General features: G+C 62.0%; 44 protein-coding genes (2 of these 44 running past the window's edge). 24 read left to right on the top strand and 20 right to left on the bottom strand.

Annotation, left to right across the window (positions count from 1 at the left end; translation table 11 throughout):
* From rnhA to ASC85_RS28035, 3 genes are all read left to right on the top strand, one after another.
* Positions 1-18: the 3' end of a ribonuclease HI gene (rnhA, locus tag ASC85_RS28045; protein WP_047225766.1), read on the top strand. It extends 435 nt beyond the left edge of the window; only the last 18 of its 453 coding nucleotides appear in the window; its start codon lies off the left edge, out of view; its stop codon occupies positions 16-18.
* A gap of 244 nt (positions 19-262) precedes the next feature.
* Positions 263-1,024, top strand: a complete 762-nt coding sequence (dnaQ, locus tag ASC85_RS28040) for a DNA polymerase III subunit epsilon (protein WP_057452231.1) — start codon at positions 263-265, stop codon at positions 1,022-1,024.
* A gap of 315 nt (positions 1,025-1,339) precedes the next feature.
* On the top strand, positions 1,340-1,954 hold the full coding sequence (locus ASC85_RS28035; RefSeq protein ID WP_057452230.1) for a GNAT family N-acetyltransferase: 615 nt from the start codon (positions 1,340-1,342) through the stop codon (positions 1,952-1,954).
* On the opposite strand, the gene ASC85_RS28030 is transcribed toward ASC85_RS28035, so the two are convergent.
* Together ASC85_RS28030 and ASC85_RS28025 are read right to left on the bottom strand one after the other, a co-directional pair.
* A complete protein-coding gene (locus tag ASC85_RS28030) occupies positions 1,920-2,813 on the bottom strand; it encodes a LysR family transcriptional regulator (RefSeq protein WP_057452229.1) in 894 nt (297 codons plus the stop codon). The two genes, ASC85_RS28035 and ASC85_RS28030, sit on opposite strands and share 35 nt — an antisense overlap.
* An 86-nt stretch (positions 2,814-2,899) precedes the next feature.
* The gene (locus ASC85_RS28025; RefSeq protein ID WP_057452228.1) at positions 2,900-3,163 is read right to left on the bottom strand and encodes a hypothetical protein; all 264 of its coding nucleotides are present in this window, start codon (positions 3,161-3,163) and stop codon (positions 2,900-2,902) included.
* A gap of 185 nt (positions 3,164-3,348) precedes the next feature.
* On the opposite strand from ASC85_RS28025, the gene ASC85_RS28020 reads away from it, so the two are divergent.
* Together ASC85_RS28020 and ASC85_RS28015 are read left to right on the top strand one after the other, a co-directional pair.
* Complete coding sequence (locus ASC85_RS28020) at positions 3,349-3,906, top strand: NADPH-dependent FMN reductase (RefSeq protein WP_057452227.1); 558 nt, start codon at positions 3,349-3,351, stop codon at positions 3,904-3,906.
* A gap of 302 nt (positions 3,907-4,208) precedes the next feature.
* On the top strand, positions 4,209-5,492 hold the full coding sequence (locus ASC85_RS28015; protein ID WP_057452226.1) for an arsenic transporter: 1,284 nt from the start codon (positions 4,209-4,211) through the stop codon (positions 5,490-5,492).
* A 118-nt stretch (positions 5,493-5,610) separates the two neighbouring features.
* Here ASC85_RS28015 and ASC85_RS28010 read toward each other — a convergent pair whose 3' ends face one another.
* Entirely contained in the window at positions 5,611-6,576 is a 966-nt protein-coding gene (locus tag ASC85_RS28010) for a DUF1853 family protein (RefSeq protein ID WP_057452225.1), read from the bottom strand.
* Positions 6,577-6,681: 105 nt separating this feature from the next.
* On the opposite strand from ASC85_RS28010, the gene ASC85_RS28005 reads away from it, so the two are divergent.
* The 10 genes from ASC85_RS28005 to ASC85_RS27960 all read left to right on the top strand — a co-directional run bounded on the left by ASC85_RS28005 (position 6,682) and on the right by ASC85_RS27960 (position 19,062).
* Entirely contained in the window at positions 6,682-7,572 is an 891-nt protein-coding gene (locus ASC85_RS28005; protein WP_003202709.1) for an NAD(+) kinase, read from the top strand.
* Entirely contained in the window at positions 7,569-8,543 is a 975-nt protein-coding gene (locus ASC85_RS28000; protein WP_177343186.1) for a metallophosphoesterase, read from the top strand. Before ASC85_RS28005 ends, ASC85_RS28000 begins: the two co-directional genes overlap by 4 nt.
* Before the next feature lie 39 nt (positions 8,544-8,582).
* Positions 8,583-9,932 (top strand): ATP-binding protein, encoded by a 1,350-nt coding sequence (locus tag ASC85_RS27995; RefSeq protein WP_043042393.1) that lies wholly within the window; start codon positions 8,583-8,585, stop codon positions 9,930-9,932.
* Positions 9,932-10,417: a hypothetical protein gene (locus ASC85_RS27990; RefSeq protein WP_043042394.1), complete on the top strand. Its 486-nt coding sequence runs from the start codon at positions 9,932-9,934 to the stop codon at positions 10,415-10,417. Before ASC85_RS27995 ends, ASC85_RS27990 begins: the two co-directional genes overlap by 1 nt.
* A complete protein-coding gene (locus ASC85_RS27985; RefSeq protein ID WP_057452223.1) occupies positions 10,417-11,340 on the top strand; it encodes a tetratricopeptide repeat protein in 924 nt (307 codons plus the stop codon). The genes ASC85_RS27990 and ASC85_RS27985 overlap by 1 nt, the downstream gene beginning before the upstream one ends.
* A 74-nt stretch (positions 11,341-11,414) precedes the next feature.
* Positions 11,415-11,675, top strand: coding sequence for a YeaC family protein (locus ASC85_RS27980; RefSeq protein WP_057452222.1), 261 nt, complete (start codon positions 11,415-11,417; stop codon positions 11,673-11,675).
* Positions 11,672-12,502, top strand: coding sequence for a DUF2797 domain-containing protein (locus ASC85_RS27975; protein WP_057452221.1), 831 nt, complete (start codon positions 11,672-11,674; stop codon positions 12,500-12,502). Before ASC85_RS27980 ends, ASC85_RS27975 begins: the two co-directional genes overlap by 4 nt.
* Positions 12,503-12,515: 13 nt before the next feature.
* Positions 12,516-15,173, top strand: coding sequence for an aminopeptidase N (pepN, locus tag ASC85_RS27970; RefSeq protein WP_057452220.1), 2,658 nt, complete (start codon positions 12,516-12,518; stop codon positions 15,171-15,173).
* Positions 15,174-15,590: 417 nt separating this feature from the next.
* On the top strand, positions 15,591-16,643 hold the full coding sequence (locus tag ASC85_RS27965) for a WD40/YVTN/BNR-like repeat-containing protein (protein WP_057452219.1): 1,053 nt from the start codon (positions 15,591-15,593) through the stop codon (positions 16,641-16,643).
* A 43-nt stretch (positions 16,644-16,686) separates the two neighbouring features.
* The gene (locus ASC85_RS27960; RefSeq protein WP_057452218.1) at positions 16,687-19,062 is read left to right on the top strand and encodes an efflux RND transporter permease subunit; all 2,376 of its coding nucleotides are present in this window, start codon (positions 16,687-16,689) and stop codon (positions 19,060-19,062) included.
* 408 nt (positions 19,063-19,470) lie between these two features.
* Here ASC85_RS27960 and ASC85_RS27955 read toward each other — a convergent pair whose 3' ends face one another.
* From ASC85_RS27955 to ASC85_RS27945, 3 genes are all read right to left on the bottom strand, one after another.
* Complete coding sequence (locus ASC85_RS27955) at positions 19,471-24,150, bottom strand: dermonecrotic toxin domain-containing protein (RefSeq protein WP_057452217.1); 4,680 nt, start codon at positions 24,148-24,150, stop codon at positions 19,471-19,473.
* A 217-nt stretch (positions 24,151-24,367) separates the two neighbouring features.
* Positions 24,368-25,087 (bottom strand): FadR/GntR family transcriptional regulator, encoded by a 720-nt coding sequence (locus ASC85_RS27950; protein ID WP_003202686.1) that lies wholly within the window; start codon positions 25,085-25,087, stop codon positions 24,368-24,370.
* A gap of 276 nt (positions 25,088-25,363) precedes the next feature.
* Entirely contained in the window at positions 25,364-27,100 is a 1,737-nt protein-coding gene (locus ASC85_RS27945) for an IlvD/Edd family dehydratase (protein ID WP_003202685.1), read from the bottom strand.
* A gap of 193 nt (positions 27,101-27,293) precedes the next feature.
* On the opposite strand from ASC85_RS27945, the gene ASC85_RS27940 reads away from it, so the two are divergent.
* The 7 genes from ASC85_RS27940 (at position 27,294) to ASC85_RS33470 (ending at position 33,766) form a co-directional block, all read left to right on the top strand.
* Positions 27,294-28,616 (top strand): MFS transporter, encoded by a 1,323-nt coding sequence (locus ASC85_RS27940; protein ID WP_046062765.1) that lies wholly within the window; start codon positions 27,294-27,296, stop codon positions 28,614-28,616.
* A 231-nt stretch (positions 28,617-28,847) separates the two neighbouring features.
* Positions 28,848-29,840: an AraD1 family protein gene (araD1, locus tag ASC85_RS27935; RefSeq protein WP_057452216.1), complete on the top strand. Its 993-nt coding sequence runs from the start codon at positions 28,848-28,850 to the stop codon at positions 29,838-29,840.
* Positions 29,841-29,852: 12 nt separating this feature from the next.
* Complete coding sequence (locus ASC85_RS27930) at positions 29,853-31,433, top strand: aldehyde dehydrogenase (NADP(+)) (RefSeq protein WP_057452215.1); 1,581 nt, start codon at positions 29,853-29,855, stop codon at positions 31,431-31,433.
* A gap of 238 nt (positions 31,434-31,671) precedes the next feature.
* Positions 31,672-31,968 (top strand): DUF5629 family protein, encoded by a 297-nt coding sequence (locus ASC85_RS27925; protein ID WP_057452338.1) that lies wholly within the window; start codon positions 31,672-31,674, stop codon positions 31,966-31,968.
* The gene (locus tag ASC85_RS27920; protein ID WP_057452214.1) at positions 31,955-33,130 is read left to right on the top strand and encodes a lactonase family protein; all 1,176 of its coding nucleotides are present in this window, start codon (positions 31,955-31,957) and stop codon (positions 33,128-33,130) included. The genes ASC85_RS27925 and ASC85_RS27920 overlap by 14 nt, the downstream gene beginning before the upstream one ends.
* A 156-nt stretch (positions 33,131-33,286) precedes the next feature.
* On the top strand, positions 33,287-33,466 hold the full coding sequence (locus tag ASC85_RS27915) for a hypothetical protein (RefSeq protein WP_018611529.1): 180 nt from the start codon (positions 33,287-33,289) through the stop codon (positions 33,464-33,466).
* Between the two features lie 174 nt (positions 33,467-33,640).
* Positions 33,641-33,766, top strand: a complete 126-nt coding sequence (locus ASC85_RS33470) for a hypothetical protein (RefSeq protein ID WP_003202672.1) — start codon at positions 33,641-33,643, stop codon at positions 33,764-33,766.
* A 143-nt stretch (positions 33,767-33,909) separates the two neighbouring features.
* On the opposite strand, the gene ASC85_RS27910 is transcribed toward ASC85_RS33470, so the two are convergent.
* The 9 genes from ASC85_RS27910 to ASC85_RS27870 form a co-directional block, all read right to left on the bottom strand.
* Positions 33,910-34,512, bottom strand: coding sequence for a glutathione S-transferase (locus ASC85_RS27910; protein ID WP_057452213.1), 603 nt, complete (start codon positions 34,510-34,512; stop codon positions 33,910-33,912).
* Complete coding sequence (locus tag ASC85_RS27905) at positions 34,509-38,150, bottom strand: AAA family ATPase (RefSeq protein WP_057452212.1); 3,642 nt, start codon at positions 38,148-38,150, stop codon at positions 34,509-34,511. The genes ASC85_RS27910 and ASC85_RS27905 overlap by 4 nt, the downstream gene beginning before the upstream one ends.
* Positions 38,147-39,391, bottom strand: coding sequence for an exonuclease SbcCD subunit D C-terminal domain-containing protein (locus tag ASC85_RS27900; protein ID WP_057452211.1), 1,245 nt, complete (start codon positions 39,389-39,391; stop codon positions 38,147-38,149). The genes ASC85_RS27905 and ASC85_RS27900 overlap by 4 nt, the downstream gene beginning before the upstream one ends.
* A 314-nt stretch (positions 39,392-39,705) precedes the next feature.
* Positions 39,706-41,343, bottom strand: coding sequence for a BatD family protein (locus ASC85_RS27895; protein ID WP_057452210.1), 1,638 nt, complete (start codon positions 41,341-41,343; stop codon positions 39,706-39,708).
* Positions 41,340-43,076 carry a VWA domain-containing protein gene (locus ASC85_RS27890; protein ID WP_057452209.1) on the bottom strand — a complete coding sequence of 579 codons (1,737 nt, stop codon included), beginning with the start codon at positions 43,074-43,076 and terminating at the stop codon, positions 41,340-41,342. Before ASC85_RS27890 ends, ASC85_RS27895 begins: the two co-directional genes overlap by 4 nt.
* Positions 43,073-44,152, bottom strand: coding sequence for a vWA domain-containing protein (locus ASC85_RS27885; RefSeq protein ID WP_057452208.1), 1,080 nt, complete (start codon positions 44,150-44,152; stop codon positions 43,073-43,075). The genes ASC85_RS27890 and ASC85_RS27885 overlap by 4 nt, the downstream gene beginning before the upstream one ends.
* Positions 44,145-44,639, bottom strand: coding sequence for a DUF4381 domain-containing protein (locus ASC85_RS27880; RefSeq protein WP_057452207.1), 495 nt, complete (start codon positions 44,637-44,639; stop codon positions 44,145-44,147). The genes ASC85_RS27885 and ASC85_RS27880 overlap by 8 nt, the downstream gene beginning before the upstream one ends.
* Positions 44,636-45,580 (bottom strand): DUF58 domain-containing protein, encoded by a 945-nt coding sequence (locus ASC85_RS27875; protein ID WP_057452206.1) that lies wholly within the window; start codon positions 45,578-45,580, stop codon positions 44,636-44,638. Before ASC85_RS27875 ends, ASC85_RS27880 begins: the two co-directional genes overlap by 4 nt.
* Positions 45,581-45,589: 9 nt before the next feature.
* Positions 45,590-46,549, bottom strand: a complete 960-nt coding sequence (locus ASC85_RS27870; RefSeq protein ID WP_003202654.1) for an AAA family ATPase — start codon at positions 46,547-46,549, stop codon at positions 45,590-45,592.
* 531 nt (positions 46,550-47,080) lie between these two features.
* Here ASC85_RS27870 and ASC85_RS27865 point away from each other — a divergent pair.
* Positions 47,081-47,449: a DUF6124 family protein gene (locus ASC85_RS27865; RefSeq protein WP_057452205.1), complete on the top strand. Its 369-nt coding sequence runs from the start codon at positions 47,081-47,083 to the stop codon at positions 47,447-47,449.
* Between the two features lie 450 nt (positions 47,450-47,899).
* On the opposite strand, the gene ASC85_RS27860 is transcribed toward ASC85_RS27865, so the two are convergent.
* From ASC85_RS27860 to ASC85_RS27840, 5 genes are all read right to left on the bottom strand, one after another.
* Positions 47,900-49,615, bottom strand: a complete 1,716-nt coding sequence (locus tag ASC85_RS27860; protein ID WP_057452204.1) for an ATP-binding cassette domain-containing protein — start codon at positions 49,613-49,615, stop codon at positions 47,900-47,902.
* Between the two features lie 340 nt (positions 49,616-49,955).
* Positions 49,956-50,933, bottom strand: a complete 978-nt coding sequence (locus ASC85_RS27855) for a 2-hydroxyacid dehydrogenase (RefSeq protein ID WP_057452203.1) — start codon at positions 50,931-50,933, stop codon at positions 49,956-49,958.
* A 15-nt stretch (positions 50,934-50,948) separates the two neighbouring features.
* Positions 50,949-52,247: an MFS transporter gene (locus ASC85_RS27850; protein ID WP_057452202.1), complete on the bottom strand. Its 1,299-nt coding sequence runs from the start codon at positions 52,245-52,247 to the stop codon at positions 50,949-50,951.
* Positions 52,248-52,303: 56 nt separating this feature from the next.
* Complete coding sequence (locus ASC85_RS27845) at positions 52,304-53,314, bottom strand: sugar kinase (RefSeq protein WP_057452337.1); 1,011 nt, start codon at positions 53,312-53,314, stop codon at positions 52,304-52,306.
* 927 nt (positions 53,315-54,241) lie between these two features.
* Positions 54,242-55,267: a LacI family DNA-binding transcriptional regulator gene (locus ASC85_RS27840; RefSeq protein WP_057452201.1), complete on the bottom strand. Its 1,026-nt coding sequence runs from the start codon at positions 55,265-55,267 to the stop codon at positions 54,242-54,244.
* A gap of 255 nt (positions 55,268-55,522) precedes the next feature.
* On the opposite strand from ASC85_RS27840, the gene ASC85_RS27835 reads away from it, so the two are divergent.
* On the top strand, positions 55,523-57,671 hold the 5' portion of the coding sequence (locus ASC85_RS27835) for a WG repeat-containing protein (RefSeq protein WP_057452200.1). Its footprint extends 5 nt past the window's final position; the window shows 2,149 of its 2,154 coding nt (coding positions 1-2,149); its start codon is at positions 55,523-55,525; the stop codon falls past the right edge of the window.

Here is a 57,671-nt window from a genome sequence, read left to right as displayed (position 1 = left end):
GGCTTCAAGCAGGCCTGATTCAGCCGGATGTACCCTCCTGTGACGAGGCGCTTGTGTGGGAGCAAAGCTTGCTCGCGACGCAGGCGCCCCGGTTTTCCTGAAAGACCGCATGATCTTCATCGCGAGCAAGCTTTGCTCCCACAGTGTTTGCTCTGGCTCATCACTTGCTTCCACCAGCCTGGCTCCCAGGTAAATCCCCTTGCCACAAGAGCGTGTTAACATCCGCGCTTTTGCAAGACTGCCCGCTGAGAGCTGAACACTGATGGCCAACAGATCTGTAGTACTGGATACCGAAACCACCGGCATGCCGGTGACCGATGGTCACCGGATTATTGAAATCGGTTGTGTCGAACTGATCGGCCGGCGCCTGACCGGTCGCCATTTCCACGTTTACCTGCAACCGGACCGCGAAAGCGACGAGGGCGCCATCGGCGTCCACGGCATCACCAACGAATTCCTGGTGGGCAAGCCGCGCTTCGCCGAAGTGGCCGATGAGTTCTTCGAATTCATCCAGGGCGCGCAGTTGATCATCCACAACGCGGCGTTCGACGTCGGGTTCATCAACAACGAATTCGCCCTGATGGGCCAGCACGATCGGGCTGACATTACCCAGCATTGCACCATCCTCGATACCCTGATGATGGCCCGGGAACGTCACCCTGGGCAGCGCAACAGCCTCGACGCCTTGTGCAAGCGCTACGGCGTCGACAACTCCGGTCGTGAGCTGCACGGCGCCTTGCTCGACTCCGAGATCCTGGCCGACGTCTACCTGACCATGACCGGCGGCCAGACCAGCCTGTCCCTGGCCGGCAACGCCTCGGACGGCAACGGTACCGGTGAAGGCTCTGGCAACCAGGCCTCGGAAATCCGCCGTTTGCCCGCTGACCGCCAACCCTCGCGGATCATCCGCGCCAGCGAAAGCGACCTGGCCGAACATGCCGCGCGTCTGGAAGCCATCGCCAAGTCCGCGGGTGCTCCTGCATTGTGGACGCAGTTGGCCGAGTCGCAGGCCGTCACGCACTGATGAAACCCTGTTAGGCCATGTCGTTCCGTAGGAGCTGCCGAGCGGAGCGAGGCTGCGATCTTTCCCCTGACAGTTGAGTCTCAAGTGAAAGATCAAAAGATCGCAGGCTTCGCCAGCTCCTACAGGGCCCATCGCGAGCAAGCTCGCTCCCACAGGATCATTCATCGTTCATTTCTCGCCACAATCGCCACGACCTTCTACCCTGAGGTAACGGGCAGGCTACGGATCCCGCTTGATGTGTGAAGATTTGAAAGACAAGGGCAATGGATGGCACCACGCCGTTGGTTGTCTCAAGGAATGAGGACCTTCCCCAGTATGCAACCGGTCATGAATCCCAAACACCCCGGGTTGTCGGTGCGCATCGTCGATGATGGCTTTGCCGCCTATATCTGGGGCAGTGACTTCAGCTTCGAAGTCAGCGACTACGGGACGGCGCAGATCGGCCGGCCCGTCAACCAGTGGCCGGTGACGCCCATTGTTCCCTATCGCAAGTGCTATGGCATCGATCCCGAGGAGTTCAGCAGCTTCCGCGATGCCCCGGACAGCGAGATCTTCATGGCTTATCTCGATGACCAGCCCGTGGGGCATCTGGTGGTCAGTACCAACTGGAACGGCTATGCCCACATCGACGAGTTGGCGGTGCACGCCCCGGCCCGTCGCCATGGGGTGGCCAAGGCGTTGCTCGATGTCGCCCAGTTCTGGAGTCGCAAGAAAAAACTGCCGGGCATCATGCTCGAGACCCAGAACAACAATCTGGGTGCGTGCCGGCTCTATGAGCGTTGCGGCTACGTGCTTGGCGGTATCGATCACCTGCGCTATCGCGGCATTGACCGGCATACCGACGAAGTGGCGTTGTTCTGGTACCGGCTGTTCGACGATCCGCTGGGCATGTCGATCAGTGGTTCAGCAACGCCTCGGCTTGTTCCGTAACCCGTTCCAGCAGCGATTGGACGGCGGGTGAGGGCTGTGTGCCGTTCAGGCTCAGGGCATAGAGGCCAATCGCAATGGCGGGCGATACCGGGCAGACGTCCAGGCCACTGCCCTTGGCGCCCGAGGCAGTGAACGGGTCGACGATGGCAAGGCCTTCGCCGGCCTCGACCATGGCGCGCATCATCTGATGGGTCTGGACGCGGATCTGGATCATTGGCGCCGGACGCAGTGCCGCCAGTTTATGCTCGAACGCTGGGCTCAGTGGGTCATGGCCGTCCAGGCCTACCAACGGCTGGCCCGCCAGGTCCTGGAGCGAAATGTATTTCTGTCGTGGTTGCAGCCAGCCGTGAGGTGCCAGCAATTGCAGTTTGCCCTGGGCGATCATCTGGCAATGGATGTCGGGGTGTTCAGGGTCGTGCAAGCTCAGGCCCAGGTCGCTTTCACGCAACAGCAGGCTGTGGACGATGTCGCGGGTCGGTTGGCTGAGCAGGGTGCAGGGCGCATCGGGATGGCGGCGACGCAGGGCGGCGATGCTCTGGGGCAACAACTGCTGGGCCAGCGGCGGGGTGCAGATAATGCGCAAGGGTGGCGCCTGATAGTGTTTCAGGCTGCTGGCCAGGCGCTGCACCGGTTCGAGGGTGTCGTATACCCGCGTGATGCCGTCGCGCAGTTCGAGGGTTTCCCGAGTCGCCTGCAAGCGCCCGCGCACACTGGCAAACAGCATGAAGCCTAGCTGCGCCTCGGCATCGCGCAGGATCGCCTCGACCTCTGCCACTGGCAATTGCAGCCATTCGGCCGCCGTGCCGAGGTGGCCGGTCTGCAGCAGCGCCTGGATCACTTCGATGTGGCGTAAACGCATGCAAGAAGTCCGTGTTCGGCGGGTGAGTCATTGAGTGGCCGAATCCTAACCCAAGTTCGGGCGTGACTTCTGCTCATAACTGTCAGTTATGAAGCTATTTGCGTTTCAGTGGGGGTTTGCACCTGCAGTGGCGCTTCCGGTTCGCGCGTCAATTCGATTTGAGATTGCACCAGCATAAATTTGCCGTCTTCGAGTTTATTGACTCGATCACCGATGGCCAGCTTATACGTGGTCACAGGCTCCTTGCCGTTTCCGTCGAGCGAGGGGGTCGATTCCTGAAACTCATGCACTGAATAGACGCGACCTTCGGCGTCCCGCGCATGAAATTGTCCGACAAGTACTGCTGCCATTGCTTAGAACCTCTGGAAATAAATCACTCGATTTGCGGTTCTGTAGACCCTGGTCAAGCGCGGTAAGTTTTCCTACATGAAAAAAATAGTCCAACCGGCCGGTTTTTGTCGCTCCACTGGTCCAATTGTCACCCCGATCATCTATAACTACAGGCTCCTTTGAGCCGACAGTCGAGAAGCCTCTCATGAGTAATGTCTACACAGTGGCCGTTTTAGTGGGCAGCCTGCGCAAGGCATCGATCAACCGCAAGGTCGCGCTGGCGCTGGCTGAGCTGGCGCCAGCCAACCTCAAACTGAACATCGTCGAGATCGGCGAGTTGCCGCTCTACAACGAAGACATCGATGTTTCCCCTCCGGCAGCCTACAGCACTTTCCGTCAGCAGGTGGGCGCGGCCGACGCTTTGTTGTTCGTCACGCCTGAGTACAACCGCTCGGTACCGGCGCCGCTGAAAAACGCCATTGACGTTGGCTCGCGTCCCTACGGCCAGAGTTGCCTGAGTGGCAAGCCGGGCGCGGTGATCAGTGCTTCGCCGGGCGCCATCGGTGGTTTTGGTGCCAACCATCATTTGCGCCAGTCGCTGGTATTCCTTGACGTTCCCTGCATGCAACAGCCGGAAGCCTACCTGAGCGGAGCCGGGACGGCGTTTGACGAGGCGGGCAACCTGTCGGAGTCGGTACGGCCCTTCCTGCAGACGTTCATCAATGCCTACGGCAAGTGGGTCGAGCAGCACAAGAAGGTTTGATGCTCCTCTGGATTTCAGGCAAGTCACCTTTGTGGTGAAGTGATTTTCTGTGGGAGCAAGGTCTGTGGGAGCAAGGCTTGCCCGCGATGGCAGCGCCGCGGTTTACCAGCTGAACCGCGATATCGTTCATCGCGGGCAAGCCTTGCTCCCACAGTGGGAAAGCCTCCCTCGCGACATCGGCCATTCATCTGCGCGCTTTACTGGATATTCGAATTTCCATATATTCGCCCCTTCGCACCACCACGCCGTTCTTCGTCACGTCTGATTCCCACTTTTCTATCCTTCTTCCAAGGCTGTTGCGCATGCTGATCGCGTCATTGATTTTCCTGCTGACCATTACGTTGGTGATCTGGCAGCCCAAGGGGCTTGGCGTCGGCTGGAGTGCGACGCTCGGCGCGCTGCTGGCGTTGTTGAGCGGGGTGGTGCAGGTCGGCGACATTGCGCTGGTCTGGCAGATTATCTGGAACGCCACCGGTACGTTTGTCGCGCTGATCATCATCAGCCTGCTGCTGGACGAGGCCGGCTTCTTCGCCTGGGCGGCCTTGCACGTGGCCCGTTGGGGAAAGGGCCGCGGGCGCAAGCTGTTTGCGTTCATGGTGCTGCTGGGGGCGCTGGTGTCGGCCCTGTTTGCCAATGACGGGGCGGCGTTGATCCTGACGCCCATCGTGATTTCGATGCTGCTGGCGTTGCGGTTTTCCCCGGCGGCGACCCTGGCCTTCGTGATGGGTGCCGGTTTCATTGCCGACAGCGCGAGCCTGCCGCTGGTGGTGTCGAACCTGGTGAACATCGTCTCGGCGGACTTCTTCGGCATTGGCTTCAACCGTTACGCGGCGGTCATGGTGCCGGTGAACCTGGTCAGTGTGGCGGCCAGCCTGGCGATCTTGCTGTGGTTCTTTCGTCGCGACATCCCGCGCGACTACGACCCGCATCAACTGGACGATCCGGCGACGGCGATCCACGACAAGGCAACGTTTTATGCCGGCTGGGTGGTGCTGGTGATCCTGCTGCTGGGCTGCTTTGCGCTGGAGCCGCTGGGGATTCCCATCAGCGCGATCTCGGCGGTCTGCGCAGCGCTGCTGTTGGCCGTCGCGGCCCGCGGCCACAAGATTTCCACCCGCAAGGCGATGAAGGAAGCGCCCTGGCAGATCGTGATTTTTTCCCTCGGGATGTATCTGGTGGTCTATGGCCTGCGCAATGCCGGGCTGACCGACTACCTGGCCCATTGGCTCGACGGCTTCGCCGAATATGGCGTGTGGGGGGCGGCCATGGGCACCGGCATACTGACGGCGTTGCTCTCGTCGGCCATGAACAATTTGCCGACGGTGCTGGTCGGCGCCTTGTCCATCGATGCCAGCCAGGCCACCGGGGCGGTGAAGGAGGCAATGATCTACGCCAATGTCATCGGCAGCGACCTGGGCCCGAAAATCACCCCGATCGGCAGCCTGGCGACTTTGCTGTGGCTGCATGTGCTGGAGCGCAAGAACATCCAGATCGGCTGGGGGTATTACTTCAAGGTCGGGATCGTGCTGACGGTGCCGGTGTTGCTGGTGACGTTGGCGGCGCTGGCGGTGCGGTTGTCCCTGTAGGAGCTGCCGAGCGAAGCGAGGCTGCGATCTTTCCCCCACGGCACTTGAGTCTCAAGCGAAAGATCAAGATCAAGAGATCGCAGGCTTCGCCAGCTCCTACAGGGCATACGCCAATCTATTAAGCATTACCCGGCACATCCGGCCAAAGATCGGCCACCAGGAATAGCCGCTCAGCTTCTTCCCACTCCCCCTCGGCATTTTCAGTCAGGCGCACCATCAGTTGCGCCGGCGCCATCGGGTCGAGGTCCAGTCGCCAGGCGTCCAGTTGCGCGGTGCTCCAGGTCTGCTCCGCCGGATAATGCGCCGGGGCCAGCCAGGCGGCGCGGGGCAGGGGTTGCCAGCGCCCAGGTGGGCGCTGGGCGACGAATGCAGGCCAATCCCGCTGGTGCAGCCAACTGCCCCGCAAATGCCGGGGATGCGCGCCGGCGGGCGGGTCGGCGTGGCCCGGCCAGGGGTAGAGCAGGTAGCCGCCGAGCCAGAGCTCGGAGCGGAACACCTCGAGGCCGGTCGGCTCAATGCCCAGTGCCGCCAGGGCCGCACGGCTTTCCGGACGGGCCGAGATCGGCAATTGGTGTTCGCGCAGATGCGCCAGCTTGCGGTCGAGCCGGTCATGGCAACCCGGGCCCAGCCATTGCGCGGCGTCCAGCCCGTTGCCTTGTTGGGGGCCGAGGTACAACTTGATCGCCAACTCCAGATGATGGATGCCGTCACGATCGCGCAGCAGCAGGTCCAGTTCGCCCAGGGTATGGCCTTCGTGGCGGATCGGCAGGTTCGCGGCAATCAGCTCGATGCCAGGAGCGTGCTGCACGGCAAACTGCCACAGCCTTTCGTAATACAGGCCCAGGCGTCGCGTCCGTCCCAGGGACAGGCAGTGCAGCAGCGGGTAGCTGTCGCGGTCCAGTTGTCGCAGCCAGTGCTCCAACTGATCCGGCGCCTGCACCCAGTCGCTGCCGGCCAGGGGATGGCGCTGGGGCCAGGGCGTGTCGATGAGCATCGGCGGGGCGATGATCGCCCACGCGAGGTCGCGCACTTCGGGATGGCGAAGGCGGCGGGGCAAGTCCAGCAATTCAGGGAACAGGATCATTTTGCGAGCATAGCTGCTGCGACGAAGGCTTAAAGGATTTTGTCTATGGAGCGCTTTCGCCCATAATCGTGGTTTTCGCCCGATGCAGACCCTCGCAGGAGCCCCATGGAGCAATTTCGCAATATCGGCATCATCGGTCGCCTGGGCAGTTCGCAGGTGTTGGACACCGTTCGCCGTCTCAAACGTTTCCTCCTGGAGCGACACCTGCATGTGATCCTCGAAGATACCATCGCCGAAGTCTTGCCGGGCCATGGCCTGCAGACGTCGTCGCGCAAGATGCTGGGCGAGGTCTGCGACATGGTGATCGTGGTCGGCGGCGACGGCAGCCTGCTGGGGGCCGCCCGGGCCTTGGCGCGGCACAATATCCCGGTGCTGGGGATCAACCGGGGCAGCCTGGGGTTCCTAACCGATATCCGCCCTGACGAGCTGGAAACCAAGGTCGCCGAGGTGCTGGACGGCCACTACCTGGTGGAAAACCGCTTCCTGCTGCAAGCCGAGGTCCGTCGTCACGCCGAGGCCATCGGCCAGGGCGATGCCCTCAATGACGTGGTGCTGCACCCCGGCAAATCCACGCGCATGATCGAATTCGAGCTGTACATCGACGGCCAGTTCGTCTGCAGCCAGAAGGCCGACGGCCTGATCGTCGCGACCCCGACCGGTTCCACGGCCTACGCGCTCTCGGCCGGCGGGCCGATCATGCACCCCAAGCTCGACGCTATTGTGATTGTGCCCATGTACCCCCATACCTTGTCTGGGCGACCGATTGTGGTCGATGGCAACAGTGAGCTGAAAATCGTCGTGTCCAAGGATATGCAGATCTACCCGCAGGTGTCCTGTGACGGCCAGAACCATTTCACCTGCGCGCCGGGTGACACCATCACCGTCAGCAAAAAAGCGCAGAAGCTGCGCCTGATCCATCCGCTGGATCACAATTACTACGAAGTCTGCCGGACCAAGCTCGGCTGGGGCAGTCGGTTGGGGGGTGGAGGCGACTGATGCTCGATCCTGCGCGCAGTTACGATTTGATCGGTGACGTGCATGGATGCGCCCTGACCCTGGAACACCTGCTGGACCGACTCGGTTACCACAAGCAGGGTGGGGTCTGGCGGCATCCGTCGCGCATGGCTGTGTTCCTGGGGGACATTATCGACCGTGGCCCGCGGATTCGCGAGGCGCTGCACATCGTCCACGACATGGTCGTGGCCGGCCAGGCGCTGTGCATCATGGGCAACCACGAGTTCAACGCCCTGGGCTGGAGCACACCGGCTTTGCCGGGCAGCGGCCAGCGCTACGTGCGCGAACACACACCGCGCCATGCCCGCCTGCTCAACGAGACCCTGACCCAGTTCGAGCAGCATCCCGGCGACTGGCATGACTTTCTCAAGTGGTTCTACGAGCTGCCGCTGTTTGTCGACGCCGGCCGGTTCCGGGTGGTGCATGCCTGTTGGGATGCGGGCCTGATCGAACCGCTGCGTGGCCTGTTCCCGGACGGTTGTGTCGACGAGCATTTCCTCCAGGCTTCGGCGCAACCGGGCAGTTTTGCCAGCACGGTGTTCGATCGTTTGCTGCGTGGCACCGACATGCGCCTGCCCCATGGCCTGACGCTGACCGGTGGCGATGGCCTGACCCGTTCGTTTTTCCGCACCAAGTTCTGGGAAGACGACCCGCAGACCTACGGGGACATCGTGTTCCAGCCCGACGCCTTGCCAGAACCGGTGGCCCGCACACCGCTGTCGCCGGATGAAAAAAACAACCTGCTGCGCTATGGCGTCCATGAACCGTTGCTGTTCGTCGGCCACTATTGGCGCAGCGGCAAGCCCGCGCCCATCCGCCCGAACCTGGCCTGCCTGGATTACAGCGCGGTGCTCTACGGCAAGCTGGTCGCCTATCGCCTCGACCAGGAAACCCGCCTGGATCCGCACAAGTTCGTCTGGGTCGACGTCGAGCGGCCGGAGGTGATGCAGTGAGGCTGTCTGTCACACGAACGCATTTTTTGAGGAAGTGCCATGGATGATTCGACGTTCGACCAACTGGAGGCCGCGCTCCTTGCCGCGCCCGGTAACGTCGCGCTGCTGACACTGCTGCTCAACGCCAGTGTCGAGCGCAGCGAGTACGCGCGCGGGCTTGAGTTGCTGCCTGCCGATCTTGAGCAATGGAGCGATGCCCAGGCCTTGAAAATGGCTGCGGCCGGGTTATGTATCGCCGCGGGCCAGGCGCAACGGGCCCTTCGCCTGATTGAAGGCGACGAGCCTGCTGCGCGGATGCTCAGGGCGCGCGCCTTTGCGGCCCTGGAGCAGATGAAGGAGGCCCAGGTGGAATACCGCGCCGCGGTGGATGCCAACCCGGCCCTTGAAGACATGGCGCTATGGCGTCGGTTGAACGTATCCGTGACCGACTTTTCAGCTGCGCAAGGGCGTCCGCGCTTGCGCGTGATCTCCAATGACAACACGGACCAGACCGAGGTCCGTCGACTGTTGATGCCGGAAAAGGAAGTCCTGTCCTTCGATGACATCGGTGGCCTGGACGAGCTGAAGAAAACCATCCACAAAAAAATCATCCTGCCATATCAGAAGCCCGGCCTGTTCCAGCGCTTTCGCAAGCGGGTCGGCGGTGGCGTGTTGCTCTATGGGCCTCCAGGGTGTGGCAAGACCATGCTGGCCCGGGCCACGGCCGGGGAGTGCAAGGCGACGTTCTTCAACGTGGCCATTTCCGATGTCCTGGACATGTACATCGGCGAGTCCGAGCGCAAGTTACACGCGCTGTTCGAACAGGCCCGTGCCCAGGCGCCGGCGGTAATGTTTTTCGACGAGGTCGAGGCCTTGGGGGGCAAGCGCTCCAATACCCGGGATTCGACGTCTTCGAAACTTGTCAGTCAGTTCTTGTCTGAGATGGACGGTTTTACCAAGGACAATCACGGCGTACTGATTCTCGCCGCGACCAACGTGCCTTGGTCGGTGGACTCGGCTTTCAGGCGTCCGGGGCGTTTTGACCGGGTACTGTTCGTGCCGCCGCCGGACCGGCCGGCCCGGGAAGCCATGCTCAAATTGATGATGCAAGGCCGTCCGATGGCCGAGGACATCGACTTTGCCTTCCTGGCGAAAAACACCTCGGGCTTTTCCGGTGCGGACCTGGGTGAGTTGGTGGAAACCGCCGCTGACGAAGCGATCGAAGAGTCCATCAGCGGCGCGAGCGAGCAACCGATCTGCGACCGACATTTCAAGCAGGCGCTCAAGGAAGTACGGGCAACCACCCTGGAATGGCTGACCACGGCGCGCAATTACGCGCGTTACGCCAATGAAGGCAACCAGTACGACGAAGTGCTGGCCTTCCTCGACAAACATGGGAAGGGCCGTTGATGGCGCAGTACGGTGGTTATCGCATTGAAGACGAACCGCGTCCGGGCGCTCTGGCCAAGTGGGCCGTCTCGCCTTTTTGGCCGTTGTTGGGGCTGATGCTGGGGGGCGCCTGGCTCGGCTTGCCGTGGTTTGTCTTCAACGCCATCGCGGTGGGCAGCCCGACCCGCGTACGTGAGTGGTTGCTGGCCGGCCTTTGCCTGGTGGGCAGCCTGGTCATCGGCGTGGTGCTGCTGCAATTGGTGGACGCCGGTTACATTCAGAACCAGGCGCAGATCCAATACGCCTTGTTGACCCTGGTGGTGTGGAAACTTGCCATCGGGTATCTGCTGTTCATGCAGCAAAATGCGACCATCGAGATCTACCAGTACTACGGTGGCGTGCTGAACCGCTTTGGCTTGCCCGTCGTGCTGGTTGGCGCTTTCGTGCTCAAGGGCATGGTCATCAAGTGGGTGCCTGCCACTCTCTGGTATCTGGTGGTGAGCTGATGAATACCGATTATCTGCTGCAACTGGCGTATCAACGCTTGCAGGCCGACCATTACGACGGTGCTATCGACGCGCTGCGCCAATTGCTGGCGAGCGATCCGGATTCGGCCGAAGCCCATGCGTTGCTGGCGGTATGCCTGATCAATCTACGCCGCGTGCATGCTGCCAGGCGCGAGGTGCAGTTGGCGCTGGCAGCCGATGCACAACTGCCGCTCGCCCATTACGCCGCCGCCCAGGTTGCCATTGCCCTGCGCAAGTTCAAGCTGGCCCAGGAACACTTGACCCAGTTGCTGGACATGGAACCGCTCAATCCGGTCAATTACCGCACCCTGGCCGATCTTTACCAGTTGACCGGCCGTCTGGGGCAAAGTCGCGAGCCGTTGGAAAAAGCCCTGGAACTGGGGCCCGACGATGCGTCAAATCTGGTTGCCATGGCCCAGTTTTATCGTACCAGCGGCGACTGGGGGAAGGCGCACCAGTTCGCCCGCCAGGCCTTGCAGGCCGAACCGGGGCATACCGGGGCCGTGGTGGTGCTTGGGCATCTGTTGTTGCGCGAAGGTGACGTCGAGGGCGCGCGTGAGCACGCCATCTGGGCCTTGCAGGAAAACGCCAATGACCGGGCCGCGCTGCACTTGCTGACCGCCGTCAAGGCCCGCAGCAGTCTGTTTTTAGGAACATGGTGGCGCTTCAACAGTTGGATGAGCGAGCGTAGCGCCAGTCGCGCCATTGTGGTGCTGTTGCTCATGTTCGTGGTCTATCGGGTGGTGGTCATCACCCTGACGGCCCAGGGCTACCCGCAGGTGGCCCAGGCGATTGACTGGTTGTGGCTGGGGTTTGCCGCATACACCTTTACCGCGCCACAGATATTCAGGCGCTCCCTGGAAAAAGAGCTGGCCCAGGTCAAGCTGTCCAGGGAATTCTAAATTCGCGGGTATCCACACGGCTGTCAGTCGTGCTTTGCCTTGGAAAACCACGACATTATTGGAGATTGCTTAACATGTCGTCTTTTGCAGAAATGATCCAGAACATCACACCCGACATCTACCGGAGCCTGAAACTGGCGGTGGAAATCGGTAAATGGGCCGATGGCAACAAGCTCACCGCCGAGCAGCGCGAACTGTCGCTGCAGGCGATGATCGCCTGGGAAATCCAGAACCTGCCCGAAGAGGAGCGTACTGGTTACATGGGCGCGCAGGAATGCCATTCGAAGTCCACTGAAGTGCCGAATATCCTGTTCAAGTCGGACGCCATCCATTGATCGAGATTGGCCGCGGTGCAATCAGCAAGATGTCGGCGCGCCTTGACGGGCCGACCGTTCAATACGCCTTTCGCCTGGGCGATGTCGAGGTGCCGGTCAACCCGTTGATCGGCAGCACGGTGCGCCTGGAGTACCTCGGTGCGATCCACTGCACCCATTGTGGACGCCGGACCAAGACCAGCTTCAGCCAGGGTTATTGCTACCCCTGCATGACCAAGCTGGCCCAGTGCGACCTGTGCATCATGAGCCCCGAGCGTTGCCATTACGAGGCGGGCACCTGTCGCGACCCAGCCTGGGGCGAGCAGTTCTGCATGACCGATCATGTGGTCTACCTGGCCAATTCCTCGGGCGTGAAAGTCGGCATCACCCGCGCCACGCAATTGCCGACCCGCTGGCTGGACCAGGGCGCCAGCCAGGCGCTGCCGATCCTGCGGGTCGCCACTCGCCAGCAGTCGGGGTTTGTCGAAGACCTGTTCCGCAGCCAGGTGGCGGACAAGACCAACTGGCGCGCCTTGCTCAAGGGCGACGCCGCGGCGGTGGACCTGCCGGCGATCCGCGACTCGCTGTTCGAAAGCTGCGCCCAGGGATTGCAGGGCTTGCAGGAACGATTTGGCCTGCAAGCGATCCAGACCATAGCGGACGTCGAGCCCATCGAGATCCGTTATCCGGTGGAGCAGTACCCGGCCAAGATCGTCAGCTTCAACCTGGACAAGAACCCGATCGCCGAAGGCACGCTGCTGGGGATCAAGGGCCAGTACCTGATTTTTGACACCGGCGTGATCAATATTCGTAAATACACGGCCTACCAGCTCGCCGTGCATCAGTAGAAGGATTCGACCTATGCGCACCGAACAACCGAAGATGATTTACCTGAAGGACTATCAGGCCCCCGAGTACCTGATCGATGAGACGCACCTGACCTTCGAGTTGTTCGAGGACCACAGCCTGGTCCATGCGCAACTGGTGATGCGCCGTAACCCCGAGCGTGGTGCCGGGCTGCCGCCGCTGGTGCTCGATGGCCAGCACCTGGAACTGCTCTCGCTCAAGCTCGACGACGCCGACCTGGGGCAGGGCGACTATCAGCTGGACGACAGCCACCTGACCGTTCACCCCAAGGCCCAGGCCTTCACGGTCGACACCACCGTCCGGATCCACCCGGAAACCAACACCGCCCTGGAAGGTTTGTACAAATCCGGCAGCATGTTCTGCACCCAGTGCGAGGCCGAGGGTTTCCGCAAGATCACCTATTACCTCGACCGTCCGGATGTAATGAGCAAGTTCACCACTACCGTGGTGGCCGAGCAGCACAGCTATCCGGTGCTGTTGTCCAACGGCAACCCGATTGCCAGCGGCCCCGGCGAAGACGGCCGGCACTGGGCGACCTGGGAAGACCCGTTCAAAAAGCCGGCCTACCTGTTTGCTCTGGTGGCCGGCGACCTGTGGTGCGTCGAAGACACCTTCACTACCCTGAGCGAGCGCACCGTGGCGCTGCGCATCTATGTCGAGCCGGAAAACATCGACAAATGCCAGCACGCCATGACCAGCCTGAAGAAGTCGATGCGCTGGGATGAAGAGGTGTACGGGCGCGAGTACGACCTGGACATCTTCATGATTGTTGCGGTCAACGATTTCAACATGGGTGCCATGGAGAACAAGGGCCTCAATATCTTCAACTCCAGCGCCGTGCTGGCCCGCGCCGAAACCGCCACCGATGCCGCGCACCAGCGGGTCGAGGCGATCGTTGCCCACGAATACTTCCATAACTGGTCGGGCAACCGCGTGACCTGTCGCGACTGGTTCCAACTGTCGCTCAAGGAAGGTTTCACGGTGTTCCGCGACGCCGGGTTCTCGGCCGACATGAACTCCGCCACCGTCAAACGCATCCAGGACGTGGCGTACCTGCGTACCCACCAGTTCGCCGAAGACGCCGGCCCCATGGCGCACCCGGTGCGTCCGGACAGCTTTATCGAGATATCCAACTTCTACACCCTTACCGTGTACGAAAAGGGCTCGGAAGTGGTTGGCATGATCCACACCCTGCTGGGGCCTGAGGGTTTCCGCAAGGGCAGTGACCTGTACTTCGAACGCCACGACGGCCAGGCCGTGACCTGCGACGACTTCATCAAGGCCATGGAAGATGCCAACGGCGTCGACCTGACCCAGTTCAAGCGTTGGTACAGCCAGGCCGGTACACCACGGCTGGCGGTGAGCGAGTCTTACGACGCCGCCGCCAAGACCTACAGCCTGACCTTCAGCCAGAGTTGCCCGCCGACCCCGGACAAGCAGGAAAAGCTGCCGTTCGTGATTCCCGTGGAGCTCGGCCTGCTGGACAGCCAGGGTGCTGAAATCCCTCTGCGCCTGGCCGGCGAAGCGGCGGCAGACGGCACGTCCCGGGTGATCTCGGTGACCGAAGCCGAGCAGACCTTCACCTTTGTCGACATCGCCGAACAGCCGCTGCCTTCGTTGCTGCGGGGTTTCTCGGCGCCGGTGAAGCTGAGCTTCCCGTACAACCGCGACCAGTTGATGTTCCTGATGCAGCACGACAGCGACGGCTTCAACCGCTGGGATGCCGGCCAGCAATTGTCGGTACAGGTGCTGCAGGAACTGATCGCCCAGCATCAGCAGGGCGCCAGCCTGGTGCTGGATCCGCGTCTGGTCAGTGCATTGCGCAGCGTGCTGTCGGACGAGTCCCTGGACCAGGCCATGGTCGCCGAAATGCTCTCGCTGCCAAGCGAAGCCTACCTGACGGAAATCAGCGAAGTGGCTGACGTCGAGGCGATCCATGCCGCCCGTGAGTTCGCCCGCCAGCAGTTGGCCGAGAACCTGTTCGAAGCCCTGTGGCTGCGTTATGCAGCCAACCGCGACTTGTCGAAGAAAACCCCTTACGTGGCCGAGGCCGAGCATTTCGCCCGTCGCGCGTTGCAGAACATCGCGCTGTCGTACCTGATGCTCGCCGGCAAGCCTGAGGTGCTGAGTGCGACCCTGGAGCAGTTCGACACCGCCGATAACATGACCGAGCGGCTGACTGCGCTGGCGGTGCTGGTCAACTCGCCGTTCGAAGCCGAGAAGGCCAAGGCTCTGGAAGTGTTTGCGGAAAACTTCAAGGGCAACCCGCTGGTCATGGACCAATGGTTCAGCGTCCAGGCCGGCAGCCCGTTGCCGGGTGGCCTGGCGCGGGTCAAGGCATTGATGGAGCACCCGGCGTTCAATATCAAGAACCCGAACAAGGTGCGGGCGCTGGTGGGGGCGTTTGCCGGGCAGAACCTGATCAACTTCCACGCGGCCGACGGTTCGGGTTATCGCTTCCTGGCGGACCTGGTCATCCAGCTCAATGGCTTCAACCCCCAGATCGCCTCCCGGCAACTGGCCCCGCTGACTCGCTGGCGCAAATACGACAGCGCCCGCCAGGCGCTGATGAAAGCCGAACTGGAGCGCATCCTGGCATCCGGCGCGCTTTCGGCCGATGTGTTCGAGGTGGTGAGCAAGAGCCTGGCATAAACAGGCACTGCCTTACCTTTGTGGCGAGGGAGCTTGCTCCCGCTGGCTGTAGGAGCTGTGTAGGCGCTGTGTAGGAGCTGTGTAGGAGCTGTCGAGTGCAACGAGGCTGCGATCTTTCCCAATACACTTGAATCTCAAGCGAAAGATCAAAAGATCGCAGGCTTCGCCAGCTCCTACAGAGGCCAGCGGGAGCAAGCTCCCTCGCCACATTCATCACCCTCGCGAATGTCTTCTGATTCACCCTTGGCCGATATCCCCCCTGGTTAACAAAAGATAACGTGGCGTCGATTGTCAGACCTTTCGAAAGCCCGATAGGATAGGTCTGCTTCCGAAGTGGCTCTAGATTGCAGGTTTCAGGACTATGCTCCAGGACTGGCAAGGTACCAAGCCATAACAATAATAATGGGGGAAAGGTCTATGAATGAGCCTGTCATGGCTGTGGGCCGCAGCCGGCCGCCGATGCTGCGCAGAGTCGCGTTGCTGGCTTCGGCGCTCTCGCTGCTGGGCTCTGCGGTGTTGTCGGCACCGGTGATGGCTGTTGCAGCGTCGACGTCCGATGTCATCTATTCCGTCGAATCGGCCAAGGCCAGCAAAACCTTGATGCTCGATGTGGTCCACGCCGGCCAGCGCCTGGTGGCGGTCGGTGATCGCGGGCACATTGTCTATTCGGACGACCAGGGCACGTCCTGGACCCAGGCCAAGGTGCCGACTCGCCAACTGCTCACGGCGGTATTTTTCGTCGATGACAAACACGGCTGGGCCGTGGGGCACGACGCGCAGATCCTCGCCAGCGATGACGGTGGCAGCAGCTGGACCAAGCAATTCGAAGACCTCACCCGCGAAGCACCCCTGCTGGACGTCTGGTTCAAGGATGCCAGCAACGGTTTCGCCGTGGGCGCCTACGGCGCACTGCTGGAAACCACCGACGGCGGCAAGCACTGGGAAGACGCCAGCGACCGCCTCGAAAACGAAGACCAGTTCCACCTCAATGCGATAGCCGCCGTGAAAGATGCCGGGCTGTTCATTGTCGGCGAGGCTGGCAGCATGTTCCGCTCCGCCGACTGGGGCCAGACCTGGGAAAAGGTCGAAGGCCCGTACGAAGGCTCGCTGTTCGGGGTCATCGGTACGACCCAGCCTTCGACGTTGCTGGCCTATGGCTTGCGCGGCAACCTTTATCGTTCCACTGACTTCGGCGGCACTTGGGATCAGGTCGAGCTCAAGGCCGCGCGCGGTGCCCTGGAGTTCGGCCTGTCAGGCGCCACGCTACTGGCGGACGGTTCCATCGTGATTGTCGGCAACGGCGGCAGCGTCGTGCGCAGTACCGACGACGGCGAGACCTTCAGCGTGTTCAACCGCCCGGACCGAATTTCCGTGGCGGCCGTCACGGCGGCAGGCAATGGCAACCTGATCCTGGCGGGGCAAGGCGGCGTTCGTGCCACCACGTCCACCGGCGCCGAACTGAGCAAATGAGTCACGCCTGCAAGACGGGCACAAAAACAAGAAGGCGGACCCCATGAGCAGTCATCACCAAGACAAGGCGACGTTCCTCGAGCGCCTGATTTTCAACAACCGCCCGGCAGTGATCATCATTTGCCTGCTGGTCAGCATTTTCCTGTTCTGGCAGGCCACGCTGATCCGGCCGTCCACCAGTTTCGAAAAAATGATCCCCCTCGAGCACCCCTTCATCCAGAAGATGCTCGAGCACCGCAACGACCTGGCGAACCTGGGCAACACGGTGCGTATTTCCGTGGAGGCCACCAACGGCGACATCTTCTCCAAGGAATACATGGAGACCCTGCGTCAGATCCACGACGAGGTCTTCTACATCTCCGGCGTCGACCGTTCCGGGCTCAAGTCGTTGTGGAGCCCAAGCGTGCGCTGGACCGAAGTGACGGAGGAGGGCTTTGCCGGCGGCGAGGTGATTCCCCAGAGCTACAACGGTTCGGCCGACAGCCTCGATCTGCTGCGTAATAACGTGCTCAAGTCCGGCCAGGTCGGGCGCCTGGTAGCCAACGACTTCAAGTCGAGCATCATCGATATCCCGCTGCTGGAGTCCTATCCCGACCCGCAGGACCAGGGCAAATTGCTCGCCCTCGACTACCGGAAGTTCTCCCACGAGCTTGAAGACAAGATCCGCAACAAGTTCGAAGCCCAGAACCCCAACGTGCAGATCCATATCGTCGGTTTCGCCAAGAAGGTCGGCGACCTGATCGACGGCCTGGTCATGGTGGTGCTGTTCTTCGGCGTGGCTTTCGTCATCACCCTGATCCTGCTGTACTGGTTCACCAACTGCATGCGCAGTACCGTCGCGGTATTGACCACCACCCTGGTGGCGGTGGTCTGGCAACTGGGGCTGATGCATGCGGCCGGTTTCGGCCTGGACCCGTACTCGATGCTGGTGCCGTTCCTGATCTTCGCCATCGGCATTTCCCATGGGGTGCAGAAAATCAACGGCATCGCCTTGCAGTCCAGCGATGCGGACAATGCCCTGACAGCGGCACGGCGCACCTTCCGGCAGTTGTTCCTGCCGGGGATGATCGCGATCCTGGCGGACGCCGTGGGCTTCATCACCTTGCTGATCATCGACATCGGCGTGATCCGCGAACTGGCCATTGGCGCCTCCATCGGTGTGGCGGTGATCGTGTTCACCAACCTGATCCTGCTGCCGGTGGCGATCTCCTACGCCGGCATCAGCAAGCGTGCGGTCGAGCGCAGCAAGAAAGACGCGACCCGCGAACATCCGTTCTGGCGCCTGCTGTCGAACTTCGCCAGCGCCAAGGTCGCGCCGGTGTCCATTGCCCTGGCGGTGATCGCCTTTGGCGGTGGCCTCTGGTACAGCCAGAACCTGAAGATCGGCGACCTGGACCAGGGCGCGCCGGAACTGCGTCCGGACTCGCGCTACAACCAGGACAACAACTTCATCATCAGCAACTATTCCACCAGCTCCGATGTACTGGTGGTGATGGTCAAGACCAAGGCCGAAGGCTGCTCGCGCTATGAAGCCATGGCCCCCATCGATGAGCTGATGTGGAAGATGCAGAACACCGAGGGGGTGCAGTCGGCGATTTCCCTGGTGACCGTGTCCAAGCAAATGATCAAGGGCATGAACGAGGGCAACCTGAAATGGGAGACCCTGTCGCGCAACCCTGACGTGCTGAACAACTCCATTGCCCGGGCCGATGGCCTGTACAACAACAGTTGCTCCCTGGCACCAGTGCTGGTGTTCCTCAACGACCACAAGGCCGAGACGTTGGACCGCGCGGTGAAGGCGGTGCAGGACTTCGCCAAGGAAAACAACCGCGATGGCCTGGAGTTCATCCTTGCCGCCGGTAACGCTGGCATCGAAGCGGCCACCAATGAAGTGATCAAGGAGTCGGAGCTGACCATCCTGATCCTGGTGTACATCTGCGTGGCGACCATGTGCATGATCACCTTCCGTTCCTGGGCGGCGACGCTGTGCATCGTGCTGCCGCTGGTGCTGACCTCGGTGCTGGGCAACGCCCTGATGGCGTTCATGGGCATTGGCGTGAAGGTCGCGACCTTGCCAGTGGTGGCTCTGGGCGTGGGGATTGGCGTGGACTACGGCATCTACATCTACAGCCGCCTGGAGAGTTTCCTGCGCGCCGGGTTGCCGTTGCAGGAGGCTTACTACCAGACGCTGAAATCCACCGGCAAGGCGGTGCTGTTCACCGGTTTGTGCCTGGCCATCGGTGTATGCACCTGGATCTTCTCGGCCATCAAGTTCCAGGCGGACATGGGGTTGATGCTGACGTTCATGTTGCTGTGGAACATGTTCGGCGCGCTGTGGCTGCTGCCGGCGCTGGCGCGGTTCCTGATCAAGCCTGAGAAACTGGCGGGGCAGAAGGGCAATTCGTTGTTTGCGCATTGATGGGGTGCTGAACCGTGTTGCTTTCCACCCAGTGTAGGAGCTGGCGAAGCCTGCGATCTTTTGATCTTTCGCTTGAGATTCAAGTGTCTGGGGAAAGATCGCAGCCTCGTTGCACTCGACAGCTCCTACATAGCTCCTACAGCCAGCGGGAGAAAGCTCCCTCGCCACAATGAATGACACCCGCCTTTTTGATCGTTCCCACGCTCTGCGTGGGAATGCATCCTGTGACGCTCTGCGTCACCTTCCAGAAGCGGAACGCGGAGCGTCCCTGGCGACATTCCCACGCAGGAGCGTGGGAACGATCGAAAGGCGGTCGCTTCGCAACCGAGCGGGAGAAAGCTCCCTCGCCACAATGAATGACACCCGCCTTGGGTGAGCGGCATCACAACCCTTACGCTTGCGTTGTCATCAGGTCGCCAACGGCAAGAACTTGCTCTGCGCCATGAGCTTGCCGATTTTCCCTCGATGCACATTCACCACCGCGTAGGGGCTATCCGCCCTGGCGAGCAGCGAGTGATAGTCTTCCCTGCGTTGTGCCTTGGTTTTCAGGTGCGCGACGCTGTAGTCGGCTTTCGGCGTATCGATTTTTTCGTAGTGAAAATGCGCATACCAAAGGGGGAAGCCGTCCCGGTCGTTGATGGCATATTCCTGGAGGAAATCCTGGCGGGCTCCTTTCAAGGCCTTGCGTTCACCCAGTCGTGCAACTTGAATCAGGTCTTTTTCGAACAGGTACTGGAGGTTGCCGTCGGTGGGCGGCAGGTGCAGGCTCAGTTCGACACGCAGGGCGCTGCCCCTGGACGTCAGTCTGGAGATGGCCTCGGCCAACTGCCTGCCCAGCGCTTGATCAGCCGCTGTGCGTGGCGTTTGTGAGGCGGCGAAGGCCCTGTCGAGTTCTTCAGAAAGCGTGCGGAAGCGACTTGCCTCATTGTTCATGATCTCCTCGATTTCCTGAGGATGACGGCAACGCTTTTTATAGCTTTCAGCGCGGCGGAGACGTTTTTCCAGCTCCTCCAGCAGTGTTCGCGCATCGCCGTTGATCGCGTTGATCGATCGGGTCCTGGGGGCTGGAACCGGTCGGTGTACGTCGACAACGTCCCAGACGTCGTCGTGACGTGAATAGGTGGCAAGCACTTGATTGTCGACTTCGGAGCGCAACTCGACGACTTCAATCGGCAAGGAGGTGCCGGCAGGTTTCAGATCACCAATCAGAACGCCGCTCCTGCGGGTCTTGATCACCTTTTTCTGGGGGCGCCCGGAGTGCATCTTCGGGCGTTTGGGCGCACGTTTGCGCGGTGTCGGTTCGGGTTTGACTTCTGCCGCCAGTTTTCCGGAAGCGTCCTGGTACAGGCTGTCAAGCAGCGTGGTCAGCCTGTCGAAATAGGACTCGTTGATATCGTCGACATAAAGCGCCTTCATGCCCTGCAAGGCGTCGAGGGCCTCGCCATAATGCTCGGTCAGGCTGGTCAGTACCTCAAGCTGCTCAGAGGCGGTCAGGTCGTACAGTTGCAGGTCAGCGTGGGAGCGCACCTGCTCGGCCAATGGCCTGACGATGCGATACAGGCTATCGGGCAAGCTGGTTTCGGGGTGTTTGATGGCCAGCATCGGCAGGGCGGCCAACTGCAGGGCCTTGGTGCCGATGACATTCCTTTCATTCTGCGGACGGCCGCGGGTCAGGCGGTCGAATGCCTGGGCCCCCACCGAATCCAGGTTCAATAGCTTCTCCAGGTACTCATCCTTGAGTTGCAGCCAATGGATGGCGCGCTCATTGATGTCGCTCATGGCGTCAAGGAACATCACGTAGCCCTGCATGTCGCGAACCACGGCTTCTTCCACAAACGTTCCGGAAAACTGCGGGTGAGCGGCATTCAGGGCCCGTTGATCCATCTCGACGACCAGGAAGGCCTTGCGGGCATTGTTGACCACATTCTCCATCAGCCCGCGGACGCTTCCAGAGGGCAAGCCAATGCCCAGCCTTGCGCGCTCGGGCGCACTGTCGAGCAGTTTCAAATAGATGTCGGTCTGCTCGTTGAGCAGGTCATAAAACACTTTCCGTTTTGGCGCGCGCTGCTCCTCGGTATAGGCGTTTCCTTCCTCGAGCCGGGTCATCACTTGTTGGGCAATGTCCAGGGATCGTTGTCGTTCGTTCTCCTGGGTGAGGTAATTGTTCATTTCAGCGCTCAGCTCGATGGCTTTTTGGGCATTGAGGCGACGCTGGTCAGCCAGGCGCTTGGGTGGCGCACCGCCGCGCAGGCGCAACCGCAGGTCCAGGGACCAGTTGCCGTCGAGGTCCGATTGCAGCGCAGGTCCGGTCTGTGTCGGGTCGAGCGGGTCGACAATCGTGGTGCTGCCGTCCGGGTCCGGGTTGACTGGGTACAGGCCGTCTTGCAGCAACGCGTGCCATTTGTTGGCGATCACGTACAAGCCCTTGAACGGGCCATTTTCAATCGGCTCGGGCAGTGAAGCCGGGCGTGGCACCTGCATGCGCCGTATGCGGGTGCGTTGTTCCTGCGTCAGGTGGTGGCGAGGGCTGCTGAAACTGAAGTCCAGCGACCTGCTGGGTTGTTCGCCAGACAAGGCGACGGATCCTTCCAGAACGCTCGGCGAGGCCGGTTCGGGCCACTGCTGTGCAACGACACGTGGCGCGGGGGCGCGCATCGCTTGGTCCTTGATCGATGCGGGCGTGACTGCGCGAACCGGCGCACGGACGGCGGGAAACTGGCTCACCAGCATGGCCAGGTTGACCAGCAAGTCGACGGTGGCCAGTTCCCGGGTTGCCGGATCGTCACTGCTCAGGGCCGGGATATCTTGACTGGCGCTGGCCATCAGGCTCCATAGCCAGACGGTGGCCATGGCCGGGCCGCGCAGCAACGGAAACAGCAGTGTATTGAACAGCAGGCTGCTGCCCTTGAGTAACACCGCCCAGCGGCTTTCACTGTTGGAGACCGAGTTGCGGTCGGCCTGGGTGAGCAGGGCTCGGGCGTTGCAGCCGTAGAGGTACTGCATCAATTTGCCGTTGCGCAGGTATTGCAGCAGTTCATCGTTGCCGGCATCGACGGCGAGCGTTGCCGGAGCGGGTTTTTCGGGAACGCTGAACTCGTCGCCCTCGAAGAAACGCACGATGTGCGGCTCGAGGAAGCCGCCATTGGCATATACGGGGCGTGCGTCGTCGGACATCCAGGTCAGGATGCTGCTCTGCAAGTCTGTGGCGGTCACGACGGACTGCAACAGAGCCTGGCGCGTCGCAAACTCCAACAGCACGGGCGCGTACAGCGGGCGATACAACAGGTGCGGGCCTGTTCTGGCGTCCTGCGCCTCGACGATGAACATGTTGCTCACGAGGTCTGGCCGGGCCTGGGGCTTGCGCAGGAAGGCCAGGTGTCGAATGACCACGGGGCGACCGTCAACTTGCCGGTCCTCAGCATCGGGTTGCAGCAGGGCCTCGATCAGATGCAACCCTTGGCGGGTCATGCCGTTTTCGTTGTCGAGCATTTGTTGCAGCGCCTCGAGCGGCAACTGCGCCGGGAGTTGTTCGGCGAACGTCCGTTGAAATGCCTGCGCTTGAGGCGAGTCGCTCAACAGCGCTTGTTGCAGGTAGCGCGGATAAGCCGTGCCGATGTCGACCTGTTCGATCAGCCCGCCCGTGCGGGTAATGAAGTCCGGCGTCAACCAGGCAGGCAAGGCCAGGCCCCGGCGATGACTGAGTTGCAGGTTGCCACTGGGTCGGCCGACGAGGTTGTCGATGGCCAGTTGCGTCAGGCTCATCGTTCGTTTCGCGCGGATGCCAACGGTCCCGGGATATCCCGCCGAGACAGTGAACGTCAGTTCCACATCGTCGGGTTGGAAGTGACTGGGTTGCACCTTGGCCGGGCTGCTGTCGTTGGTCTTTCCCATCTGCGTGAGCAATGCGTCCGAGGTAAAAGCCTTGATGTCGCTGAGTGTGGGACGTCCTTGAGTGCGTTGCTTGATGCTGGCCAGCGCCAGGCTGCATCGCTGGAACGTTGTTCGATCGACGACGGAGGCCGTTTTCAGCCATTCGGGCAGCAGCGGCTCGAGGCGTGCCGATGTTTCAGAGGGGAGGTGCGGTGTGTCGTGCAGATAGCGAGCAGGATCGCTCAACTCGCTGTAGAGCGTCTTGAGGTCTGGCAGGCCGATTCGGGAGGGCAACTGTACCGCCTGCACATCGGCCAGTTGTTGCTCCAAGATCATGGCGGCCTGGGTGTCGAAGGCATGCCCGTCGATTTCGTAGCGTTGACAGGTCATGGTGTCGACGACATAGCGACTGGCGATCCGTTCGCCCCAATACCGGTTGAAGGCTTCCATCGACTCGAAGGACTGCACGGCGCTGCCGGGGCTGCAAAGCACAATGACGAGGCCGTAGCGTGTGTAATGAAGCAGCAGGATCTCGTTGCTGGGCAGCACGCTGCAGGAGGTGCCTTGGGTGACGGTAGTTTCCAGGCTGTAGGCGTAGACGGGCGGGACATTGTGGCTAAAGCGTTGTTCACGGTCCGGCCAGCGGACGATCTGGGCCAGGGTCTGGCGTGCCGGTTCGGTCAGCCCTGGCTGTTGCAGCCCCCGGATATGCAGCATGTTCTTGAGTGTGTCGCTGAGCCATTGCCAGCGGCTGGTGCGGACCGGGGCATCGGTTTGCGGGCGGGGGGCGATATCAGCGTTCCAATAACGGGTCAGTGCGTCTTCCAGCCCGATCGCAATGGTCGAGGGCAGTTCAAGCAGCAGTTTTTCGATGACCTGCATGTCGAGCTTTTCATCCCGTGGCCAAAGGCGCTGCGGCGGTGTGTCGGAGAGGTAGCAGTCAAGATTTCCCCAGGGGCTGAAATCCACGGATGTACCGAGGGCCAGGTATTCGAGCACCCGCGGCATGAACGGTTGAAAGTGCCAGCCACGGGTGATCGCAGTTGGTATGGCCAATTGGGTCTTGGCGAGGTCGATGGTCAGCGAGGGGTATCTGGCCTTGATGGCCTGTTGGAGCATTTGTTGCGCGACTTGCTCGAAGGTCGGGCGGTCGGCGAATGTCTGGCTGACGGTTTGCGCAAGGGCAGAGGGGCTGTCAGCCGGGGAGGGCGAGGTCATAAGAAGTCCTTTTCCTGAGCTCATGGCCGTCGGGATGACGACGAGTCAAGTATCGACCTCCTGTTTCCTGGTGTGCGGTATATAGCTACCGCCCTGGTGAGTGCGAGTTGTGGCAGGCCTGGTAGTCGCTACCGTAGGCTGCGATACATTCGCTTGGGATCCGATTGACAGGGAAAAGATCGCAGCCTCGTTGCACTCGGCAGCTCCTACACGGGGCTCAGGCTGGATCGTTGCCCAGTACCACGTTCAGCGCGCTGCGGGCATCGTCCAGTTGCACCAGCGTGGCATGGCGGGCACCGAGGGCGTCGCGGTTCTCGATGGCGGTGAGGATCGCCTTGTGGCGTGGCATCGCCAGCTCATGCAGGTTGGGCCGCTGGTTGGAATGCTTGAGCGCTTCGGCGATGGCGACCGAGAGCATGTTGCAGAGGTTGGCGAGCAGGTCGTTGTGGGTGGCGTCGGCGATGCGGCTGTGGAAGTCCAGGTCCGGTTGCAGCACGGCCTCGGGGGTCGGGGCCGCTTCCATGCGCTGGTAGGCCTCGCGGATGGAAGCGATGTCGTCCTCGTTGGCGAACTGTGCGGCGAGGGCGGCGGCGGCTGGTTCGATGATGCTGCGCACGCTGGTCAGCAGGTTGAAGAATTCATTCTGCGGGCTGCTCTGCATCAGCCAATGCAGCACATCCGGGTCGAGCATGTGCCATTCCCGCCGGGCCTTGACCACCGTGCCCACGCGCGGTCGCGAATACACCAGGCCCTTGGCAACCAGCACCCGCGTGGCTTCACGCAGCACCGGGCGGCTGACCGCGTACTCTTCGCACAACAAGGCTTCGGCGGGCAGTTTGTCGTCCGGTTTGAAGCGCCCGGAAACGATCTGCATGCCCAGTTCCTGGACGATGCGCGCGTGCATGCTTTTGCGGTCGGAGGGTTTACGGTAATCCATGGGATGCGGCGCGATCCTGTGCGAGGGGAGTGCTGCGCATGATAGCAGGCGCGGCGGATATTCATCAGGCCAAACCCTTGGGGCTGGTGACCTTGTGGCCAGAGATTGCTCCCGCTGGATTTGTGTAGGAGCTGCCGAAGGCTGCGATCTTTTGATCTTTTGATCTTTTGATCTTTCGCTTGAGATTCAAGTGTCAGGGGAAAGATCGCAGCCTCGTTGCACTCGACAGCTCCTGCACAGCTCCTGCACAGCTCTTGCACAGTACCTCATAGCGGGTCAGTGGGAGTGGCGTGGCACCTCGGCGCCGCGGCAGCCGACCAGGAAGTCGAAGTCGCAACCCTGGTCCGCTTGCAGCACGTGGTCGATGTACAACTGCCGGTAACCGCCCACCAACAGGTTCTGCGGTGGTGGCAGGTCGGCCAGGCGCGCCGCGAGTTCGGCGTCCGGGATGTCCAGGTGCAGGCGGCCGCTGGCGCAATCGAGTTCGATCCAGTCGCCTTCCTTCACCGCCGCCAGAGGTCCGCCGGCGGCGGCTTCCGGTGCCACGTGCAGGACCACCGTGCCGTAAGCGGTGCCGCTCATGCGTGCGTCGGAAATCCGCACCATGTCCGTCACACCCTGGGCCAGCAGCTTGGCGGGCAAGCCCATGTTGCCCACTTCGGCCATGCCCGGATAACCTTTCGGCCCGCAGTTTTTCATCACCAGGATCGAGTTGGCGTCCACGTCCAGTTCCGGGTCGTTGATCCGTGCCTTGTACTCGTCGAAGTTCTCGAACACCACCGCGCGACCGCGATGCTGCATCAGTTCGGCGGTGGCGGCGGACGGCTTGAGCACCGCGCCCAGTGGCGCCAGGTTGCCGCGCAGCACGCAGATACCGCCGTCGGCGCGGATCGGGTTGTCCAGAGTGCGGATGACTTCGTCCTGGCCGTAGATCGGTGCGTCCTTGGTGTTCTCGCCGAGGCTCTTGCCGTTGACGGTCAAGGCGTTCGGATGGGGAATCAGGTTGGCTTCGCCGAGGCGACGCAGCACGGCGGGCAGGCCACCGGCGTAGTAGAACTCTTCCATCAGGAAGCGCCCGGACGGCTGCAGGTCGACGATGGTCGGCATGCCGCGACCGATGCGGGTCCAGTCGTCCAGGTCCAGCTGCACGCCGATGCGACCGGCAATGGCCTTGAGATGGATCACCGCGTTGGTCGAACCGCCGATGGCCGCATTGACGCGGATGGCGTTTTCGAAAGCTTCCTTGGTCAGGATCTTCGACAGTTTCAGGTCTTCACGGACCATTTCCACGGCGCGCATGCCGGACATATGGGCCAGCACATAGCGCCGTGCGTCCACGGCCGGAATCGCCGCGTTGTGCGGCAGGGAAGTACCGAGGGCTTCGGCCATGCAGGCCATGGTCGAGGCGGTGCCCATGGTGTTGCAGGTGCCGGCCGAACGGGACATGCCGCCCTCGGCCGCAAGGAAATCGTCGATGGTGATGGTGCCGGCCTTGACCTGTTCGCTCAGTTGCCAGACCACGGTGCCCGAGCCGATGTCCTGGCCTTTGTGCTTGCCGTTGAGCATCGGCCCGCCGGTAACGACGATGGCCGGTACGTCACAACTGGCGGCGCCCATCAGCAGGGCGGGGGTGGTCTTGTCGCAGCCGGTGAGCAGCACCACGCCGTCAATCGGGTTGCCGCGAATCGCCTCTTCCACGTCCATGCTCGCCAGGTTGCGGGTCAGCATGGCGGTGGGACGCAGGTTCGATTCGCCGTTGGAGAACACCGGGAATTCCACCGGGAAGCCCCCGGCCTCGATCACACCGCGCTTGACGTGTTCGGCGATTTGCCGGAAGTGCGCGTTGCACGGCGTCAGCTCCGACCAGGTGTTGCAGATGCCGATGATCGGCTTGCCGTGGAACTGATGGTCGGCGATGCCCTGATTTTTCATCCAGCTGCGGTACATGAAGCCGTTCTTGTCGGCGGTGCCAAACCATTGGGCCGAGCGCAGGGAGGGTTTCTTATCAGACATGATCGATTCTCTTATTGTATGACTATATTGTTCTAGCTGAAGCGTAACATAAGCGCAATTTGTGCGGTTTGGAAGTGTTGTTGGCTAAATAGTATTACTATATAGTCCGATTTAATGGAGGGATTGTCCTGGCGGTCATTCGCGAGAGAAATCCCCCGAGGTTCCATAACAACAACAATCGGAGACCGGTCCCATGAGCCAGGAATTGCGGCTTATACGTCGCATCACGCTGAAACTGATTCCCTTCCTGATCCTGCTGTACCTGATCGCCTATGTGGACCGCTCTGCGGTGGGCTTTGCCAAGCTGCACATGGGTGCCGACCTCGGTATTGGCGACGCCGCCTACGGCCTGGGTGCTGGGCTGTTCTTCATCGGTTATTTCCTGCTGGAGATCCCCAGCAACCTGATGCTGGAGCGCTTCGGTGCCCGGCGCTGGTTCGCCCGGATCATGATCACCTGGGGCGCCATCACCATCGGCATGGCGTTCGTACAAGGCCCGCATAGCTTCTATGTGATGCGCTTTTTGCTCGGCGCGGCCGAAGCCGGGTTCTTCCCGGGCGTGCTGTACTACATCACCCAGTGGTTCCCGGTGCGCCATCGCGGCAAGATCCTCGGCCTGTTCATTCTCTCCCAACCCATCGCGATGATGATCACCGGCCCCGTGTCCGGTGGCTTGCTGGGCATGGACGGCATCCTTGGCCTGCACGGCTGGCAGTGGCTGTTCATCGTCATCGGCCTGCCGGCGGTGCTGTTGACCTGGCCGGTGCTGCGTTACTTGCCGGACGGCCCGCAACAAGTGAAATGGATGGACCAGGCCGAGAAGGACTGGCTGACCGGTGAACTGAAAAAAGACTTGCAGGAATACGGCCAGACCCGCCACGGCAATCCGCTGCATGCCCTCAAGGACAAGCGTGTCTTGCTGCTGGCGCTGTTCTACCTGCCGGTCACCTTGAGCATCTATGGCCTGGGCCTGTGGTTGCCGACGCTGATCAAGCAGTTCGGCGGCAGTGACCTGGTGACCGGCTTCGTGTCGTCGGTGCCATACATCTTCGGCATCATCGGTTTGCTGATCATTCCCCGCAGCTCCGACCGCTTGAACGACCGCTACGGTCACCTGGCCGTGTTGTACGTGCTGGGCGCCATCGGCCTGTTCCTCAGCGCCTGGTTGTCGGTGCCGGTGTTGCAATTGGCGGCGCTGTGCCTGGTGGCGTTCGCGCTGTTTTCCTGCACGGCGGTGTTCTGGACCTTGCCGGGGCGTTTCTTTGCCGGCGCCAGTGCGGCGGCGGGCATTGCGCTGATCAACTCGGTGGGCAACCTGGGCGGCTACATCGGCCCGTTCGTGATCGGTGCGCTGAAGGAGTACACCGGCAATCTGGCCTCGGGGCTGTATTTCCTGTCGTGTGTGATGGTGTTCGGCCTGGTGTTGACCGGCGTGGTCTATCGCCTGCTGGAGCGCAAGCATGTGCTGCCGGCGGATCAGTTCGCGGCCAGCGCCCGCGGGGCGACGCGTACCTGAGGTCACTGTGGGAGCGAGCTTTTGTGGCGAGGGAGCTTGCTCCAGCTCGACTGCGTGTAGGAGCTGTGTAGGAGCTGTGTAGGAGCTGTCGAGTGAAACGAGGCTGCGATCTTTCCCCAGACACTTGAATCTCAAGCGAAAGATCAAGATCAAAAGATCGCAGCCTTCGGCAGCTCCTACACAACAAAAGCCTGCTACGCCTATTCAAGTTTTGCTTACAAGGAGAAAGATATGCGTTTAGTTCAGTTCGAATTGAGTAACGGCGAACGCCGCGTCGGTGTGGTCGAGGGCGATCAGGTGCGCGAAGTGCAGGGCGCTCGCACCGTGCGCGACCTGGCGCTGGCGGCCATCGAAGCGGGCGTGAAGCTTGAGCAGCAGGTCAATAGCCTGGGCCTGGGGGCGAGCCATGACTACGCCCGGTTGCTCAGTGACCTGCGTATCCTGCCGCCACTGGACCACCCGGACCCGGCGCACCTGTTGGTCAGCGGCACCGGCCTGACCCACCTGGGCAGCGCCTCGGCCCGGGACAAGATGCACCAGCAGGCTGGCGACGAAGCGGCCATGACCGACACCATGCGCATCTTCAAGTGGGGCGTGGAGGGCGGCAAGCCCCAGGCCGGGCAGGCTGGCGTACAACCGGAATGGTTCTACAAGGGCGACGGCAGCATTGTGGTCCGCCCGGGCCATCCGTTCCCGCTGCCGCCCTTTGCCGAAGACGCCGGCGAAGAGCCGGAAATCAGCGGCCTGTACGTCATCGGCCACGACGGCAAGCCTTATCGCCTGGGCTTTGCCGTGGGCAACGAGTTTTCCGACCACGTGATGGAGCGCAAGAATTACCTGTACCTGGCCCATTCGAAATTGCGCAGTTGCAGTTTTGGCCCGGAACTTCGCGTAGGTGATCTGCCTCAACATCTGTCCGGAACCAGTCGTATCCTGCGCAACGGCGAAGTGCTGTGGCAGAACGAATTCCTCAGCGGCGAGGCGAACATGTGCCACAGCCTCGAAAACCTGGAATTCCACCATTTCAAGTACAGTCAGTTCCTGCGCCCGGGGGATGTCCACGTTCACTTCTTCGGCACCGCGACCCTGTCGTTCGCCGATGGCATCCGCACGCAGCCGGGGGATGTGTTCGAAATCAGCCAGGCTGAATTCGGCGCGCCGCTGGTCAACGGCATTGCCCCGGTGGACGCGGTGTTCAACCCGGGTACTATCGGCACACTTTAAAGGAGACTTGCGATGAACCAGATCCTTGGCCACAACTACATCGGCGGGGCGCGCAGCGCAGCGGGCCAGACTCGCCTGCAAAGCGTCGACGCCAGCACCGGCGAAGCCTTGCCCCATGACTTCGTCCAGGCCACGGCAGAAGAAGTCGACGCCGCCGCCAAGGCCGCCGCCGCGGCTTATCCCGCCTACCGCAGCCTGAGTGCGGTGCGCCGGGCCGAGTTCCTTGAGGCCATTGCCGATGAGCTGGACGCCTTGGGCGATGCGTTCGTGGCCGTGGTCTGTCGTGAAACCGCGTTGCCGGCGGCACGGATCCAGGGCGAGCGCGGGCGCACCAGCGGCCAGATGCGTCTGTTCGCCAAGGTCCTGCGTCGTGGCGATTTCTACGGTGCACGCATCGACCGGGCGTTGCCTGAGCGCACGCCGTTGCCCCGTCCGGACCTGCGCCAATATCGCATTGGTCTCGGGCCAGTGGCGGTGTTCGGCGCCAGTAACTTTCCACTGGCGTTTTCCACCGCCGGTGGCGACACGGCGTCGGCCCTTGCGGCCGGTTGCCCGGTGGTGTTCAAGGCCCACAGTGGCCACATGGCGACCGCCGAGCACGTGGCCGATGCGATCATTCGCGCGGCTGAAAAGACCGCGATGCCGGCGGGTGTGTTCAACATGATCTACGGCGGTGGCGTTGGCGAATGGCTGGTCAAGCATCCGGCGATCCAGGCCGTGGGCTTCACCGGCTCCCTCAAGGGCGGGCGTGCCCTGTGCGACATGGCGGCCGCACGGCCGCAGCCGATCCCGGTGTTTGCCGAGATGTCGAGCATCAACCCGGTGATCGTGTTACCCCAAGCCCTGGAAACCCGCGCCGAGAGCGTCGCCCGCGACCTGACCGCCTCGGTGGTGCAGGGCTGCGGTCAGTTCTGTACCAACCCTGGCTTGGTGATCGGTATTCGTTCGCCGCAGTTCACCGCCTTCACCCAGCAAGTGGCCGCCCTGATCGGCGACCAGGCGCCTCAGACCATGCTCAACGCCGGCACGCTGCAAAGCTACGGCAAGGGCCTGCAGAAATTGCTCGCTCACCCGGGCATCGAGCATCTGGCCGGGCGCGCGCAGCAGGGCAACCAGGCCCAGCCGCAGTTGTTCAAGGCTGACGCCAGCCTGCTGATCAACGGTGACGAGGCGCTGCAGGAAGAAGTGTTCGGCCCGACCACGGTATTTGTCGAAGTCGAGGACCAGGCGCAACTGACCGCCGCGTTGAACGGCCTGCACGGCCAACTGACCGCTACGATGATCGGCGAGCCGGCGGATTTCGAACGGTTCAGCGAACTGACGCCGCTGCTGGAACAGAAGGTCGGCCGCATCCTGCTCAACGGTTATCCGACCGGGGTGGAGGTGTGTGATTCGATGGTGCACGGCGGGCCTTACCCGGCGACGTCCGATGCCCGTGGTACGTCGGTGGGCACCCTGGCGATCGATCGCTTCCTGCGTCCGGTGTGCTTCCAGAACTATCCTGACAGCCTGTTGCCCGAGCCGTTGAAGAACGCCAATCCGCTGGGGCTCCTGCGGTTGGTGGATGGCGTGCCGGGGCGCGAGGCGCTCTGAGGGTTGCGGTGAGGCCGTTACATTCAAGTTGAATGTGCCGGCCTCATCGCGAGCAAGCTCGCTCCCACAGGGGGGCTTTGGTGGATACAAAATTTGTGTTCGCTGAAAATCCAACTGTGGGAGCGAGCCTGCTCGCGATGGCGGTTTTGCAGGTGACACCGTTTTCGAACCTTATGGCCCAAGGCCCACGCTCACATTGGGTTATCATGACGACTTTCCCAATGACCGACTGATCACCATGACTGCCGTAACCGACACCCTGCTGCACGCCCTCGAATCCTGCGACATGCTGATTATCGATGGGCTGCACGCATTCGACTTTTCCCTCGACGAGCAGGACCAATTGCACGTCGAGTGCATGAACGGCCGCACCCTGGAGCACTGGCGTTTCACACCAGCGCAGATGCAGGCCGCGACCTTCGATAAAGCCACGAACCACTGGATCATCACCAGCGATTCGGGCGACCACCACTTGGAGTGCGTGGAAGCCACCAGCGGCCACGACGATGAGGACGAAGAAGATGAAAATGCGTAGTCTCTGGCCGTTGTTGATGGCCGGTAGCATGGGCGCCATGGGCGTCCAGGCAGGTACCGATGAACGCCATCAACTGCTGGTGGGTTCCTACACCGCCGGCCAGAGCCAGGGCATCTACCGGATGCAATTCGACAGCCGCACTGGCCAGCTCGATGCCCACCCGTTACAAGTGATCAAGACCGAAAACCCTTCATGGCTGACCCTTTCCAAGGACATGACCCGGCTGTTCGTGGTCAACGAAAACGGGCCGGGCCAGAAAGACCCGGTGGGCAAGGTCAGCAGCTACGCCATTGACCCGAAGACCCATGCACTGAGCCTGATCAACCAGGTGCAGTCCCTGGGCAACGAGCCGACCCATTCCAGCCTCAGCGGTGATGGCCGGCATCTGCTGGTCAGTAACTACTCGGTGGTGGAAGACCCGGGCGGCACCCTGGCGGTATTGCCGGTGGGCGCCGATGGCAAGCTGGCGTCGGTGGTGCAGTTGAGCAGTCATCAGCCGAGCAAGGTCAACCCCGAGCGGCAGATCTCGGCCCATGTGCACGCCGCAGTGTCCTCGCCCGATGGCAAGTACGTGTTCGCCAACGACCTGGGGGCGGACAAGGTATTCATCTACCGCTACGACCCCAAGGCCAATCCAGAGCTGCCGTTGACCGCTGCCGATCCAGCCTTCGTGCAGTTGCCACCCGGCAGCGGCCCGCGTCACCTGCTGTTCAGCGCTGACGGCAAGCACGCCTGGCTGACCATGGAAATGAGCGCGCAAGTGGCGGTGTTCGACTATCAGGACGGTCGCTTGACCCAGCGTCAACTGGTCGACCTGGCTGCCGGCAAGCCGCAACCGGGCAGGGCGGCGGCTGCGCTGCATGCTTCCGCGGATGGCAAGTTCCTCTACGTCAGCAACCGTGGCACCACCAACGAAGTGCTGGTGTTCGCCATCGACCCGGCCGCCGGCACGCTCAAAGAGCTGCAGCGGCGCTCGGTGGAAGGCGATCATCCACGGGAATTCAGCCTCGACCCGAGCGGGAAATTCCTGCTGATTGCCAACCAGAAGAGCAATCAGATAGTGGTGGTCGAGCGCGATCCGAAGACCGGCCTGCTGGGTAAAACCGTGCAGAAAATGCCGATCGATGCGCCCAGCGATTTGAAGTTCATCGTTCGTCAATAGAGCGCAGGCCCCGGTTTTCGGGGCCTACGCCGTTGTATCAACGAGACTGATATTCGCAAGTGATGCAAAGCATTTCAACGCAGGACGCCTCGGCGCGTAAGTTTGCTTCACGGCCCAACCGGGCAAGTCAGCCAACTGAATCCGAGGTCTACCGCTATGAATCTGAATCTCTTCTCCGTGATCGCCGCTTCCGCCATCTCTGCCACCGTGGCGCTGCCCGCCAGTGCCAGTATCGAGATCAGCGACAAGAAAAATCGCACCCAGAGCTACACCGAGAAATACCTGCAACAAAGCGCCAACTTCTATGCGGCGTTGGACCACAAGACCCAACACTGAAATATCGCGCAACGACCGAAGCCTGCGATCTTTTCATCTTCACCGACCCTCAGGTGCAAGAGAAAAGATCGCAGGCTTCGCCGTTTCTGGAGAAATGCTGCTGTAATATCACTTGGCCATGTGTTTAAATTTGACGCTGACAAATTGACTCCTTTGCCGATAAGGATCGACACCATGGCGATGCGTCTGGCAGTGATGCTGCTGTTTCTCTATTCCACTCCGATTGTTTCCGCGGCCCAGCCAGATTCCGGCGAGTTGGAAGCGGCGCGTGAGCGATTGTTGAGCTTGCTTAGCGACTGATTGGATCTGGTTATAGAGATTGTGTGGGAGCAAGGCTTGCCCGCGATACAGGCGACTCGATTTCTGAAGGACTGCATCGCCTTCATCGCGGGCAAGCTTTGCTCCCACAGAAATCCCCTCGCCACAGGGCTGGGTGCAGGCTGTTACTTGGCCATGATCGCCACGAACAGTTCGCAATCCAGAAACCTCTGCAACCAGTCCTGTAGCCGAGGGTAGGGCGCCTGAGCAAACCACTCACGGTCGACGTGGGCGAACTGGCGTATGAAGGGCATCACTGCCACGTCGGCCAGGCTCGGGTGATTCGCCGCCAGGAACGGCCGGGTTGCAAGCAGTGCCTCCAGCCTGCGCAGATAGCTTTCACCCTCGCTACGGTAATGTTCCTTCGGGTACTCGGGATGGCGTTCGGGGTATTTGTAGCGATTCAAGTGCAGCTTGAACACCTGGTCGTTTTCCTCGATCAGCGCCGCCGTCAGCGCCTGGCCTTCGGGGTCGTCCCGTAGCCTCCAGTCTTGCGGATCGTGCTGGGCCAAGGCCCAGTTCATGATCTCCAGGCTTTCATCGATCACCCGGCCATCGACCTGCAACACCGGCACCGTGCCTTTGCTGGAAAGCGCGAGCATCTCGGCTGGCTTGGCCTTCAGGCTGACTTCGACAATGTCCAGTGCGACCGCGCTGTAGCGCAAGGCCATGCGCGCCCGCATGGCATAGGGACAGCGACGGAAGGAATAGAGCGTGGCGTGGCTCATTTCACCTCCACTGTGCTCAGCCCGTTGCCCTGGCGCCGTACCTGGATCTGCACCGGGATTCGCTCGTGCATTTCCTGTACGTGGGAAATCACCGCGACCTTGCGGCCCTGGGCCTGCAGTCCGTCGAGGGCGTCCATCGCCAGTTGCAGCGACTCGGGGTCTAGGCTGCCGAAGCCTTCGTCGATGAACAGCGATTCGATCTTCAGTGTGCTGGACGCCATCGAGGCCAGGCCCAATGCCAAGGCGAGGGAGACCAGGAAAGTTTCGCCGCCGGACAACGAATGCACCGAGCGCAGTTCATCGCCCATTTCCGTGTCCATCACCAGCAGCCCGAGCATGCTGCCGCCGCGCTTGAGTCGGTAGCGGCGCACCAGTTGCCGTAGTTGGGCATTGGCGTGGTGCACCAGCAAGTCGAGGTTGTAGGCCTGGGCCAGCTTGCGGAAGCGGTCGCCGGTGGCCGAACCGATCAGGGCATCGAGGCGTGCCCAGCGCTGGTATTCGGCGTAGGCCTGTTCGATTTGCTGGGCCAGGGCCTGGTTGGCGTTCTGCCGGCGCTGATCCTCGGCCTGTTCGGCACGCAGTTCGGCGCAGTGCTGTTCGCTGGCGGCGAATTGGCCTTGCAGTTCGGTGAGGGCTTGGGCGAGTTGTTCGGGCGCCAGGTTGCCATTGTGTTGGGCCTGATGGTTTTGCAGGCGCTGCTCGCGTTCGGTGAGCAGGACGCGGGCCTGCTCGATGGCTTTTTCGCTGTTGAGCAAGCGCTGGCGCAACTGGCTGACGTGTTGCTCGTCCAGGCCGAGCAGGGCCTCGAGGGCGGCATCGTCCAGTTCCGGGTGGGTGGTGCGCCATTGCGCGATACCGGCGGCCAGTGCCTGGCGTTCGTGGTCCAGGGATTGCGCCTGTTCCTGCCGAGCCTTGAGTTCGGCGGCCAGTTGCACCAGGTCGTTGCGCAATTGCTGCAACTGCTGATTGGCCGTCGCCTCGGCATCCCGCGTCTGTTCCAGGCGCTGGTCGAGTTGTTGCTGCCACTGTTCGGCGCTGGTGTGCTCGCCGAGCAGTCGCGTGAGTTTCTCCTGGCAGGCCTGTTGTTGCTCGCTCAGGGCGCTGAATTGCAGGCGGGCCGCTTCCAGTTGCTGGAGGCGGGTCTGCTGGCGGTCCTGCTCTTTGTCCAGGGTCTGCTGGCGCTGGAGCTGTTCGCTCAGTTCGTCGCGCTGCTGTTCCAGTTGCTCCAGGCGCTGGGCGATCTGCTGGTCGAGCTGCAAGAAGGTTGCGGCGGGCTCGCTGCGCAAGGCCAGCAGGGTGTCAGCGGGTAGCAGGGTGCTGAAGTGGCTCAGTTCCTCGTCCAGGCGCTGGCGGTCGCGGGCCAGCTCCTGCTGCTGGTTGCCCAGGTGCTGTGACGCCTGTTGGCTGGCTGCCTCGGCTTCACGCAGCCGCTGCGCCATGCGCGCGGCGTCCTGCTGCAAGGTCAGCAGGGCGGTTTGCCGCTGTTCGTCCTGGCTGATGCGCAGGTTCAGTTGGCTGTTCTGCTGGGTCAGCCAGGCGTCGCGCTTGTTCGCCTCTTGGGCCAGCAGTTGCGCCGACAACGGGTGGGCTTCAAGGCTGGGCGCCAGGCTCTGTTGCTGGCTGGCGAGCTGTTCCTGCTGCTGTTTGAGTTCCTTGAGCTGGGCGATGACCCCGCTGTATTGCGCCCGCAGGTCGATGACTTTTTCATTGAGCAGGTCGACGGCCTTGCGAGCGTTGGCCTCTTCGGTTTCATCAAAGCGCCCGAGGTTTTCCAGCAGGGCTTCGGGCTGATGATAAGGATGCTCGACACTGCCACACACGGGGCAGGGCTGTTCATCCTGCAACTGTGCGCGCAGTTGCTCGACGCTTTCGCTGCGGGCCAGGCGCTGGCGCTCCAGCAGCTCGCGGGTGACAGTCAGGGTCTGTTCGGCAATGGTCAGTTCGGCCTTGGCTTCGCCGCCTTCACGCACCAACCGGTCACGTTCCTGCAACGCCCGTTGCTGGCGTTGTTCAAGTTCGGCGCCACGTTTGTCCAGCTCTTGCTGGCTGGCCCACAGCCGGGTCAGGTCTTCGAAAGCACGCAATTGCTTGCGGTTGTCTTGCAACAGGGTGCCGAGCAACTGGATCTGTTCGGCCACTGCCTCCGGCTCGGCGCCGGCTTCCTTGTAGAGCACTTCAAGGTCTTGCCGGCGGCTGGCCAGTTCCTCGGCGGCGCGGGTGGCGCCTTGTTCCAGTGTGGCGAGTTCGGCCTGGCCCTGGTTCAGGCGATTGCCGATCAGCATCAGTTGTTGGAGGCGATCGCGATAGGCGTTCCAGGCATCGCTCAGCGGGGCCAGGTGTGTGCTTTGTTCCAACGCGCCGGCGATGCGCTGCAAGCGCTCGGCCACCTGCCGTTGCTGTTCGAGCAAGGTGTCGATGGTGCGCTGGCCTTCGGTGCAGGCCTGTTGCGCCTGTTCCTGGCGCTCGGCGCCCTGGCTGGCGTCCCTGGCGAGACGGGCCAGGGTACTTTGCTCTTCAAAGGCCTGGCGCAGCAACGGCGCGCTGTCGCTGCTGTGTTGCCGGGCCGCAGCCAGCGCCAGTTGCGCGGCGCCCAGGCTTTTTTCCAGTTCGGCCTGCTGGTCATGGAGATTGAGCTGCTGCTGGGTAAGCTGCTGGATCTGCACGGCCAAGGGGTCGAGCTGTCGGATCAGTTCGGCCTGGCGGATGAACTGATGGCGTTGGGGCGCCAGTTGTTCCAGGCGGACCAGTTTCAGGCGTTCGTCGGCCAGGGCGTTCCAATCGGCCTGGGCCTGTTGCAGCTGTTCGGCGGCGCTGGCGTGTTCATCCTGCAACAGGCCCAGGTCGCGCAGCCAGGTGTGCTGCTGCTCCAGTTGCTTGAGTTGCGCCTGTTGGGCCTTGAGTTGTTGCTGGGCGTCGTTGAAACGCTGGTCCAGCTCGGCCCGGGCCTCGGGGGCCAGCGGCGTGACACCGGTGGCCTGGTCCTGCAACTGCCGGTGGCTGTCCTTGGCTTGCTTGGCCTTGTCGAAGGCACGGCGGCCGAGGCGGGTATACAGGGCAGTGTCGGTGAGTTTTTCCAGCAGTTCACTGCGATCATTGTCATCGGCCTTGAGGAACGCGCTGAACTCGCTCTGGGCCAGCAGCACGGCACGGGTGAACTGTTCGAAGTTCAGGCCCAGGGCCGCTTCGAGCTGGGTCTTGTATTCGCCTTTCTGGCTCGCCAGCAGTTGATCGTTGTCCAGGTCCCGCAGGCTCTGGCGGCTGGCTTGCAACTTGCCGCCGGCTTTTTCCCGGGCGCGATTGGCTTCCCAGCGGGCCCGATAGCGGCGTCCGTCGATGCCGCGAAAATCCACTTCGGCATAGCCATCGCCGGTGCCACGGCGCAACAGTGTGCGCGGATCGCCCGTGGCAATCTCGCCATCGACGTCCGGCACCTTGGCGTCGCGGCCGGTGTTATTGAGGCGCGGCACGGCGCCGAACAGCGCCAGGCACAGGGCGTCGAGCAACGTGCTCTTGCCGGCGCCCGTGGGGCCGGTAATGGCGAACAGACCGGCGCTGGCCAAGGGTTCGGCGGTGAAATCGATTTCGAAAGGCCCGGCCAGGGACGCCAGATTCTTGAGGCGGATCGCGAGGATCTTCATGGCTGCTCGCTCTCCATCTGCACGTCTTGCAACAGCATGGCAAAGTCCTTGAGGGTCTGTTCGTCCACTTCGTTGCCGTAGGTGTCCTGCCAGGCGCGGCTGAACAACTCCTGTGGGCTGAGTTGATCCAGCTCCACCAGCGCGCTGCCGTCATCGGCACTGCCGGCGCCGCCGTTGCCGGCGTACTCGGCGGCGATCCGCACCAGGCGTACGGCCTTGCCTTGCAGTGCGGTCTCCACCTGGTGACGCAGGTCCGGCTGCGGTTCGTCGAGGCGCACCCGCACTTCCAGCCAGGGTTGGCGCTGGACATCGGCCAGCAGGTCGATATCGGGCAGGTCCTTGAGTTGCACCAGGAGATCGGCCAGCGGCGCCGGGCCGAGGCGTTGCAGGTTGACGGCCCGGGGAATCAGACGCGGCTCGACCTTGACCAGGGCCTCGCCGTCCAGGGTGATGTCGAGGATCTGATGCTGATAGCCGATCTCCGAAAATGACAGCGGGATCGGCGAACCGCTGTAGCGGATACGCTCTTCACCGTTGACCTTCTGCGGCTTGTGCAAATGGCCGAGGGCGACGTAGCTGATGCTCGGGCCGAACAGGCTGGCGGGCAGGGCCTCGGCGTTGCCGATGATCAGGCTGCGCTCGGAATCCTCGGAAACCGAACCGCCGGCCATGTGCGCATGACTGATGGCGATCAGCGCCTGGCCCTTCTTGCGCTTGCTGTTGGCCGCGGCGATCAGCCACTCATGCACCTGGCCGATGCCTCGCAGGTAGTCGTCGCCCAGTTGCGCGCCGGTGACTTCGGCGGGGCGCAGGAACGGCAGCGCCAGGCACCACGCCTTGACCTTGCCTTTGGCATCGGGCAACGGCAGCAGCAGACGCTCGACATCCAATTGGCCGTCGTCCAGCCACAGCACCCGGCCCAGGGCATGGGTGCGCAAGCGTCGCATCAGCGGCGCAGGCAGCTCGATCCGCGAGCCGGAGTCGTGGTTGCCGGCGATCATCACGATGGTCAGGTTGGCGTTTTGTTCATGGGCGCTGACGATGAAATCGTACAGTCGTTCCTGGGCTTTGACCGGCGGGTTGACGGTATCGAAGATGTCGCCAGCGATCAGCAGCACGTCGGGTTTTTCGTGGGTCAACTGACGCAGCAGCCAGTCGAGGAAGCAGGCGTGTTCGAAATCGCGTTCCTGGCCGTGCAGGTTTTGCCCCAGGTGCCAGTCGGAGGTGTGAAACAGACGCAAGGTGAACTCCAGGAAACTGATGATGGCCGCGGTGAAGAAGAGGGCGGCTAAAAGAAGCAGAGTTTACTGGGAAACCGGGGTGAGGACTTGTTCAACTTCGTTGGATCTACTGAGTGGATCGATACTTAACTGTGGCGAGGGGATTTAGCGAGATGTCGCACCGCGCCGCTGGGCTCTGTAGGAGCTGGCGAAGCCTGCGATCTCTTGATCTTGATCTTTCGCTCCGGACTCAAATGGCACTGGAAAGATCGCAGCCTCGTTGCACTCGGCAGCTCCTACAGGCCTGGCCAGGCTACACAGCAAAAAATTTAGGGTTATTTGGGGTAAAGCGGCGGCAACCCCGAATCACCCGCCGAGCCCAGCCCCCCTTCGGTGGGCGGGATGGTACGAATGGCCCGCCACAAGTCTTCGCCTTGCCAATGCTGGCCGGTCTCGCTGTAGAGCGCGCCGTTGAGGCCGTCCAGGGCGTCGGACAGCGGCACGAAACGCGCCGCCATGTCGGCCAGGGTTTCCGGCTGTTGGCGGGCCCAGGCGTCCAGAGCCTGGCGGGTGGCGTGGGGGTCGTTGGCCAGGCAGGTACGTTTGAGATCATCCAGCAGGGTGCGTGGGCTCGGTCCGGTCTGGGTCGCACGCAGGATCGCCGGTTGCCAGCGGGCGCGCCACCACAAGCCAAAGCCCAGCAGCGTGGTGCAGGCGAGGAGGAAGGTGCTCAGTTGCCAGTACCACAGGGCCTCGCTGTCGACCGTTGTCACGATCTGCGTCGTGCCGGCCGGCGTGTCCACCATCAGGCTTGGATTGTTTGCCACTTGCAGGGTCCGCGCCGGGAGGCTGGTGCGGTCCAGGTGGTCTTCCAGGGTGTTCCACCAGACCACTTCCACCGGTGGCAGCTCGATGGTCCCGCTGCGGTTGGGCACCAGGGCCTCGCGGTCTTCGCGGCTGCCCACCAGCCCGCGCTCGCTGTTGCGGCTGCTGAGTACCGGTTGGTCCGGATAGCGCCGCAGGCCATTGATCTCCGTGGCCGGCAGCGGTGGCAACTGGGCGCTGGCCAGGCCTTCGGCTTCCAGGGTCAGGCTGCGGGTCAGGGAATCGCCCACCTGGCTGTGGGTCGGTTCCGGGCTCCAGCTTTCACTCAAGGACAGGCTGCGTGCGGGCAGCCAGGGTACGTCGGCCGGATAACTGTCAGGCTTGGGCTTGACGCGCAGCGACAGTTGCGCGGAGCTTACCCGCATCAACTGGCCGGGCTTGGGGCCCGAAGGTACGGCGTCCTGGGCCACCGGCTCGACCAGGGTGGCACTGAATGTCTGGGCCGGAATCGTCAGTTCGCCGCTGCGTTGCGGGTAGATGCCGTAGCGCAGTTCGATCACGCCATGGCGGACATCGTTGATGACTTTTTCATAGGTGCGCGATTCGCCGAGTTGCTCGGTGCGGGCATCGGGGATGTGCAGCGGCGTGAGGCTGCTGTCGTCGTACAGCGACACCGAATGGTAGATGCGCAGGGTCAAGATCGCCTGGGCCTGAACATACACTTCGGTCTGGTCGAGGCTGGCCTCGATGAACACCGCTGCCAGGGGCTGCGAGGCGTTGCGGGTTTCGCTTTCGATCACTTGCAGGGTGATCGGCTGGCTGGTCACTTCGCCCAGTTGCAACGGCGGAATGATCACGGTGCCGCTTTGGCGCGGCAGCAGGGTCACGATCCAGCGGGTGGTGGCGCGGTTCTCACCGTCGAGGGTCGTCAACTGGTTGACCTGACGGGTACCGCGCACATCGAACAAGGCCTGGAGCGGGCCCAGGTCCGGTTTGCCGAACAACGTGGCGTCGTTGGATTCCAGGGTCAGCTCCACCGTTTCCCCGGAGTTCAGGCGGCTGCGGTCCACACTGGCCGTCAGCTGTGCAGCCTGGGTTCCAGAGGCCCAGAGCAGCAACACGAGGAGGTAGGCGGTGAAGCGGGTCATTGGGTTTTTTCCTGGGCCTGATGGCTTTGCTGTTCATACCAGAATTTACGCCTGAGCAGCTCCCCTGGATTATCCGGGATCTGGCGCAGCCATTGTTCCAGTGCCTGGCGCTGTTCTTCTTCATTGCGCTGACCTGCTGCGGGGCGCAGTGGCGGGGTAGTGGTCTGCTCATCGGGCAGTTCGCTGCCCGGTACATCCTGGGCGGCAGGCGGTTGTGCAGTCCGCGGGGGCTGGGACTGGTCCGATGTCGTGCTTGGCTCGTGGGAGGGCTGTCCCGGTTCGGAAGACTGGGTGGGTGAGTCGGCATCCGGCGATTGCTCGGCGGGGGCCGGTTCCTCGCTTTCGGCAGGCTTGGGTTCTTCCGGTACGGGCGCCGGCTCTTCCAACAAGCTTTCCACCAGGGCCTTGTTGGTCTGGGCGGGGCGCAGGTCGGGTTGCAACTCCAGGGCCTGCTCATAGGCATCCAGCGCGGCTTCCAGTTCGCCGCTCCTGGCCAGGGCGTTGCCACGATTGTAGTGCGCGCGGGCGTCATTGCCTTCGGCGAAGCGTCGGGCGGCTTCGCTGTATTGGCCGGCTTCGTACAGGGCGACGCCTTGCCACTGGCTGTCCTCGAAGTGGGCGGCGGCTTCGGCGGGACGCTTTTGCTTGAGCAAGTGCTGGCCCTGCTGGTCGGCCCGCAGCCACAGGTCCTGGAATTCGAAGGCGTGGCCAGTTTGCGGCAACATGAACAACAGTGGCAGGCAGAATAGCCAGCCTCGTCGTCCGGCACAGGCGGCCAGCAGCAACAGGGGCAGGAGCAGCCAATAGCCCTGGTCGGCCCAGGTGTCCAGGCGCAGCGTTTGTCCGTCGCTGCGCAGGTGGCGAGGCCCGTCCAACAGGCCCAGGCCGCGCAGGTCGCTGTCGTCCAGGCGCGCTGGCCGGTAGCGGCCGTCCAGATCGTTGGCAAAGGCCTTGAGGCCTGGGCTGTCCAAGCGTGGCAGCAGAATCGAACCCTGCGCATCCTTGAGGTAACTGCCGTCTTCCTGGGCCACCGGTGCGCCTTCGCGGGTTCCGATGCCGAGCATCAGCCATTGCGTGGCGGAACCGTCCAGGGCCTGGCGAATGCCTTGGCGTTCCTGCTCGTTCAGCGACGAACCGATCAGCAGGATCCGGCCATGGCCCAGTTCGCCCTGGTCCAGCAGGGTCAGTGCCTTGCGGACCGCCAGGTCGGCACGATGGCCGCTCTGCGGCATGATCGACGGCGCGAGGGCTTCGAGCAGGTTGGCGCTGGTGGACAGGTCGTCGGACAGCGGCACCAGCGTATGGGCGCTGCCGGCATAGACGATGATTGCGGTCTGGGCGTCGCTGCGGTTCTGCAACAGGTCCAGTACTTTGCGCCGGGCCTGTTCCAGGCGCGTGGGCGGGACGTCGGTGGCGAGCATTTCCGGGGTGAGTTCCAGCAGCACCACCAGCGGGTCGGCAGGTTTCTGGCTGGTCTGTTCGACCCGCGCCCAGCTCGGTCCCAGCAACGCCAGCACGATCAACAGCCAACCCAGGCCCAGGGCAATCCATGGTAGCCGACTTTCACGGCCACTGCCGCCACTGAGCAGCACAGCATGAAAGGCGGGAGGCAGGATCATCTGCCAGCGGCCCACGCGTTTCTGCCGGTGCCACAGTTGCCAGAGCAACCAGCCCAGCAGAGGCAGCAGCAACACGAACCAGGGGCGTAGCCAATGTGGCCAGAGGGCGATCATCGACGCCTCCGCAAGCGCAGGCGCTTGAGTCGTTGGCGCCACTCGGTGTGTTGGGCCGGCTGGAACAGCGGCTGGTTGAACAGGCGCTGCAACGGATTGTCCGGCCAGCGCGCCCGAGCCACCAGCAACATGCTCAACAGCAGCGCAACGGCCAGGGGCCAGTGATACAGCGCCAGGGCAGGACGAGCCTGGGTCGGTTGCTGGGTCACCGGCTCAAGCTGGTCGAGGGTGGTCTTGATCGCCAGTAATTGCGCGCCATCCTGGGCACGAAAATACTGGCCGCCGGTGGCTTGGGCGATTTCCTTGAGTGTCGGTTCGTCCAGGTCCAGGCTCGGGTTGACGCCGAGCAAACCCGTGGTGCCGCTTTGTTCCGGGTCGGCACCGATGCCGATCGGGTAGATTTTCACGCCTTCGTCGGCGGCCAGTCGCGCGGCGGTCAGGGGGTCGATTTCGCCGCCGTTGTTGGCGCCGTCGGTGACCAGGATCAACACGCGGCTGTGGGCCGGCCGCTGGCGCAGGCGTTTGAGGGCCAGGCCGATGGCGTCGCCGATGGCCGTATTCTTGCCGGCGATACCGATACGCGCCTCATCGAGCCAATGGCGCACGGTACGGCGGTCGAAGGTCAGCGGTGCCTGCAGATAGGCTTGGCTGCCGAACAGGATCAGGCCGACCCGGTCACCTTCGCGGCCTTCGAGAAAGTCCCCGAGCATGTGCTGGACCAGCGCAAGGCGACTGACCTCTTCGTCTTTCCATTGCATGTCGGGAAAGTCCATGGAACCCGAGACATCCACCGCCACCAGCAGGTCGCGACCGCTGGCGGCAATGGGCAATGGCTCGCCCAACCACTGCGGTCGGGCAGCGGCGATCAGCAACAGCAGCCAGAGCAGGATGAAGGGCGCCTGTTGCCGCCAGGTCGGCAGATTGGCCCGGGCTCGCCGACCCACCAGGCCTTCCAGGTCGCCAAGGAAACTGACCTTGAGCGCGGGCTCGCCGCTGTCGGCCGCCGGCAGCACCAGGCGCATCAGCCAAGGCAGCGGCAACAGGGCGAATACCCACGGCCAGGCGAACTCAAACATGTTTGCGAATCCAGATTTCGACCGCCTGGGTCAGGCCGGCGATGGCTTTGTCATCGAGCTTGCATTCGGGTTTGTAGGCGCCTTCCACCAGCACCATCCAGCGGGTCAGGCCGGCTGCAGGGCAGCGGTTATCCAGGAAAGCCAACCATTTGCGCCCGTTGAGGGTGTGGCTCTGGCTGTAGGGGTAATGGTTGCGACACAGGCGCTTGAGCAGCCCGTTGAGCTGCTGCAGCCAAGCCCCGGCCGGCGCCCCATCGTAGGGTTTGGGCAGCAGGGCGAGTTCGGCCAGCGCCGCCAGTCGCACCGGGTCCAGGGGTTGTTCGGTACGGGCGTCGGTGCGCTTGGCGGGAATGAACCGGCGCAACTGCCACAGGCCCAGGCCCAGCAAGGGGATCAACACCAGCAGCAACCACCAGCCCGGCGCGGGAGGCCAGAAACCGATAGGGGGCGGCGCCATCAGCGGCTGCAATTGATCCAGGTTGCTCATCGACTTTTCCCGGCCCGCTTGGGGTTCAGGTATTCACGCAATTGCTCGACCATGTCGCCCTGGGTGCTGAGGGGCATCATCAGGATTCGCAGCTTCTGCGCCAGTATTTCCCAGCGCTCCTGGCGCGCCTCGGCCTGGGCGCGATAGGCCTGGCGCAGTTCGAAGTTCAGGGTGTCGAGCTCCAACTGTGAAGAGTGTTGGGCGAAGCGCAGCAGGCCGGCGGCGGGCAGGGCGTGATCCAGCGGGTCCGACAGCGGCAGCAGCAACAGGTCGCAATGGCGCGACAGCAGGCTCAACTGCTGTTCGGCGCTGTCGGACAACGCACGCTCGTCGCAAATCACAATCGCCAGGCTACCGGGCCGTAGCACTTCCCGGGCCCGGCGCAGGGCGATGCCGAACGAGTCGCGATCCGGCTCGCCTTCGGTGTGCAGTGACTGATTGACCCGCACCAGCCGGTTGAGCAATTGCAACAGGCTCTGTTTGCTGCGCCGCGGCTTGACCTCGTAATGGGTGTTATTGCCGAACACCAGGCCGCCGACCCGATCGTTGTGTCCCAGCGCGGCCCAACCGATCAGGCTGGCGGCCTGGGCGGCAAGCACCGACTTGAACATCAGCCCAGAGCCGAAGAACAGCCGGTGGCTTTGCTCGATCATGATGAAGATCGGCCGCTCGCGTTCTTCGTGGAACAGTTTGGTGTGGGGCTCCTGGGTCCGGGCGGTGACGCGCCAGTCAATGGTGCGTACGTCGTCGCCGGCCTGGTAGACCCGCACCTGGTCGAAATCCACACCGCGTCCGCGCAGCTTGGAGTGGTGCAGGCCGATCAGCGGACTGCGCTGTCCCGGTGTCGAGAACAACTGCACCTCGCGCACACGATGGCGCATCTCGATCAGCTCCGAAAGGCTGACGCGGATGCCCGGTGCGGGCGCCAGTGGGTTATTCATGACTCATGCTCAAGCGACAGCGACGACGTCGAGAATCCGCTGCACGACCCGGTCCTGGTCGATGCCGGCGGCCTCGGCTTCGAACGACAGGATGATGCGATGGCGCAGCACGTCGAACAGCACGGCCTGGATATCTTCCGGGCTGACAAAGTCGCGTCCGGCCAGCCAGGCGTGGGCACGGGCGCAGCGGTCCAGGGCGATGGAGCCCCGCGGGCTGGCGCCGTAGGCGATCCATTCGGCCATTTCCGGATCGAACTTGGCCGGGTTACGGGTGGCCATGATCAGTTGCACCAGGTATTCCTCCACGGCGTCGGCCATGTACAACCCGAGGATTTCCTTGCGCGCGGAGAAAATCGCCTGCTGGCTCACGCGGCGTTCGGGCTTGGTCTCGCCGTTCAGCGCTTCACCCCGGGCCTGCTGCAGGATTCGGCGCTCCACCGCGGCATCGGGAAAGCCGATCTTGACGTGCATCAGGAACCGATCGAGCTGGGCTTCGGGCAGCGGGTAGGTGCCTTCCTGCTCGATCGGGTTCTGCGTGGCCATCACCAGGAACAGCGGCGACAGTTCATAGGTGCTGCGCCCAACGCTGACCTGGCGCTCGGCCATGGCTTCGAGCAAGGCCGACTGGACCTTGGCCGGGGCGCGGTTGATTTCGTCCGCCAGCACCAGGTTATGGAAAATCGGCCCTTGCTGGAACACGAAACTACCGGTTTCCGGACGGTAGATTTCCGTACCGGTGATGTCGGCGGGCAGCAGGTCGGGGGTGAACTGAATGCGATGGAATTGCGCTTCGACGCCTTCGGCCAGTTCCTTGATGGCCTTGGTCTTGGCCAGCCCCGGCGCGCCTTCCACCAGCATGTGGCCGTCGGCAAGCAGGGCGATGAGCAGGCGCTCGATGAGTTTTTCCTGGCCGAGAATCTGCGTTGAAAGAAAGGTTCGCAGCGCCAGCAGCGCTTCACGATGTTCCATCGGTGACTGTTCCTGGAAAGGGTGGCCCCAGGCGTTCGGATAACGCCGGGGCTGGGGGCGTTACTTTAATGCATGGTGGGGGGTGGCGACTAACGGGATTTTGATCGGCCGTGTGAATTGTGATCGGCTTGGAAACAATGTGGGGGTGAGCTTGCTCCCGCTTGAGTTGCAAAGCACGCACAAAATGGGGGGTGTTTATCCGGACGTAGGAGTGCTCTGGAACAGGCTACGTGGTCTTGCGCCATTGCCTACAACTGCGCCAGAATCCGCCGGCTTGTGCGCTTGGGAGGCAGGTTCTATCGTTTCCGGGTCGCTGATGAATCAGCGATCGGGTTTGGTAGCCCGGTTTTCTGGCGCAGGTGCAGCCTGATATAGGGGGCTTTTCGTCCTCTGTTTTATGGTGGTCATGCGCAGGGCGTCCTTGGACGCGCCGGGTTGCCAGGTAACCGGTCTACCAACCTTCGTATGGCTACCTCCCTTCGTTTGGTAGCGAGAGAGATGGCTCCAATTTTCTAATCTGGAGTTTCATCTATGTTCAAAGTAACCCCCAACCCACCGAACACCGATTCGTCCTCACCGCGCCCAAAAACCAAATCCCAAAAACACGACGAAGTCACCGACCGAGTCCTCGACCATTACCTAAACCCCAAACCGGACAAACCCGAAGCAGAACCTGCCCCCGGCCAACTCTTCACCGTCAACAAAGACATCGACACCGAAAGCTTGCTTGCCTACCTCAGCGAAACCCTGGCTTCGGCCAATGCCATGGCCAATGACCTGGCTTTCGACCTGGACGGTTCACGCCGGCATTTCCTCCTGGGCATTCAGCAACTGATCGAACTGGGCAGCCTGCTGGCGAACCGTGCACTGGACAACATCGAAAACCGTCAGCCGACATAACCCCGTGGCGAGGGAGCTTGCTCCCGCTGGGCTCTGTAGGAGCTGGCGAAGCCTGCGATCTTTTGATCTTAATCTTTCGCTCTCGACTCAATTGTCAGTGGAAAGATCGCAGCCTCGTTGCACTCGTCAGCTCCTACGGGCGCAACCCAGAGGGAGCAAGCTCTCATGGAACAAATTGCGGACGCTCCGCGTTCCGCTTCTGGAAGGTGACGCAGAGCGTCACGGGATGCATTCCCACGCAGAGCGTGGGAACGATCAAAAACAGATATCTCGTGGAAGTCGCTCTAGTTCCCTGCGCGACAGCGCAGCGTCGAAGACGCGGCGGGGACTCCCTCGCCACAAGGGACTTGTGGCACTCCTTAAATCCTGGACAAACCGCAAAACCTTGGGAGCGAGCCTGCTCCGGCGGCGATCCGACGATGACGGCAGCAGATCCAGCACCATGTTTCGCTAGTTCTGCATCCGAATCTCATCCACCAGCAGCCTGATGGCTGGCCTGTCGATCAGATCCCGCCACGGGCCATCCTCCACGATTGCCCCGCCATGCATCACAATAACCCGGTCAAACCGATGCAGGTGGTCAACGTCATGGGTGACACATATCAACCCCTGCCCGGCAAAAACGTCGAATAACAGGTCCCAAAGAGGCGTGGTCAGCCTAGGTTCGATGGATGCGCTTGGCTCGTCGAACATATTGAATTTTCCGGGCTTGTTGATCAGACGCAGCAGTGATAGGCGTTTGGCTTCGCCTCCGGAGATATTCGATGCATTTTCGCTGACCTGTCGTGTTGTCACGATCTCATCCAGTTCCAATTGCCGTATCGCTCTAGACAAAATCGGCGATGCGCTGCCTCCGAACAGAACCGATTGTTCAAAAGAGCCTTCCAGAAACCGCGGTTGTTGCGGGCAGTATCTCAAGGCGTCCAAGTGAGCTTGACCGGACAAAAGTGAGACCGGTACCGAGTCGATACTCAGTTGGTCTCGCTTTGATGCATCAAGCCCGGCGAGGACTTCCAGAAAAGTGGTTTTGCCTGCGCCGCTAGGCCCCGTAACGGCCACTGACTGCCCTTGAGCAAATGCCAGGGGGCGCTTGATCGACAGGCGAAGCGGTCCCGTTCCTGCGACTTCGCAGGGGCCGAGTTCCAGAACTGAGGACCGCTGGAAATCAACCCACGCCAGCCGATTGCTGCGATCGAAATCCGGAAGGGATAGCAGGCCCTGAAATTGACGCTGGTCTGCAAGGAACTGATCAAGAACACGATACCCTTCAGTCAACGTTGAAATACTGAGCAGATAACTCCCCGCGATTGAAAAAATGGCAACCAACTGCCCGACACTGATACTGGGCTGACTCGAAAGCTGGTCCAGGACGCCCCAATAGAGCAATCCCCCAGTGGAAAGGCTTACGAACAGTATCCTGGCGGCGCTCAGCAGGCCGCCAGAGGATGCCGTAGTCACAGCAGCGTCGGCATAACGTCCGAACGCCGCGTTCAACGGGTGCAGGGCAGTGGGTATGGCACTTTCCAGTTTTATGTTTTTTCCCGCGTTGAGGGTGTTGTAGAGGTGGGCACTTAACTCATCTTCCAGTTCATTGACTGCATCGATGTGCTTTCTCCGCCATTTGATAATTTGATGGGTGGCAGCCAGATAGATAATTCCGAACGCCGTCATGCTCAAAAAAATCTCACCGCCACCTATGTAAATAAAAGCAGCCCCAACAACTATGAATTCCAAGAGTACGGGAAGCGCAATGGTCACAATGAAAGTGAGTAGTTGTTCGTGCGCAGTAATGCCGCGCTCGATCGATTTGATGAAATGGCCGATTCTCCAAGAGTTGAATAACGAAAACTCTTTGCCTATGAGTTCGGTGATCCACTCAATGGAAGCGTTCATGATAATGCTCTGTACCAGCTTGGACAGCGCATGGAGCTGCAGAGGAGTGATGATGGCATGAATGCATCCCGCGACAATCAGGCCTGTCGTCAGTGCGAGCAGGGTGCTGGATGCTGGGTTTCTGTCGCCTTGCAGGGTGTCGATGATGGTTCCGAGTAACAGTGGAGGGGCAAGTGTGATGAGCTTGAGTGCGATGATTGTCGCGACGGTTAATATTAGAAGCGACGTATATTTTTCGCATGCGGTTCTGATAAGTGTTTGTATAGATAGCATGCGATCGTCCGTGTGAAGTTGCGTTTTAGGTATTGACTGGCATGTTGGCGGTGCCGAAGGGGCGCGCGTATTAGGTTATATGAATAGCAGTAGAGTTCTGGATGAGCTAGAGCGCAACATCCGACGTTGACGTAGGGGGGGTCCTGACAATCGGTAAGACGTATCTGAAGGAAAGTCTGCCGCAGATTTTTATGCACATTTGTTAGGGCAGGATTGGTAGGTGGTTAACTTAAGGCGGTCCACACACCCTGAAAGTAGGCCGTATTTTTTCGGCTAACCCATTGTGGCGAGGGGAGCAAGCTCCCTCGCCACAGAAGCGCTGCTGTGCTCGGATGATTGCTCAGCCTACCCACGCCCCCGCATTCACCAGATTCACCGGCCGCTCCCCCGCCAATGCAATCAGCAAATTGTCCACCGCACAACGTGCCATCGCCTCCCGTGTCTCGCAGGTGGCCGAGCCCATGTGCGGCGTCGCGACCACGTTGTCCATCTGCAATAGCGGCGAATCCGCACTCAAGGGTTCGCGCTCGAACACATCCAGCCCCGCGCCTCGGATCTGCTTGTTGCGCAGGGCGTCGATCAGCGCGGCTTCATCCACCACTTTTCCCCGGGAGATATTGATGAAGATGCTCTCGGGACGCATCTGCGCGAACGCTTGTGCATCGATCAGTCCTTGGGTCTCAGCGGTCAAAGGCAGGGTCAGGCAAATGAAGTCCGCCTGCTGCAACAGTGTGTCGAGGCTGCAATAGCGCGCGCCGAACCGCTGCTCGACCGCGGGCTTGGGCGATTGGCTGTGGTAGAGCACCGGCATGCCGAAGCCGAAGTGCCCGCGCTGGGCCAAGGCTTCGCCAATGCGGCCCATGCCGATGATGCCCAGGGTCTTGCCATGGACGTCGGTGCCGAAATGCCGCGGGCCGATGCTCTGTTGCCACTCGCCTGCGCGAACCAGGTTGGCCAGCTCCACCACGCGGCGGGCGGTCGCGAGGATCAAGGCGAACCCAGTGTCGGCGGTGGTTTCGGTCAGCACGTCGGGGGTATTGCTGAGCAGGATCCGGCGTTCGGTCAGGTAATCGATGTCGTAGTTGTCGACCCCCACCGAGACGCTGGCGATGGCTTGCAGGTTCGGCGCCAGGTCCAGCAGCGCCGCATCCAGCTTGAGGCTGGCGCCCAGCAGGCCATGGGCGGCGGGGAGGGCATCGCGCAGTTGCGCCAGGCCCTGGGCGTCGAGGTGCTCGATGAGCGTGACGTGGGCCTGGTCTTGCAGACGGGCCATCAATTGAGGGGACAGCGCTTTGTACAACACCACGTGTTTTTTCATGGGATGGGTCTCGATTCAGGAACGGGCGGGCGCCGGGTGTGGCGTCGCGGTATTGGAGACTTCCCGGTCGCTGGCGCCGGGCTTGAGGGCGAGGGTCAGTACCACCGACAGCAGCAACGCGCCGCTCATCAGCAGGAAGGACATGCCGGGAGAGCCGGTGGTGCCGTTGAGGTAGCCCACCAGGTACGAGCCGCCGAACGAACCCAGCGCGCCCATGCTGTTGATCAACGCCATGGCGCCGCCGGCGACATTGGCCGGGAGGATTTCCGGAACGATGGCAAAGAACGGACCGTACGGCGCGTACATGCAAGCGCCGGCGACCACCAGCAAGCCATAGGACCACCAGAAATGCTCGGCCCCCAGCAGGTAGGAGGCGTAGAACGCGACGGAGGCGATCAGCAGGGGCGGCCAGACAAAACGCTTGCGCTTCTGCGCCTTGTCCGATGCCCAGGACACCACCAGCATGCCGATCACCGCCGCCAGGTAAGGCAATGACGATAACCACCCGGCCTCGACCATGTTCATCTGCAGGCCGGCCTTGAGGATCGACGGCAACCACAGCACAAACCCGTAGACCCCGATGCTCCAGCAGAAAAACTGCAGCGCCAGGATGATCACCTTGGGCGAGCGGAAGGCCTCAGCGTAGTTCTTCACTGCCTTGATGCCGACCTGTTCGGCCGCCAAGGCGCTTTCCAGATCGTGTTTTTCCTGGTCGCTGAGCCATTTGGCCTGGGCCGGGCGATCATCGGCCAGGCGCCACCAGATAAAGGCCCAGAGCACCGCCGGCAGGCCTTCGATGATGAACATCCAGCGCCAGTCGAACTGCTGCACCAGGTAACCCGACACCACCGACATCCAGAGCATGGTCACCGGGTTGCCAAGGATCAGGAAGGTATTGGCGCGCGAGCGTTCGGCCCGGGTGAACCAGTGGCACAGGTACACCAGCATCGCCGGCATCACGGCGGCCTCGACCACCCCGAGCATGAAGCGGATCACGATCAACCAGTAGGCGTTGGAGACCACGCCCGTCAGGGTGGCCAGCGAGCCCCAGAGGATCAGGCTGACGAAGATCAGCTTCTTCACGCTGTGCTTTTGCGCGTAGATCGCCCCCGGTACCTGGAAGAAAAAGTAACCGAGGAAAAACAGTGCACCGAGCAATGACGACAGTCCCGGAGTGATCATCAGGTCTTCGGCCATGCCCGAGGCGGCGGCAAATCCGTAGTTGGCCCGGTCCAGGTAGGCCAGGCTGTAGGTGATGAACACGATGGGCATGATGTACCACCAGCGGCGGGTGGCGAGGTTGAGCGTTTGCATGTCGTTGACTCCTGAGCTTGTTGTTTTTGTTGCAGCAGGTGTGTTTTTCGGTGGTTTCAATCGCGAGCAGGCTCGCTCCCACATGGGATTGCGTTGTACCTGTGGGAGCGAGCCTGCTCGCGATTGGCGTCATTAAATTCAGCCAATAACTCAAGGCGGGTCGGCAACCCTTCCATGTCCCCACGGCTCTGCACTGCGCGGCTGCCGATCCAGTTGGCGCGCTGTACGGCCTCGGTGATGGCGCGGCCTTCGAGCAACGCACTGATCAGGCCGACGGCGAAGCCATCGCCGGCGCCCACGGTGTCCACCACCCGGGCTACCGGCACGCCGGCGATAACGCCCTGGTCCAGATGCGTGCGGTAATAGGCACCGTCCGCGCCGAGCTTGATCACGACGATTTCGGCGCCTTGATCCAGATAGAACGCGGCGATGTCGGCCGGGTCGTCGAAACCGGTCAGCAGCCGACCTTCGCCGAGCCCTGGCAAGACCCAGTGGGCAAGGGCGGCGAGGCGATTGATTTCAGTAATCATCATCGACTCGCTGGTCCACAGGCTTGGCCTCAGGTTGGGGTCGAACGACAGGCTGCGGCCGGCCTCACGCATACGGGTCATCAATTCAAAGGACATCTCGCGGGCCGTGACCGACAACGCCGGGACGATGCCGGTGGCGTGCAAGTGACGGGCTTCAAGCAGCGATGGCGCGATGGAATCGATCGATAGATGACTGGCCGCCGAGCTACGACGGAAATACTCGACCTGCGGGTCGCTGCCATCGTCGGTGCGGGACTTGAACTGAAAGCCGGTGGGGTGCGTTGGATCGACCGCCATGTGGCGACAATCCAGGCCTTCGTTTTCCAGCGTCTGCACCACGAAACGTCCCAGGGAATCGGCCCCGACCCGGCTCAGCCAGGCCACCTTGAAGCCCAGCCGTGACAGGCCGATGGCCACGTTGCTGTCGGCCCCGGCGATGCGCTTGTGGAACTGGTCGGCGCTGGCCAGGTCACCGCGCTGGTCAGCCACCAGCATTGCCATGGTTTCGCCGAACGACAACACATCGAACTCAGGCATGGGAGGCTCCCGGCGCGATTGTCCGAGACGGGACAGCGTGGCGACATGTCCAGCGGTCAACTGCAGCAAGTCATCGCCCTGCAATGGGTATTCGGCGGCGCGCATTACACCGACGGGCATGTACTTGAGCAGTTGCTCCCACAGGTGCAGGTCAGCCATGGCCGGAGGTACGGCGACCAGTTTGCCGTCGGCGCGCTGGGCCACTGCCTTGCAATGCACATAAGCCACATACCGCCCGAGCTGTTGGGCGGCGACGGCGGCCGATTGGTCCTGCCATTGCCAATTGCCGATGTCGAAGGTCATGCCGACGGGCAACGCGTGCGCTTGTGCTGCGGTGAAGAAACGTTGCAACGGTTCGATCCGTCCGCCTTGCAAGGTCTGGTCGTTTTCCACCAGCAACTGCACCGGGCTTGCGCCTAGCACATCGGCCAGTGCCGACAGATCATGGGAGTCGGTGAAGTGCCCGAGGGAGACTTTCAGCCATGCCGAGCCGAACGCCTCGGACCGTTGCAGGGCCAGCGCCAGGGCCGGGTTGGGCCTGGGCTGACCGGCGAGCCACAGCTCCAGTGGCGACGAGAAAACACTTTGCAGCCCCAGGGCGCGAGCGCGAGCGGCCAGCTTGGCGGGCTGTTCGGTGGTGAGCAATTCTTCGCGCCATTCGATGCGCGAGGCGCCGGCGGCTGCCAGCAGATCGATGAAGCTGCCTTGGCCTTGTTGCCGTACCAGCTCGGCGCCGTAGCTGGAAAGGCTGATGGAGACGGGTGGGTTGTTCATTGTTTTTATACCTCTGAAACCGGTTTCAGTTTTGTGCAAAAAAAGGTGGTGTGCTTCAGGACCTCATCGCGAGCAAGCTCGCTCCCACACGGGATCTGCGTCGCGCTGGAAATCCCTGTGGGAGCGAGCTTGCTCGCGATAAGGCCGGCCCGATCATCCAGAAACCCCAAGCGTCGACCCACGCTCGATCAACCGCGCTGCAAAATCGAGGGTCCGCACTGGCCCTTTGTCCCCACGCAAACGCTTGAGCAGACAGTCGAACGCACTGGCGCCGATCTCCGCTGTCGGTTGGGCCAGGGCCGTGATGCCGCTGCCCACCAAGGGGTACCAATCCAGATCGTCGAGGGCAATCAGGCCTACGTCGTCGAACAAGTGGCAACCGAGCTCGCGCAACACCGTCGTGGCGGCCAGCGCGGCAATGCCATTGGCACAGAACAGCGCCTTGGGGCCTTGCCCCGGTTGGGCCAGGAAAGCCTTGATGCGCGCGCTCAATTGGTCGCAGGTTTCCACCACGGCTCCGGTCAGGGCAGGGCGTCGCATGAGGCCAGCCTTGAAACTCTCGACCCGTTCGATTCGTGAACTGGTGCCGTCGAACGGTTCAGTCACCAGCAACAGATCGCGGTAGCCCCGTTGTTCGAGGTGATCGAGGGCCATCTCGACGGCCTTTGGGTTGTCCAGCCCGACCAGGTCGCTGTCGAGTTGATCGACCTTGCGATCCACTAGCACCAGGGGCATTTCGCTGCGCAGTTCAAACAGTTCGTCACGGTGGTGACCCAGGGTGTTCACGATCAACCCTTCGATGTTGTAGGCGCGCAACAGCGCCAGGTGCTGGCGCTCCTGCTCGTCATCACGGTCGGTGTTGCACACCACCAGGCTGTAGCCATGGCGACGACAGGCGGTTTCCACGCCATGCATCACGGCAATCGAATAGGGGTTGCGGATATCGGCCACCAGCATGCCGATCAGGCGTGTGCGCCCGCGCTTGAGGCCGCGGGCCATCTGGTTCGGCCGATAGCCCAGCTCGCTGATGGCTTGCTCGATACGCTTGGCAATGGCCTCGGAGAGCAGGGCGCGGTCCTCGCCGATGAAACGCGAGACACTGGCCTTGGAGACCCCGGCGCGTTCGGCGACGTCGAGCATGGTCACGCGGCTGCGTTGGGCGGCGGAGAAAGAATTCACGGACTGAAACCTGCTTATTGGATTTATTAGCGGTTCTGAAACCGGTTTCAGGAAACATCAGAATCCATCCCTCCGTCAAGGGCGACGTGTCGGAGGCACGACCGACGGTGGTTCACTTCAGCCGGACATGGGCGACGATCCAGGCAGGTCGGCAGGCCGAAGTAACAGAACAGGCCCTCCAGGGCGATTTGCAGCGCGTAAGGCCGTGTGGTTAGCTGCCTGCCTTCCCCAACCCCTTTGACGACCGAAGCCTCCATGAACTTCTCCCAGCCTCGCGTGAAATTGCTGTCGATACTGAGCGTGACCTTGTTGGTGGTGGGCGGTGCGTTCTACACCGTGTTTCGCCACAGCGGCGCGCCGGTGGATGAAGGTTTCGCCGCCGAGCAACTGAACGAAGGGGGCATGGAAGACATCGGCATGCTGGCACTGCCCGAGGTGGAGAAACGCCTCAACTATTTGATTCAGGACACCGGTGAAACCCTCCGCTCCCTGGAGTTGGTCAGTGACGCGCAATTGAGCCTGAGCATTGAGACGACCGAGCCTGCCGACGAGCGGCCGTTGCAGTACGAACCGCTGTTTGTCCCACTCACCAGTGCGCAACTGAAAGCTGAACTGGCCTCGATCCAGGGCCTGCGTTTTGCCCAGAGGCTATTCGCCGACGGTTCCGAAGTGAGGCTCGACACCAGCAATCTTGATCCGCTCTGGAAGCGCGCCGCGACGCCGGATGAGCCGGCGGCCGAGCAGTACATGCCGCAGCGCCTGCGGTTTCGCGATGGCAGCGAAAAAACCTTCGCCGATCTCAAGGCGCCGCCCAAGGTCGAGTCCGACGACATGATCGCGTCCCATGACGCCTTTGCACTTGCGGTGAACAAACCGCTGGCGAGTCTCGGCCTGACGGTCGCTTACCGCAGTTATCCGGCGTTCAGGAAAGTGGTCCTGGACAAGGATCACCCGAAGGTGACCCTGGACGATGGCCAGTCCTTCCAGCTCACCGCCCTGGGTGACGCCAGCGCCTCTGTGCGCCTGAGTACGCCGAAACTGTCGACCTTCGTGGTGCAGGGGCTGGACGACGCGGGCAAGGCGCTCTACAGCAATGGCAACAACTCCCGCGCGTTCCCCTCCGAAGGCGATATCGCGGCGTTGCATGATTATTACAAGGCGCTGCTGCAGACCAAGGACGATCTCAAGCAGCTCAAGACCGGCCAGGCTGTACAGCAGCAGTTGGAACGCCTGACCCAGGCGCTGGCCGCTCAGGTGGGGCCGTTGAAAAACACCGAGGTCGACTATCAATTCGAGGCCACCCCGCAACGCATTGTCATTCATGTGCTCGATCCGATGGAAGACAACAGCGTTGAGTTCACCCAGGTCGACAACGTCCTGGCGGAGCAGGCGCGTTACATCGCTCTGGACCGGAACGCCGAGCGCTACGGCTTCATCGACCAGGCCGGCCAGTGGTTGATCAAGCCCCGTTGGGTGCAGGTGCAAGATAGCCAGATGGCCGATACCTACACGTTGTTTTCCCCGGAAAAGTCCAGCGACCCGGACTCGGACTGGCAGGCATTGCGCAGCCAGCTCGCCTATTTTCCTGCTGGCAGCAACAAGCTCGTGGACCTGCCGTTCGAATACATCACCGAAACGTTGAGCAATGGCCTGCTGTTGGTGGAGCGGGAAACCAACGGACCTTATGGGCTCTACGATGCCAAGGGGCATCGTTTCGTATTGCCGATGAAATTCGTCAACCCCACCGTGACTGGCAACGTATTCATCGCCCGTCTCGGCAAACGAACCGATGTCATGGAAGGCCTCTACGGCGCCTATACCCTGGGCGGCAAGGAAATCCTGCCGGCGCAGTTCTCAGGCATCGAGCACAGCGAGGGTTTGCTCTACGCCAGCTCTGCCGACCGGAGTCGTCAGGACGTTTTCGACTTGGACGGTAAACGGATCAACCTGCAGGGTGACAACGCGATAGGCCGTTTTGTCGGGCAGCAACCGCTGTTGGTGCAGGACGCTAAAAGCAGGAAGTTTGCTTTTATCAATCGCCAGGGTGCGCGGCTGCCCATCAAGTTACCGTATGACGAGGTGGAACCGTTTTCCAACGGCATGGCGGTGGTCGCACGCGCCGGCAGCTATGGCGCCATCGACCTGACGGGCACCTTACGAGTCCCGCTGGAGTACAACCAGCTCAACGCGTTCCAGACTCGGTATGCAGCGGCCATTCGGGCCGGTGGTGGTTCCGGGCTGGTCCTGATTAGTCAAAACAACAAACTGATCAAGGAACTGGGGTCCTATGTCAGCCTGGAAGTGCCGGATAATGGCAATGAGGCCCGTTATTACGTGAGGGACCCGAAGGATAGTGACGCGTACCTGGCCTATGACGCTGACGGCAATCTGGTACAAAAAGACG

It is taken from the genome of Pseudomonas sp. Root401, from assembly GCF_001425105.1.
GTDB lineage: Bacteria > Pseudomonadota > Gammaproteobacteria > Pseudomonadales > Pseudomonadaceae > Aquipseudomonas > Aquipseudomonas brassicacearum.
The sequence above is the reverse complement of the archived record's forward strand: the minus strand, read 5'-3'. Positions and strand labels throughout refer to the sequence as shown.

What these genes read in the sequence shown, in the direction of transcription:
- dnaQ (WP_057452231.1), top strand. Translation starts at nt 263, where the DNA reads ATGGCCAACAGATCTGTAGTACTGGATACCGAAACCACCGGCATGCCG.
- ASC85_RS28035 (WP_057452230.1), top strand. Translation starts at nt 1,340, where the DNA reads ATGCAACCGGTCATGAATCCCAAACACCCCGGGTTGTCGGTGCGCATC.
- ASC85_RS28030 (WP_057452229.1), bottom strand. Translation starts at nt 2,813, where the DNA reads ATGCGTTTACGCCACATCGAAGTGATCCAGGCGCTGCTGCAGACCGGC.
- ASC85_RS28025 (WP_057452228.1), bottom strand. Translation starts at nt 3,163, where the DNA reads ATGGCAGCAGTACTTGTCGGACAATTTCATGCGCGGGACGCCGAAGGT.
- ASC85_RS28020 (WP_057452227.1), top strand. Translation starts at nt 3,349, where the DNA reads ATGAGTAATGTCTACACAGTGGCCGTTTTAGTGGGCAGCCTGCGCAAG.
- ASC85_RS28015 (WP_057452226.1), top strand. Translation starts at nt 4,209, where the DNA reads ATGCTGATCGCGTCATTGATTTTCCTGCTGACCATTACGTTGGTGATC.
- ASC85_RS28010 (WP_057452225.1), bottom strand. Translation starts at nt 6,576, where the DNA reads ATGATCCTGTTCCCTGAATTGCTGGACTTGCCCCGCCGCCTTCGCCAT.
- ASC85_RS28005 (WP_003202709.1), top strand. Translation starts at nt 6,682, where the DNA reads ATGGAGCAATTTCGCAATATCGGCATCATCGGTCGCCTGGGCAGTTCG.
- ASC85_RS27995 (WP_043042393.1), top strand. Translation starts at nt 8,583, where the DNA reads ATGGATGATTCGACGTTCGACCAACTGGAGGCCGCGCTCCTTGCCGCG.
- ASC85_RS27990 (WP_043042394.1), top strand. Translation starts at nt 9,932, where the DNA reads ATGGCGCAGTACGGTGGTTATCGCATTGAAGACGAACCGCGTCCGGGC.
- ASC85_RS27985 (WP_057452223.1), top strand. Translation starts at nt 10,417, where the DNA reads ATGAATACCGATTATCTGCTGCAACTGGCGTATCAACGCTTGCAGGCC.
- ASC85_RS27980 (WP_057452222.1), top strand. Translation starts at nt 11,415, where the DNA reads ATGTCGTCTTTTGCAGAAATGATCCAGAACATCACACCCGACATCTAC.
- pepN (WP_057452220.1), top strand. Translation starts at nt 12,516, where the DNA reads ATGCGCACCGAACAACCGAAGATGATTTACCTGAAGGACTATCAGGCC.
- ASC85_RS27965 (WP_057452219.1), top strand. Translation starts at nt 15,591, where the DNA reads ATGAATGAGCCTGTCATGGCTGTGGGCCGCAGCCGGCCGCCGATGCTG.
- ASC85_RS27960 (WP_057452218.1), top strand. Translation starts at nt 16,687, where the DNA reads ATGAGCAGTCATCACCAAGACAAGGCGACGTTCCTCGAGCGCCTGATT.
- ASC85_RS27955 (WP_057452217.1), bottom strand. Translation starts at nt 24,150, where the DNA reads ATGACCTCGCCCTCCCCGGCTGACAGCCCCTCTGCCCTTGCGCAAACC.
- ASC85_RS27950 (WP_003202686.1), bottom strand. Translation starts at nt 25,087, where the DNA reads ATGGATTACCGTAAACCCTCCGACCGCAAAAGCATGCACGCGCGCATC.
- ASC85_RS27945 (WP_003202685.1), bottom strand. Translation starts at nt 27,100, where the DNA reads ATGTCTGATAAGAAACCCTCCCTGCGCTCGGCCCAATGGTTTGGCACC.
- ASC85_RS27940 (WP_046062765.1), top strand. Translation starts at nt 27,294, where the DNA reads ATGAGCCAGGAATTGCGGCTTATACGTCGCATCACGCTGAAACTGATT.
- araD1 (WP_057452216.1), top strand. Translation starts at nt 28,848, where the DNA reads ATGCGTTTAGTTCAGTTCGAATTGAGTAACGGCGAACGCCGCGTCGGT.
- ASC85_RS27930 (WP_057452215.1), top strand. Translation starts at nt 29,853, where the DNA reads ATGAACCAGATCCTTGGCCACAACTACATCGGCGGGGCGCGCAGCGCA.
- ASC85_RS27925 (WP_057452338.1), top strand. Translation starts at nt 31,672, where the DNA reads ATGACTGCCGTAACCGACACCCTGCTGCACGCCCTCGAATCCTGCGAC.
- ASC85_RS27920 (WP_057452214.1), top strand. Translation starts at nt 31,955, where the DNA reads ATGAAAATGCGTAGTCTCTGGCCGTTGTTGATGGCCGGTAGCATGGGC.
- ASC85_RS27915 (WP_018611529.1), top strand. Translation starts at nt 33,287, where the DNA reads ATGAATCTGAATCTCTTCTCCGTGATCGCCGCTTCCGCCATCTCTGCC.
- ASC85_RS33470 (WP_003202672.1), top strand. Translation starts at nt 33,641, where the DNA reads ATGGCGATGCGTCTGGCAGTGATGCTGCTGTTTCTCTATTCCACTCCG.
- ASC85_RS27910 (WP_057452213.1), bottom strand. Translation starts at nt 34,512, where the DNA reads ATGAGCCACGCCACGCTCTATTCCTTCCGTCGCTGTCCCTATGCCATG.
- ASC85_RS27905 (WP_057452212.1), bottom strand. Translation starts at nt 38,150, where the DNA reads ATGAAGATCCTCGCGATCCGCCTCAAGAATCTGGCGTCCCTGGCCGGG.
- ASC85_RS27895 (WP_057452210.1), bottom strand. Translation starts at nt 41,343, where the DNA reads ATGACCCGCTTCACCGCCTACCTCCTCGTGTTGCTGCTCTGGGCCTCT.
- ASC85_RS27890 (WP_057452209.1), bottom strand. Translation starts at nt 43,076, where the DNA reads ATGATCGCCCTCTGGCCACATTGGCTACGCCCCTGGTTCGTGTTGCTG.
- ASC85_RS27885 (WP_057452208.1), bottom strand. Translation starts at nt 44,152, where the DNA reads ATGTTTGAGTTCGCCTGGCCGTGGGTATTCGCCCTGTTGCCGCTGCCT.
- ASC85_RS27880 (WP_057452207.1), bottom strand. Translation starts at nt 44,639, where the DNA reads ATGAGCAACCTGGATCAATTGCAGCCGCTGATGGCGCCGCCCCCTATC.
- ASC85_RS27875 (WP_057452206.1), bottom strand. Translation starts at nt 45,580, where the DNA reads ATGAATAACCCACTGGCGCCCGCACCGGGCATCCGCGTCAGCCTTTCG.
- ASC85_RS27870 (WP_003202654.1), bottom strand. Translation starts at nt 46,549, where the DNA reads ATGGAACATCGTGAAGCGCTGCTGGCGCTGCGAACCTTTCTTTCAACG.
- ASC85_RS27865 (WP_057452205.1), top strand. Translation starts at nt 47,081, where the DNA reads ATGTTCAAAGTAACCCCCAACCCACCGAACACCGATTCGTCCTCACCG.
- ASC85_RS27860 (WP_057452204.1), bottom strand. Translation starts at nt 49,615, where the DNA reads ATGCTATCTATACAAACACTTATCAGAACCGCATGCGAAAAATATACG.
- ASC85_RS27855 (WP_057452203.1), bottom strand. Translation starts at nt 50,933, where the DNA reads ATGAAAAAACACGTGGTGTTGTACAAAGCGCTGTCCCCTCAATTGATG.
- ASC85_RS27850 (WP_057452202.1), bottom strand. Translation starts at nt 52,247, where the DNA reads ATGCAAACGCTCAACCTCGCCACCCGCCGCTGGTGGTACATCATGCCC.
- ASC85_RS27845 (WP_057452337.1), bottom strand. Translation starts at nt 53,314, where the DNA reads ATGCCTGAGTTCGATGTGTTGTCGTTCGGCGAAACCATGGCAATGCTG.